Below are 56,342 nucleotides of genomic sequence, written 5' to 3'. Positions count from 1 at the left end.
AAGCCGGGGCCGGTGTCCTCCACGGCGATGGTCAGCGCCTCGCCGTCCGCGGCCACGGACAGGGTGACGGCGCCGCCGGCGGGCGTGTAGCGTGCCGCGTTGTCCAGCAGATTGCTCACCGCCCGGTCCAGGTCCCCCCGGTAGACCGCCAGCTCCAGCCGGGGCACCTCCGGGCAGCGGAACGCCGCCGGCTTTGCCCCGCAGAGGCTCTGGCCCACCTCCCGCCAGCCCTCGGCCAGCGCCGGGAGGGAAACCCTCTCCTTCTCCCGGCTGAGGGCGGCCTCGGAGCCGGTCATGGCCCGCAGCTGGGCCACATAGTCCTGGAGGCGGAGGGCGCTGCGGAAAATGGCGTCCACACTCTCCCGCTGGCCCTCGGTCAAGGCGTCCTCCCCCAGCAGCTCCGCGTTGCCGCTGATGACGCTGAGGGGGGTCTTGAGGTCGTGGGTCAGGGCCGCCAGCTCCAGCCGGCGCTGCTGCTCCATGCCCCACTGGCTCTCCAGGGACTCCGCCAGGTTCCGCCGCAGGTCGTCCATGGCCTTTAGCGTCGCCCCGAACTCCCGCACCCTCGCCCGCCCGGTGATGGGCACGTCCAGCCGCCTCTGGGCGATGGCCTCCGTGGCGCCGGTGAGCAGGGCGGCGTCCCGCCGCAGAAGGCCGGCGAAGTGATGGGTGGAGATGGCCCCCGCCGTCAGCCAGGCAAGCAGCAGAACGATGGTGGCGCAGGTCTGGAACTCCGGCAGGCGGCGCTGAAGCACCTCGGCGCCGTAGGGCATGGAGTAGTCATATTGGATTACGCAGGTGGTCCCGTCCGGCAGCTGGGTCAGCCGGTGGTACTGGGAGTAGAACATTCCCTGGGGGTCCCGCTCCCCGGCCAGGGCGGCCTCGGCGTAGTCCAGGTGCTTCTCATCCATGTTCCCCGGGTCCCGCACCTGCCCGCCCCCGTCAAAGATGGCCCAGCGGTAAAAGTAGGGGATCTCCTCCGTGTCCAGTTCCCCGGAGGAGAGGGCCTGGGCCACCGCCTCCACCCCGCTGGCGGCGGTGTTGGCCGGATACACGATGCCATACCGCATCATGGTGGTCATGCCAAACCACCAGAGGACCGCCAGCAGGATGACCACGATGCCGGTGGTGATCAGATACCGCCAGAACAGCGCGGTGAGGCCGGCGGGCCGTCTTATCCATTTTTCCACTTGTAGCCCACCCCCCAGACGGTTTCAATAGGGCTCTCCCCTGCCGAGCGCAGCTTGGCCCGGATGTTCTTGATGTGCTCCGTCACGGCCGAGGCGTCCGCCTCGCCGTCGTAGCCGAAGGCCGCCTCATAGAGCTGCTCCTTGGAGAAGGTCTGGCCCGGGTGCATGGCCAGGTACTCACAGATGGCGTACTCCCCCTTGGTCAGTTTCAAGGGCGTGTCCTTCCAGTACACCGCCCGCTCCCCCAGGTCGAAGTCCATCGCCCCCCGGCGCAGGCGGGCATGGGGCGTGCGCTGCTCCCGGCGAAGGTGGGCCGCCACCCGGGCCCGCAGCTCCGCGACGCGGAAGGGCTTGGTGAGGTAGTCGTCCCCGCCCAGCCCCAGGCCGGTGAGCACGTCGGCCTCCTCGGTCTTGGCGGTGAGGAAGAGGATGGGGCAGTCCGCCAGCCCCCGGATGCGGCGGCAGAGGGCGAACCCGTCCTCCCCCGGCATCATCACATCCAGCAATATGCAGTCCGCCCAGCGGCAAGCGGATTCGTCCACCTCCCGGCCGCTCAGGCGGGTGGACACCTGGTGCCCGTCCCGCTCCAGGGCGGTCCTCAGCAGGGCGCAGAGATCCTTGTCATCATCCACCACCAGGATATGGGCCATCATGTCACCTCAGTTCAGCAGAAGGTACAGCCCCCAGGAGAGGGCGTAGAGAATGTAGATGTGGGCGGGATAGAAGGCATAGAACAGCAGCTTATGCCCGCCGCCCCGCCGGCCATTATACCACAGCATCAAGGGCGCCGCCAAGATGCCGTAGATCTCATAGTACTGGGTGAAGAGCTGCCACCAGACGAAGTCCGGGGCCATAGCGGAGGCTATGGCGGCCATATAGACTACGCCATAGAGGATGTAGTAGACGGAGAAGGCCGCCACCTGCACACCCCGGCGCTTTCTAAACAGGTAGAGCACCAGCCCCATCACCAGCACCGGCCAGCCGCTGTCCCCGGTGGTGCCCCATGTGGGCAGGACCGAGTAGGCGGCAAAGCCCAGCGGCGTGGCCAGAGCGGGAAAGGCCACAGACAGCTGGCTTGCCAGGATGGGCCAGGCCAGGGGGAGGATCACCGCCGCCAGCCCGGGCAGGACCTTTTTCTGTCCCAGCCAGTCGATGCCCTGCCAGATCACCATGAGCACCGCGAAGGTGGTCATCATGCCGTTCCCCGGGTAGAACCCGTCGGGCCGCACCAGGATGCCGCCGAAGGCCATGAAGAACAGCAGGGCGGACATGGCGGCGGAGAGGATGTAGACCTTGGCGAAGTACTTCTTCCGGCTGTGGGTGTGGGTGAAGCCCTCCACCAGGCAGAAGAGGAACAGGGGCGCCCCCAGCCGCCCCACCATGCTGAACCACTCCTGGATCATGCCGGTGAAGCCGAAGAAGTAGTGGATGTGGTCCATCACCATGGTGACCAGGGCGATCCACTTGAGCCCCGTCTCGGTGATGCCGCCGGTCTTAGTCAATGCGCGTGTCGTTTCCATAGCAGAAGTCTCCTTATCAGATTCTGCCGCTATGGTAACAGGCAATTCTAAGGAAAGTATCAAGATGGATTGGAAAATATCCAGTCGGACTCTGAAGTTACTCCCTGCTGCCGCCTCCCCCCTGCATAGTCATCACCCCGGCGGCTAAGCGAGTTCTCTCCGGCGGTCCCTCTTTTTGATAAGTTCAGATTTTTGAATATAAAATCTATTGAAAAGTCATACTATATGCAGTATAATCCTATTGAAAAATCTGTTCATCAGGAGGTGCCGTATGCTTTACCGAAAAATAGCCTCTCTGATCGAGGCACATCTGCAATCGGACTCGAACAAGATCCTGCTCATTGACGGCGCCCGTCAGGTGGGCAAGACCTACATTGTCCGCTATGTGGGACAGAAGCTGTTTGAGAACTACATCGAGATCAACCTGGTGGAGGACGCGCTGGGCGCCGGGCTGTTTGCCAACGTCCGGACGGTGGAGGACTTCTACCTTCAGGTGAGTATGCTCGCCGGCGACAGGATGAAGGAAAAGGAAAATACGCTGATTTTCCTGGATGAGATCCAGGCCTATCCTCACCTGCTCACCATGCTCAAGTTTCTGGCTCAGGACGGCCGGTTCACCTATATCGCAAGCGGCTCGCTGCTGGGCGTCACGCTGGCGCAGACCCCCTCCATTCCCATGGGCAGCATCCGAAAGGTCCAGATGTTCCCCCTGGATTTTGAGGAGTTCCTGTATGCGAATGGGCTGAATGAATTTGCCATCACCGCTATGCGCCGGAGGTTTGAGGCATTGGAGGCGCTGGACGAGGCGACGCACAACAAGGTAATGGATCTGTTCCGCAAGTATCTGCTGGTCGGCGGGCTGCCCGATGCGGTCAATACCTATCTGGCGGAGAAGAACATACAGACTGTGCGGGAGATCCAGCGGGAGATCCATGACTACTATGCCGCCGACGCCTCCAGATACGGCGAAGAGCGGAAGCTGATGATCCGGCGCATCTACGACCTCATCCCCTCCAATATGGAGAACAAGAAAAAGCGCGTGGTAGCCAAGAGCATTGAGGATAAGAAGGGAAAGACCTTCCGCGATTACAGCGACGAGTTTGAGTATCTGATCAGCGCCGGGATCGCCCTGCCCGTTCAGGCCATCTCCAATCCGGTTTTCCCGCTGATCGAGTCCGCCGGGAAAAACCTGCTCAAGCTCTATCTCAACGATGTGGGGCTCCTGACGTGCCTTCTTTACGGGAACAATATCCGTGCCGTCCTGGATGATGAAAAGAGCATCAATCTGGGATCCGTCTATGAGACTGTCGTCGCCAGCGAACTGGCCGCCCATGGCTATAAGCTGTACTACTATGACAACCGCAGCAAGGGCGAGGTCGATTACCTGATCGACGATTACAGCAGCCTTTCCGCCGTCCCCCTTGAGGTCAAGTCCGGCAAGGACTATACCGTACACAGCGCGCTCAACACCTTTGTCCAAAATGAGGACTACCATATCAAGAAGGCATTCGTACTGTCCAATGAGCGCAAGGTATCCAGCAAGGGGAAGATCACCTATCTCCCGATCTACTATGTCATGTTCTTCTCCGCGGCCTCCGGCTGAGGCATTTTTCTTGACTCTGCCGTGAGTTTCTTCCTACGGTGGCCCATAAAAACGAAAAAGGCGGGGGAGCTGCGCCATCCGGCACAGCTCCCCCGCTCTTTTCTTCGGTGGAGATCTCCTATATTACGTCCGTAGCCGGAAGGTCCGGGGCGCGAACTTATAGACCAGGATGCTGGCCACGATGGAGTACGCCACACAGAAGGCGATGCACATCGCGCCGAACATCAGGATGGGCATACGGACGTTGATCATGGCGTAGCACACCACATAGGTGAGGACCATCACGATGCGGTAGGTCCCGCTCTTCATCTCCGTGCCGGCCGTGTAGGGCTGCAGCAGGTAGTAGACGGTCAGGTAGTGGATGGAGAAGAAGGCGCTCATGGCGAGGATGGTGACCACCAGCACCACATAATTGAGGGGGTTGTCCGTCCCGCCGGAGACATAGAGGATCAGCGCCAGGCCGCACCCGATCACCAGCGCCGGCACGGCGTTGACCTTAATGATCTCCCGCAGCCGGATGCGAAACAGCCTGAGCACGAACCCCGGGCGCTTGTAGAAGGAGTAGGTCAGAAGGCTGTGGTCGCAGTTCATGAACAGGGCCTGGGTAAAGCCGGTGCCCCGGTTGATGAGATACATGATGAAGGCAAAGTACGGCAGCCACGTCATGACCATCTTATTGATGTCCGCCTTGGTTCCGGGCTGGATCACCATGAGCAGCACCGCGCCGCAGCAGAGAAACAGGCAGACATAGGCGATGCGCAGGGCGGATTTCCACAAAATCTTCCGGTGCCGTTTGACGAACAGGTCGTTGAGGAACTCAAAGCCCTTCTTTCGGCTGGTGATGGACGTGTCGGCGGAGATGTTCTTCTCATTGGCCGTCTTGACCGCCGCTCTGGCCTTGTCCATCTGGCCCGGGATCTGGGCCAGCAGCTCCTGGTTCATCTCCCGGTAGTAGCGGAAGCTCACCACCCGCCGAAGGCTCAGGAGCCCCAGGGGGATCCAGACCAGGAACAGCGCCGCGGAGGCCCAGAGGGGCAGGACGAAGCCCACGGCGGGCGGCACATAGGCCAGGGCCAACAGGAGCGCCGTCAGCAGCCAGGCTATCTTCTGGAGGTTATTCTCATTGCGGACATAGCCGTGCATCTCATAGTCCCGCAGGGAGTCGGCGGCCACCGCCACCTTCGCGCCGGCGATGCAGACAGGGATCAGCAGGCACAGCCACAGCGGCACGCCCCGGTCCAGGCCAAAGAGGATGGTGAAAGGCAGGAACCCAACCACGACCTTCCCCAGCGCGTAGCCGTAGTTAGACAGGGTGTAGGACCGGGCGTTCATCCGCAGAAGGATCATGGCGTAGTACTTGTCCCGGGTGGGGTTGAAGAGGTTGGTGTTCATATACGAGCCGATCAGCGTCAGGAACAGCAGGATGTGCAGGAACCCGAGGCCCGCCGGCGTCCGCTCGTAGAGGAGCCCCACGCCGCAGACCATGGTGAGGAAGTAGAGGAACTTCCCCAGGAAGATGGACACGATCTCCCACAGCACCGAGAGGACGTTGGCGAAGATCTTCAGCCCCCGCACTTGATAAAGCCGGTCGGGCAGCACCCGTTTCAAAAGGGGGATCTGCTTGAGGGAGTGCAGGATGCCGTTGACCCGGTATGTATTTTTCAGGGCGAATGAGATGCGCAGTGTTTTAAGCATAGCTCTCCTCTTTCAGCGCCGCGATGATCTTCTCCTTGAAGGCGTGGTCGTCCAGGTTGGACTTCTCCACCACCTCCAGCTCCCCGTGGCTGAGCAGCACGATCTCGTCGCACAGATCCAGGGCCAGGTCCAGGATGTGGGTGGAGAAAATGGTGATCCGCCCGTCCTTCAGGGACCGGAGCAGGTTCTTCATCTCCTCGGCCACCACCACGTCCAGGCTGGTCAGCGGTTCGTCCAGGAGCAGGATGTTGGGCTGGGCGATGATGTTGACCAGCATCTGCATCTTGTTCTTCATGCCATGGGAGTAGTCCTTCAGGAGCTTGTCCCGGTCCTCCGGGGCGATGCTCATTTCCTCAAAATACTCGTCCAGGGGCCTGGGGTCCCGGATGGAGTCAGAATTGATGTCCACAAAGAACTTGAGGAACTCCCGGCCGGTGAGGAACTCCGGCACCGTGGGCGTGGAGAGGACATACCCAATGTCCTCCGCCGCCACCTCCCGGCGCACGCCGTTTTCTTCTATGTAAAAGCTGCCGCTGTCGGCCTTGATGTCCCGGTTCAGGCAGTTGAAGAGCGTCGTCTTACCGGCGCCGTTTCGGCCTAACAGGCCGTAGATCCTCCCCTCCTCAAAGGTAAAGTCGATGTCTTTCAGCACCTCTTTCTGCTCAAAGCGCTTGGACAGGTGCTCAATGATAAATTTCATGGGTTACTCCTTGCAGTCGATTTTCTCCCAGCGGCCTCTCACTGGATGCGAAAGCCGTTGGAGGTCTTCTGGAACACATACGCCAGCATGGCGTCGTGGTCGGGGAACGCCACCGGCTCAAACCCCTCCTCCGGATGGAAGGACACCACTTGGTCCGTCCAGTTGATCCAGAGCAGCTGGGGCGCCTGGGCGCCCGCGTCATCATCCATACTCGTCCCTCTCCTTATCCTCTCTCGGTCCCAATTCCGCTTTCCGATTTTACTCTACATGGGCACACTGCTGACCAGGCCCTCGATCTCCTGCCGCAGTCCGGCCCGCTCCCGCTCTGCCTGGTCCGTCATCTGCCCCAGGCGGTCCAGAACGGCGCAGATCTGCGCCCGGGTGTCCTCCACCTGGGCCTGGGCCTGATTGATCCGGTCCAGCACCGCCCAGTCGGCGAAGATACCGTCGAACACATAGTCGGCAAAGCGGAGGAAGCCGTCGATATTGACCTGGAAATCGGCGCTGATGGTCACGTCGGCCAGCTCTGTCCGGAAGGCGCGCAGCTGCGACTGCAGGTACTCCACCGCCGCCTGTGCCTCATCCAGCTTGCTGTGCTTGGCCAGGTCGGCGATGAGCCCACCGCCGATCAGGTCCCAGGTGCCCCAGCCCTCCGCGCTGCTCAGGCTCTCCAGGATCTCATCGGCCGTCGCCAGGGCGCTCTGCCCGGCGGCGGACGCCTCCCCCAGCTCACGCTCCTGGCTCTCTAAGTAGGCCTCGCGCTCCTCCATGCGGAGGATCTGTTCCGCGGCCGCGCCGCCGGCGGCCTTGACCGCCTGGGTCTTTTCCCGGAGCAGCGCGGCGTACCGCTCCTCGCAGCCGTCCAGGGTGCCCAGTTCCGCCTGGCACCGGGCCAGATCCTCCTCCGCACCGGCCAGCTCCCGGGCCGCCGCGTCATACCGCACCCGGGCGGCGTAGGCCTCCTGCCGCTCCCGCGTCAGCTTTTCGTCCATCTTCCCTACCACGTTGTAGAAGAAGGCGGCCAGGCTCCGGCCCTCCAGCCGGTCCACATCCGCCTGCTCCTCCCGCATGGCCTCTTTCAGCTCCTCCGCCCTGGCGGCGTAGGTATCCCGCTGGCGCCGCAGCTCCGCGGCCGAGGCCTCCAGTTTCTTCTTGCGGGCGCACTGGGCGAGCAGCTCCTTCAGCTGCTGGTCATAGCCGTTCATCTCGTTTCGCTCCTTTCCCTTCCCAAGGCATCAATTCTCTCTGCAAAAGAGGGCTTCACCCAGCTGTGAAGCCCTCAGCCGCCGCCGGATCGGGATGGGAGCCCAACCCTTCAGGCGGATCTCTTTAAGGTCACCTGGACGCCCAGTGTCTGGGCGTAAGCGGGATTTTTTCGGAGGTTCTCCATCAGGCGGATCGCCAGGAGTCTCGTTTTTGGATCCATCGCCGTCACCTCGCTGCGCAAACTTCACAGGAGCATCTGCTCTCTCTGCTTACCCGTATTCTACCATCCCGCACCAGCGGCTTCCAGCATCGGTTTGGCAAATTAGGCCCCTCTATTTCCACTGCCGCGGCAAAATACCCGGTTCAATCCCGCTCCGCACGCCGGCGCTCATATTCCTCATACCGTTCAGCATCAATGGCGCCGGTGGCCAGCATCCGCTCCGACCACAGCTGCAGCGTCTCGACCGCGATGGAGATGCGCTCCAGCTCCTCCCGGATGCGGATGAAGTCCTCCAGCTCGTCGTCGCTGATGACGCCGTCGGCGGTGATCTCAATCAGCCGGTCCTTGCGCCGGTTCATGGAGTTGAGGGAGGCCAGCATTTCCAGGACGATCTGGGAGAGGTCCTTGATCTTCACCTCCGGCACATACTCCTGCCCGATGGGGCACTGATTGGCGCAGTAGTAGTTGCAAAGGCCCGGCTGCTTGTACTTCTCCGCCATGGTCAGCACCTCGTCCGGGTGGGGCAGGGACCGCTCGTTCTCGATCTTCTCGATGCGCTCGGGCGGAATGGACTCCAGCAGCTCGCCGGCGGCCTCCCGGGTCAGGTGCATGGCCTCCCGGGTGGTCTGATAGATGTTCTTATTCTCTCTCGTGGATGCTCTCCCCATGGCCGAAACCTCACAAACACAAAATCTAAGTGCCATTATAGGTGGTTCCGGCCGGAAAAGCAATTCCCATTTCTCACCGTCCCTTTTCAAGATAAGTAGTGATGGCCCAAACTCCGTCGGTTTCACCAAACAGCAAGCATCCCCTTTGGGCAGGCAGGACTATCATTCAGAACTGGATGGTGGTCCTATTGCTATATACTACAGTGATAACAATATGGTATGATTAAAGAGAAAATTTTTTTCAAAAAAATGTGTGAGATTCGAGTTCAAAAGTTGTGTATATAGGTGAAAAGGCAAATAAGGAAGCGAGGTGAAAACCGATGGATGATGCACAGATCGTCCAATTATACTGGGATAGAGACGAGCAGGCCATTCGTGCCACAGCTGACAAGTACGGGAACTACTGCACTTCGATCGCTATGAACATACTGGGCAATCAGGAGGATGCTGAAGAATGTGTCAACGACACCTACTTAAACGCATGGAACGCCATGCCGCCTCACAGGCCAAGCATTCTGTCCACATTCCTTGGAAAAATTACAAGAAACCTGTCGTTTAACAGGTATAAACACAATACCTCCGACAAACGGGGCGGTGGAGAAATGCCTGCGGTTCTGAAGGAACTTTCTGACTTGGTATCTGGCAGGGATGATGTGGAACAGGCATTTGACCAAAAGGAACTCACGAAAGCCATTGATACATTTTTGGATCGTCTATCACCAAAGAAAAGAAGCATTTTTATCAGCCGATATTGGTACACCGACAGCATTTCAGAAATTGCCGTCCGGCACAATATGAATGATGGAGCTGTATCAATGACTCTTAACCGCATCCGCCTAAAACTACACAACTACCTTTTAGAAAGGGGCTTTGAACTATGACGAATGAAAAACTGTATGAAGTCCTCGGTGACATCAATGAGAATCATATCAACGAGGCAAGGGCATATTACAAAGCAAAGAAGCCCGGCTGGGTAAAGTGGGGAGCTATTGCGGCTTGTTTGTGCTTGATGGTACCATTAACCGCATTTGCTATTGATACAATTCAATATAATGCGGCAGTCGATTATCTGAATTCCCTCGGTATTCCTGTTGAAGATTTGGGCGACTACTCCCACAAAGAAATAAAAGAAGCAGTAAAAACCATCGATGCTGGAGAAAGTAGTCCATTAACCGAAGAAATCCTTAACCTATTGCCAGGTAACGAAGAGCAGATTGACGTGCCGACACAAGTAACATCTGAACAGATAAGAGAATTAGAGCCAGCTATGACAAGAGAAGAAGTCCTTTCCCTTTTGGGCAATACACAAGATATTGGTTCTGGCATCTATATTTATGTTTATGAAGTAGACGGAGAATATTTGTTGCACATTCCATTTGCAAGTGATGGTGCTCAGTTAGGTGTTACAGGCGAAGATTTATTAAAGGCATTGACCCCTATTTCTGGGGATATAGGTTCTAATGGAACCATTGAATTTAATGGACAGTCATTTAGCAAATCTGACTTGACCGAAGAAACTCTTGAATGGCTTGAATGGTATAATTCCTTGTCGCCAGAAGAACAACTTGCTGTTAGTTCAATCCCTGCCGACCTATATACCGATGACGGTGCAGGAACACTTGATTCAAACGCAGAAGAATAACTTTGTTTCCCCACAAGGGCAGCCGAGAAAATCGACTGTCCTTTTTCTATGCCGACAGACAGAGAGAAATTTTAATAAGCTGTCGGGATTTCCGTCAATTTGACGGGAATTTTCAATTTTCTTTGAAATCACTACTTTCCTTAAAAAGGGAGTTCTCACCTGCCCATCACTCTGAAGCGCCGAGGGCCTTGCGGGCCCTGGACACCCACGCCGTTACATGATTTGCCGGCACGCCGAACATCTCCCCGATCTCCCGGTTGGTGTACCCGTCCATCAGCATCCGGATGGCCTGGAACCCCTTGGCTGTCACGCCGGCGGCCCCGGCCTCCGCCCGCTCCAGGCGCACCAGGAGCGCCGAGCAGGCTTCCCGCTGCTCCGGGGTATCATCGTCCAGCACCGTGCAGGGCAGCTCGGCAGGATCGGTGGCGACCTCCCGCCCCCGGCGGGTGGCGCGCTCCAGTTCGGTATAGATTTCATTGCGGATGAGCCGGTAGGCGTAGGTGGAAAAGGCCACTGTGTGCCCCGGTTTATCCGTCTGGGCCGCCTTGCAAAGCCCCAGGCAGCCGATCTGGAACAGGTCGTCGTAGTCGAACATGCTCCCGGCGCCCAGGGTATGGACGCAGTCCTGGATCACCTTGCCCACCAGTCCCATGTTCTCTTCTACCTTCATCCGCTGCTCCTTCGTAAGCGGCGACAGCATATCATGCACCTCCTGCTACCTCTTTCAATTTGTTTTGCTGCTCCAGCCGCTCCTGGAGCAGTTTCCGGCTCTCGTCAATGACCACCTGGCAGTAGTACTCGCCCAAATGCCCGATATGGGCGTGGGCCATGGGCGCCTGTACGGTCATGGCCAGCCACTGGTAGGCGTCCCGCTTGCTCATGAGTCCGGACTGATACAGTTTGTTGAACTCCTGATGCGCGGCATAGCGCAGCTGCCGCAGCTTCGGCCCGGCCAGGCTCCCCATGGGCTCCAAGGTACCCGGGTGCGCCATCACATAGGAATCGCATACCGGGTACCGGGAGCAGACATAGGCCATCGCACCCGGCCGGTGCGTCCTGCAAAGGCCCTCCGCGCTTCGAAGCACCGCGGGGCTGCCGCAGTGGCAGCGCAGGCGTCCGGCGCCGGGCAGCACCCCTGTCCGGCTGCGTCTTGATCTCTTGCTCACCTTGTATCCCACCTTTCCGAAAGAGATCTTCCATAGTTCCTACTCGCACCGGCTTTGTCACAGCCGGCTGAAAAACAAAAAAGGCCGGAAGCCCGCTGAAAAAAGACAATGCAGAGCCAGGCGCTGGAGTATTGGTGTCGCATCCAGCCATTGACTCTGCACTGTATTTCAGCGGCCTTCCGGCCACATATTTTATCAACAAGACCTGCGCTTTGTGGGGCCGCGGGACAGCGGCTCCGTCACGATTCCCCGCCTGCACCGGCAGGTCTGACGCCAAGGCGCCCCGGCGTATCGAGAGCCTGCGCGCAGTATCTTGCTACAATGAAATTATAACAGGATGCCGGCAAATAGTCAATGAAAAAACGCAGTTTTGGCGCGATTTCCGCCACTTTTTTGCCCATCTCAGTTTGGGAGATTTTATCTCAGTCTGAGGCGGTTTTTGCCGGTCAATACTGTTCCTCATCCTCCTCCGCCCACTCGTCGTAGTCGGCCTGCTGGCGGCGCCGCTTGGCCAAGTAGAGGGCCACGAGGCCGCCGATCCCGCAGGCGAGGCCGATGAAAAACACCACCATAGGAGCGATGGGGACGCCGGCAGGCTCTCCGGCGGGGACCTGCTCCTGCGGCTGCTGTACCTGTCCGGAAGGCTGCTGGGCTGAGCTGTCCGGCTGCTGCTGGGTATCGGGGACCTGCTCTGCGGGCGGGTCAGGGATGGGGACGGTGGAGTTGATGCAGCTGAGGGTGTAGGTGGTGCTGCCGCCCAGATCCATGGTCAGCACACCCGTCTCGTCCACTACGATGGGGGCCGGGAAGACGCCGGCGTCGGTGTGCAGCTCAAACTCCACGCCAGCCCAGCGCGTGCCCAGCTGAAGGACCAGCTGGTCGGGCTGCTGGGTGATCTTCGGCTCGGTGCCGTCCGTATCCGCGAAGGCCGTGGTGCAAAGGCACATGGCCAGGCACAGGGCGGTCAGGAGGGTCACCCGGAGCCGTCTCTGGATCGTCATGGTCCGCTCCCCTCCCCTCAGCGCGTGGTGGACATGTGGGTGATGACGCCCCAGATCCGGTTGTTCTCGTGGTTGATGCCCAGGATCCGCACCGTCGCTCTGGCGCCTCGGGGCGGCCGGCCGCGCTTGGGATAGGTACACAGGCAGTCGATGCCGCCGTCCAGGGACACGAACACACCGTTGAGATCGACCATGCTGACGGTGCCCACATAGCGGTTGCCCACCACATACTTCTTCAGCGCCTTCTCATAGGGGTTCTCCATTGCCTGCTTCACCGAGGCGGTCACCCTTGGACGGCCGCGGTCGCTGCGGTCCACCTCCAGCACCCGCACCAGCACGCGCTGGCCGGGCTGATAGTGCTGCGCGGCGTCCACCCAGCGCTGGTAGGACAGTTCCCGGAGGGGGATATAGCACTCCGCGCCGAACAGGTCCACAAAGATGCCCGCCCGGATGACGGAGATGACCCGTGCCTCGGCGCGGATGCCCTCATAGATCTGGTAGTTGCCGTCCCGGTCGGTACGGAAGTAGTACTCCCTGCGCTTGAGCGCCATGGCCTCCAGCCGGCTGGCCGCCACCACGTTGTGTTCCTGGTCGATGCCCTTGACGATGTAATCCACCTCCGCGCCCAGCCGCTTGTTGAGCAGGTAGTGGAGCACGTCGCCCTTGGGCTGGCCGCGGTAGTCCTCCGGCTCCTCGATGGCCTCCAGCACCGGGATGATGACCTTGAAGTCGCCGTGGTAGATGACTGCATAGGACATCTCCGGGTTATCCGCCAGCCGCTCCACGCCCTGGATCGCACCGGTGAGGATCTTCTTGCTCTTGAGGGACTCCACCAGGTCCAGCAGGTCGTTGCGCAGCCGGTCCGTATCCGTCTCCACCGTCCGCTCAGCGTCGATGGATACCACCCGCTGACGGCGCCTGCCCGGCATGCGGAGTTTCTGGGGCTGACCGGATTCGGATTGCTCCTCCTCCGCGGGCACATCCTCTCCCCCGTCCTGCGCCTCCTGCACCTCTGCCGCCTTCTTCCGGGAGGTGCGCCGGCGCCGGGGCGGGGCAGGCGGCTCGGCGTCCCCTTCAGCCGCAGCGTCCCCTTCAGACTGAGGCGAGGCTTTGTCGTCCGGTTCTGTTTCCGGCTCAGTCTGGGAACCGAGATCGGCCGTGGGATCAAATGCCTGGCCATCGCCGGGTTCTTCAGCCGGTTCCAGGTCAGTCTGGGAACCGGCATTCGAGTCGGCGGATTCCATGTCAGTCTGGGATGAAAAGGTTTCTTGGCCAGACTCAGACTGGCTATCCGGGTCCCATTCCGGGTCAGTCTGGGGCGCAGCTGCCTGGCCATCGGGATCGTCGCCCGATTCCAGGTCGGTCTGGGGCGCGTCGGGATCCAAGCTCTTGGCAGCCGCCAGCTCCAGGTCCGTCACACCGGCATTGGCCACCTCGCCGGGGGGCGTATCCTGCTCAGTCTGGGGGACGGGATCAGACTCAGTCCCGGTGGTTTCCTGCTCCGCATCGGGAGCCTGTTCCTCAATCTCTTTCTTGGTTCTTGCCATGGTATGGGTTCCTCCTTTGGTTGATGATGTGGGTTATGGGGGCGGACAATTAAAAATCCGCCGGCGGCCGGGAGCTCTCGTAGAGCGTCTTGGGCCGTTTGGCGGGCTTTGCGGGGAGTTCCGAGGGCTGACCGCCGGATGACGGCGTCTTGGGGACGGGCGCCTTCGGCTTTGCCTGTGGCGGTTTCGCTTTAACGGGCGGCTTTGCGGCGGCGGCAGGCGCCGGTCCGGGCGGTTTGTCCATATCGGGTTCAGCAGGCATGGACTGAGCCGGTGGCTCCGGCGGCTGAGCCGGCGCCGGGTCGGTTTGGTAGCGCTGGATACTGGTGCGCTCGCACTCTTTGGCATAGGGATGCTCGGTGAAGTCGAACTTCTTGGCCCGGAGCACCTTCTGGCCGCGCAGGATGATCAGCAGCTCATCGTTGGGGAGCCGGAGCACCTCGTCCGGGGTCAGCACCCGCCGCCGGCCGATCCCCTCCGTGTAGCGGTACTGGGGGATGACCTGCGCCAGGGCGAGGCTCTGCCGTGTGGTCATGGTGGAGTTGACCTCCACCGTCATGTCCCCGCTGCGGGCGCTGAAGTACTCCGCGGTCACGTCATCCGTGGCGCCCAGCATGATCTGGGTGTCGGCGTTGCCCAGCAGCTCCGCCCACAGGTTATTGGGGTAGCGGTTTTGCAGCTGGGGAAGGCTTTGCGAACACATGATGACCTGGAGCGCTCTCGACCTGATGGTGGACAGCCGTCTGCCGAAATCCTTGATGGTGCCGATGTTGTTCATCTCGTCCAGGATGATGTTGACCGGCACCTTGCAGCGCTGTTCCGGAGTGCTGTCGGCGTAGCGCACGAGCTTGATGAACAGGAAGGCGAAGAACAGGGCCGACAGGAACTCCAGGGAGGCGTTCTGATCATCCAGGATAATGTAATAAGCGCACTTGCTCCAGCCCGGCTCAGACAGGTCGATGTCGGAGCTGCGGGTGATCCGCCGCACGGCCTCGCTCTGGAGCACCTGGAGTCTGGTGCCAAGGCCCAGGACGATGCCTGCGCGTACGGTATCGCTGGCCTGGCTGAACAGGCTGTACGGCCCCTTGGCCGGATGGCCGATGGGCAGCCGGTCAAAGAGCATGGTGAGTTCCTTCTCCGTGTGCTGGGTGAGCATCTGATAGACGGCGGCCAGGTTCCGCTCCTCCGGCGTGCGGGTGCTGTCCAGGTCCACATATAGGATCAGGCTCTTGAGCAGATTGCTCTCGCCGTTGTCCCAGAAGTGGTCGCCTTTCTCATCGCCCTTCGTGTTGGAGATGATCACGTCGGTGAGGATCTGGGCCATGAGTGTGTCGCCGCCCAGGTCGAACATGCAGTTCCAGGAGTCGCTGAACTCCGGCTGCAGGAGGTTATAGACCCGCACCTTATAGCCGTGCTTCTTGAACAGCTCCGCCGTGTCGGCGAACATCTCCGACTTTGGATCTGCGACCACCACCGACTCGCCGCGCCGGATGCTCTGGAACAGGGCAGGACGGATGACGCCCCTGGACTTCATGGTGCCGCTGGCGCCGAAGACAGCGATGTGCTTATTGAGCCGGGTGTCCTCCGGCAGACAGATGACGGAGCCGCGCTCCGTCTTGCCCAGGATGATCCCCTTTGCACGCTCCGGACCGGCCACCTCCAGCACGGAGCGCATCTCCTTCTCGCTCATCCAGCCGGATGTGCCGTAGGTGCCCCGCTTGCTGCGGGTAAAATTGCGGGGGTCGTAGTCGTTGCTCCCAAATCGGTTTTGGAGCCGGACGAATGCGAACAGGCCGCCTGCCAGCACCGCCGTGAAGAGGGTGCATTTCAGGCCGCTCCCCGTCATGGCGCTGCGCCAGCACGCAAGGGGCGAGAAATAGATGGCGCCCATGGTGGCCTTGCCGGTCATGCCGCCATCGGCCAGCCACTTCTGGTAGCCAATGGTGAGCTGGCTGATGAGGCCGCCCAAATAGAGCAGCGCCGCCACACCCAGGATCACGGCGAGGACGATCCCCGCTGCGCGCACAGACTTACTTTTCATCGCATCAACTCCCTTCGTCTGCCCCCTCCCCTGCTCCGAGTCCGAGGGCATCTTCCAAATCCGGCAAGCCGATCTCCCGCAGCTGCGCCCGGCCGCCTATGTACCTGTCCACAAACTGACTCTGCCAGGGGTAGCACAGGATCTCATACGGCGCGTCGCTGTGCTCCAGCGCCTGCCGCACCCGCACCAGTCGGGCAATGTCGCCGTCCAGGTGGGAGAGGATCAGGGTGTTCCCATCCTGTGCGTCATACTCCATCACGCCGGGCATCTTCACACGCATCCGCTCCGGGAATACCGCGGCAAGCACCTGCTCATGCCAGTCTGGGAGCGTCAGGAGGCGCAGGAGGCGGGTGCCCTGCTCGGTCATGGGGATGAAATGCACATGGGGATAGATCCGGTCAAAGCGCAGCTCCATGCGCCGGCTCTTGTCGGACTCCAGCAGGGTCTGCAGCGCCAGGTCCATATGTTCCCCCAGCAGGATGGCATGGTCTGCCCGGGCGGGGCCCGCATTCATGCGGGCCAGCTCCTCCAGATGCCGGGCGGTCTTGAACTCGCCCATCCCGCTCCACTTCATCACGGCGTCCCTTGTGTTGTAGACGGCGTAACAGTACCCCGGGCTGAAGATGGCGCCGGTGAGGCGGGTGAAGATGGTCTTGTTCATCTCGGTATTGTCCAGCTGCTTGACCGATTTTGCCGGGTAAAAGCAGGCATATGCCGGCACGACCTGCCGGATTGCCTGTTTCTGCAGGGGCGGCAGCAGGAAGGGGCGTGTTTCTACTCCGGCCCCCATACAGATTGCCACCGATTCCGCGACCCGATGATTTCGCTCCACATGGCTTGCACTCCCGGAGAAGCGGTGACCGCCGGTGGCGGCAAGATACCAGCTGAGGGCTGCCGGGTGCAGGGCCTGCAGGAGCGGCAGGGCGCTCCTATACAGCCGGATCGTCCGCCTGTTCCCCCTCCCGCTGGTGGTGAGCATTTTGCAAGCGCCGAGGTCTGCCCCGGCGGGGGTGCGGAAGTGCTGCACCACCTCCAGCCTTCTGACCAACTCCTCCAGCGTCCGAATACTCCCCAGCAGATGCAGGGAGCGATGTGGGTATTCCCCGCAGATGGCCAGCAGGAGCAGCAGGCGCCAGACGTGGCTGCCGGGCCGGAGCGTGATCATTCGGACTGCCCGGGGTCATCGGGATTTAAGGCATGGCTGTTGCTCTCTTTGCCGCAAATCGGCTCCCGGTCGCGCTTGGGAACCCCTGTCTTTTCGGGGATCTTGCGCCGTTTCGGATTTACGTGTGCCTGCGGCCTGGAAACGGGCCTCAAATCCCGTATCTTTTCAGGCCCATATTTCGCTCGTAACATACAGGGTATCCTCCTTCAGATCGTCCGCCTGCTCCGCCGCCAGCCACTCGGGAAACCGGCTGGCGGGCACCACATACGCCTCTGTGCAGTCCACCTCCCCGGCCGCGCTGCAGTAGTAATGGGCGCATCGCCGGGGGGCGTCATCCGGCAGCAGGTAGAGTGTGATGATGTCGGTCACCATGTTGACCTCAATGTTGTCATGGTCGCGGTAGGCCCGCTCCGGCCTGCCGCGCTGATACACATGCCGGTAAGCCAGCACGCAGCTGCGGTAGCGCGCCGGCGGCTTGCCGTCGAAGTAGCGTCGCAGGGCGGGATAGAGATACTGCTGGATATAGATAGGCGATCCCGTTCCCTTCTTTGGAAGGAGCGCGGGGATCTTCAGCAGAAACCATCCCCGCCTGGCGTAGCCCATCTCAATAGGCACGGTGTCCAGCAGCATCTGCTCCGTCAATTCCGCTGCCTTCGGGTGCCCGGTATAGGCCGGAAGCACCCGTGCGAGCAGTGCCAGCTTCTCCACCTCCGCGGAGAAGGCAAAGGCAGAACCGAACGCGCCCGCCATATCCTCCCGTTCCAGCAGGCGCCGAGTGCGGGCAAGCTCTACAGCGGCACGCTCCATCCGGCGCTCGGCCCCGGCCAAAGCCCGCCCAAAGTCAGACTGCGCCATCCCGGCCTCCCTCGCTCTCTGTGTAAAAGCACACATCGGGCACCTCCTGACCGTTGTAGTCCACCGTGGCAAACAGGCACGGGACACTCGGCAGCACCAGCTCCTGCGCCATCCGGATATGAGGCAGGACAAAAATGTACCGCAAATCCTCCTGCGGCTGGAGCAGGCGGGCCAGATGCTGCTCCCCGTCGTAGAGGACAACGATCTCATAGCCGATGTCCTCTTTGAGGAAGAAGATCTGGGACGGATAAGTGGCCGGATAGTGGGCCATGGGCTCCACCTTGTCGATGAACTGCAAAAGCACCCACACCGCGAGGATCATGCGCGGGTCCGGCTGACACATGGGGTCAACTCCCAGATAGTACCCGCCGGAAATGTCATAGAGCAACACGTCACGCTTCAGCCCCCGGATGATCTTCTCCGCCGTCTGGGGCGGCTTGTCCTTCAGCATGCGGACTACCTGCGTCTTGGTCAGCGCGCCATACTCCGTCAGCCAATGGATAATGTACTGTTCCTCCTGCAGCAGCATGGGCCAATCACCCCCTTCCCCTTGTGTGCATAATCTCCAGGAATGCGTAATCTGCTCCTTATGCGTATTTCCTCATGGCGCAGCGCCAGAGCCTGTGGGAGGTGGTCCAGCAGAAGTCCGACGAGTTTGGCGTCCAGTTTCACGCCGGCGAGGCTGGAGAGGTAATCGCAGGTACGCCGAATGCTCCACGGCCGCTTATAGGGGCGGGGCGAAAGCAGGGCGTCAAAGACATCGGCGACCGCGACCAGCTTCGCATGGGGATGGATCTCATTCCCGCGCAGGCCCAGATAGCCGCTGCCGTCCAGACGCTCATGGTGCTGGAGCGCCACGGCGGATGCGGTGCGCATGGCGCCGTGGGTATGGATCAGGATATGGGCGCCGATGGCAGTGTGCATGCGCATGATCGCATGCTCCTCTTCAGTCAGCGGCCCGGTCTTGCCGAGGATGGCGGGCGGGATGGCCGTCTTGCCGATGTCGTGGACAAGGGCGGACTGGATAACTGTCCTCACCTCGGAGTCCGGTAAGCCGGCCAGCTTGGCCAGCAGTTCGGATAGTGCCGCCGTGCGGCGGCAGTGGGCCTGTTCTTCTCGGCTAAGGGGTTTGATGTACGTCATCTCTCTGTTCCTCCAGGATATAATGATTTTTGGCCCTCATCTGTTGCGATGTAAATGCTGATCCGTCCCATATCATTCCCAGCGCATCCAGCCGGTCAATTTGTTCCTGAGTAATGTGTGAGCCTTTTATTGTCCCTTTGCGAGCACACCTCATTCGCTGTATAAAATATCCCAGCTTACAGCCGGTATCCGGATCAATATAATTAGTTGGGACTAAAATGTGTCCATATTTCTGGCGAAATCTAACTAATTCACCGTAGTATTCATCAAAGGATTTGGGTGATGGACTGATTTGCCATTCCATACCAAGTGCATCCAACTGTGCGATTTGCTCCTCGGTAAGATGAAGGGATTGGTCTTTTCCCTTTTTGTAAGCGCGGGCACGTGAAATGAAAGCCCCTAATTTACAACCGCTCTCTGGATCGACATAGTGCTGTGGCACCGTGATGTGTCCTTCTTTTCTGTAAAAACGGAGTAGTGGTTCATAGTACCAGTCAAAGTTTTTGAATATTCGTTTCGGTTGCTCCCATTCCATTCCAATTTCATCCAACATTTTAATTTGCGCCGTGGTAAGGCTGCCGCGTTCTGCGCCTTTTCGTATCCGACGGAGCCGGTAGATATAGGCGCCAATTTTGTGTCCTGTCGGACTTACATAACTTTTGGGAATAAGGAGGTGACCTTCATGCTCGTAGTAATCCTTCAGATCCGGGTAAATATCGTCAAAGGTATTTCGGTGGATAAACCTGGTTTTCTGATAGTTCTCCCAACCCGGTAAAGCGTTCAATACCTCTTCCCTATCTGCCGATAGTCTGCCCTGCCTAAGTGCTTGCACCTGGTACAGAAGCCATCTTCCAAGTTGGAGCCCATGATATATGGTTCTCCCACTTGGATACCTTCCATATTCCTGAATATAACTCTCCAGCAACTTCAATGCAGAATTCCATCTGTTTTTCAAAGTGAACAGATGGTCAAACTTATCCAACACCAGTTGAAACTCGGCAGCATTACCGCACACAGAGAAAGGAATCTCCAGTGTTTTTCCGCCCTTACTTGTCTTATCAAAATGCGGGTTTAGAAACCTGAAGTCGGGGCCATCCAGTGCTACGGCGGCATAATTGTTGACAAGGTCAAAAATAATGGGTGTGGTATCGGCTCCAGGCGTGGATGCCAAACATCGTCCGATCTGCTGTAGGTACACCGTTGGACTTTCTGTTGGACGGAGCATGACGATCCCATCAACGTCCTTGATGTGTAGCCCTTCGTTGAGCATATCAACGCAGAACAGCAGTCGGAATGCGTCCGTCTCGGTATCATTGAGAAAGGCTGCCAGTTCCTGATCCGCACTTTTGTTATCTGAGCGGCAGGAATAGCAGCGGGTATTGCCAACAGGAGCGAGCCATTGGATCATGGCAGATTGCGCATCTGTCAAACTATCCAGGTTCCTGCAGAACACAATCATTTTGGCATGGTTGCTTGGGAGATAAGTGCGCAGGATCTCCTCTACACCCGCTGCCGAGGTCATATTACGGCGCAGTTCCCGCAGGATGCTTTTACCTTTTTCGCGGTCCTGTGTGGAGATAGAGTATGTGTCAAGTTCCCTTTCCTTGGCGCGGATTTTTTCCCCTATCAGAATATCGCCGAGTATATAATGCGGCACAGGAAGAATCCCGTCTTCCATGGCCTGCTGGATGGAATAATAATTGGCGACACAGTGACCAAATAGTTCCTCCGCCATATCCCGGACACCTCGTTTGTCCAAATAGCGGATGGGGGTAGCAGTAAATCCAATTAGTTTTGCGGAATCATACTGTCGTACCAGCGTCTGCACAACTGTCCCCCATTCATCCGCTCCGCAGCGGTGGAATTCGTCCAGAATGATGTAGTCAGGCGCTAATGCGCGTTTCTCTTCACTGGATAGAAAACAGAGCCGCTGATAGGTCATCAAAATCGTGTCTTTCAGAATCGTTGTATTACCAACATGCCGTCGTAGTTGTCGGAAAATATAGTTTGACGGTGCGAGATAAAGAAATCGTGCATGAGGATTTTCCTCAATCAAAGCAAGAGCGACAAAACTCTTTCCTGTCCCAGTTGGCTGAATCACAGCAGTCCTGGGGGAGTATTGTAAGGCCATCTTCAGATTCTCAAATGCCACCTGGTTATGTGGATAAAGTTGAATTGCCGGCATGGCTTTCCCCCTCTCCTGAATCTTCACACTGGATATTCTCTTGTTCCGCGACACTGGCCACCGCCTTCAGCTCGTTGAGCATGGCCTCCAGCTCGGCGCGGTCAGTGGTGATCATCTGCTGCTCCTCCCTGGACGCCTTGATGATGACCGGCACTTTGTTGCTGTTGCTGGAGATCAGGGCCTCGCCGCGCTCGAACTGGGTGATGCTGCGGATTTCGGTGCGGGTGAGCTTCAGGACATCCTTGACGTATTCCGCCTCGTCTGGCTCCAGGTTCAGAATGATCTTCGTCTTTGAGTTATTGAGGATGGACCTCCCGTAGCGGCCATCCTCCAGCCCAAAGAAATCGGACAGGTCCTGTGTCGCTGCAACAGCACCTCCGCCGTACCCTCGGATAATTTTGAAAACCTCCAGGCAAAACTCCGCCGCCTGCCTGTTTGCCGAGCCACCAATCAGTTTCCAGATCTCGTCGATGAATACCATCTTCTTCTTTGTTCGGTCGGCCTTCACCTGGTCCCACACATAGTCCAGCGCGATCATCATGCCAACGGGGAGCATCTTGCCCTTCAGCTCGGAGATGTCCAGGACAACATAGCGGTTACTCAGATTGATGTTCGATTGGCGGTTAAAGCTCTGGGCGCTGCCGGTGACGAACCGGCTGACGATGGTGGCAAGGCGGGCAGTCAGCGGGCTCTCCTTGAGAACTTCATAGAGGTCGCCCAGAATGGGCATGGTCTTGACCTTTCCGCTGCCGGGATCCTCATAGATGGAACTGTTGTCGTGGGTGATGCCGAAGTTGGCGTAGGTTTTTACCAACGCCTCGTCCAGCAACTGCTCCTCTTCATTGGACATATCCGGAATCAGGAGGGAGAAGAAGATCATTAGCTGCTGGATCTTTTTCGCCAGCATGGAGTCGATATCGCTGTAATCCAGCTCGTCGATCAGCTCCATCTCCGGTGTGAGGGTGGGCCGGATCTCCATGACGTTGATGCAGGCGCTTGAGCCGGGTGCCAGTTTGATATAAGTGCCGCCGATTTTATGGCAGGCTCGCTTGAACTCATGGCCCTTGAGGGGCGCCAGGATGTAACACTGGACGCCGCGCATTCTTAATCGTAATGCCATCACTTGCATAGTAAAGGTCTTGCCGGCGCCAGAGGTGCCGCAGATGGTAAAATTGGCGTTCTTATTGACCTTGGTGTTGAAAGGGTCAACGATGCACAGGGAGTTGTTGTGCCGGTTGAGGCCCAGCAGGATACCGTTGTCGTCCGAGAGCTCAAAGCTCGTGAACATATAGGTGGATGCAGCCCCGGACGTGAGCACGTTGCGCTTGGACTTGCGCTCCAGGCTGGGGTCGAGGTAGAGAAACGGCATGGTGGAGCGAAGCGCCGCCTCCTGCTGAAACAGGCAGTCCCCCACCTGGATGTCCATGGACTTCATCAGGTCGGTCATCTGCTGCTTGCGCCACTGGAGCTCGTCGAGGGTGGGGGCGGACACTGTAATGAGCACCGTCATATAGAACAGGTCCTCATTCCGGCTGGACAGGCCCTGCTTGATGTAGTAGCCTGCCTGGATGGAGCCGGCAAGCTCCTCATAGTCCGTGGATGTGTCCTGCAGCTCCCGCAGCTTGGTGCGGTTGAGCCGGATGCGCTGGGCCACCCGGTCAATGGTCTTGCCGCGGATCTCCCGGCGCAGGTGCAGATCCACATCGACGCCTTCGCCTGCATTGATCAGGGAGGACATCCAGCCGCCCCGCACCTGCTGCGGGAATCCGCTCTTGCGGATGTAGAGGTAGGTGTAGTACATACCGTCCATGACGATATAGCCCGGATGGCTCAGATCGAGGCCTCGGGGCGCCACGAAATTGACGGCCCGGATCTTTGGCACGGGATCCACGCCTACCACCCGCTTCTTTGTCGTCATGGCATCCACCACCACGCGGTTGAGCCGGCTCTGAAAGGGGTCTTCCACGCAGGAGCGGCGGTTGAAGTACATATAGAGGATCTCCGCCACAAAGGCGTCTTCATCCTTGGGCTGCACGATACTGTTGCCGCACTGGGCGAAGTAGGTCCTGGCGTTCTGGGTCACCGTCTGAAGGGCGGCGTAGACCTCCCCGTAGTCGGTGTCTGACTGCCGGCGCACCGCCTCATACTGAAAGATCAGGAAAAACCGGCGGGTCAGGGCCTCCCGGCTCCCCTCCTCCTGGATGAAACGGATGGTGCCCTCGCCCAGTTCCCGGCAGGCGGGAACATCTTCCTTTTCAATGTCCGCCTCCAGGCCGGCCACATAGCGGTCTGAGTCGGCCTTGCGGGTGACGGATTTGAACTGCAGGCGCATGGGCGAAATCTTGAGCCAGCTGGCAAAGGTGGAGATGATGCCCCACTGCTCCTCATTGGAGCGGAGCAGGAAATTGATGGGCTCGATCTCCAGGATCTTCAGGTAGCGGCCGTCCGTGGTTTCAACGATGCCGTTTCGCAGGTCTTTGATCGGGATGTAGTCCTGGACGAACTCCAGGCGCTCGGCCTGCCTTCCCCGGCCAGGCGGAGCCTTTCGCCCCCGGGTGTTTCCTGTGCGTGTCTGATGTGCCATAGTGATAACCTATCCTCCTGTAATGGAGCTGGCGACGCCGCATCCAGAACAGAACGATGTGTGTGGCAAATTGGAGCAGGGAATCGCCGCCGATCCCCATGAGCGCGAATACTCCCATCGGCAGCAGCGTCATGGTCATCACCACGACCTTTGCTGTGACCGGCAGGTGCATCCACATCAGTTCTGGGTAGCCCACAAGCAGAAGCAAAAACACAGCCTCTATCGTGTTGCGGGTCTCCAGCATACCGCCCAACAGCTTCCCGGAATCGGTGTAGTTGGGCGGGATCGTATAGACATTGCTGAACTCTCGGTCATCCACTTGCGCCGGCCTCCTCCACATCAAGCGCCGCCGGGACAAGGTCGCCCTCAAGGTCAACGTCGTTCCTGCGGCGGTACTGGGTCACATAATCGGGTGAGTTGAGGACCACCCCTGTTCCGCTGGCGCAGTGGACCCAGAGCTTATTTCCGTCGACGTCCTCGCCCGCATAGAGCAGGACATGATTGACCGGGACGGTGCCGGGCACCGCCATAAAGCCCAGGTCGCCGGGCAGCAGTTCCTCCTCGGTGATGGCGTGGGTGGCATCCCACTGGTTCCATGTCCCGTCGTAGAGGGTGACGCCAAGCGCCGTCTGATAGACCCATTCCGTGAACCCCGAGCAGTCCAGCCCGTAGGGGCGGATCGTTCCTGTGCTGCTGGAGCCGGCGGAAGTCACCAGCTTTGGCGTGTTCCACTCGCTGTTCCAGCCGGGGGCGCTTTTCCCACCCCAGAAATAAGGAACACGGCCCACCAGGGACAGGGCGCAGCGCATCAGCTCCTTCCGTTTGCCGCTGCAGTCCAGGCTGGCCAGGAACAGGTTCAGTTCCGCATCACTGATCGGCGGCACGCTCCCGTCGCTGGCGGTTCCGTACATGGTCATCTTCAGGGCATTGGACATATTGAGGATGGCCTCGCCATAGGTGATGCTGAATTGGTCATAGGTGGCGTCCACATCCACTCCGAAGGCATCCAGGATCACGGACTGGTCGAAGGGATGGATGGTGCAGACGACATATTCCACCGTCTCCATTTCCGGCTCCTCTTCCGATTCCGAATCACTGCCCTCCCCCGCCTCATCTGTATCTTCCCCGCTCTCTGCCGGGACCTGCGCCTCCTTTACCTCATAGGTCACGCGATACATCTGATCGGCCACCGCATTGAGTTTGCTCTGCAGATCCGCCTTTGTGGTGCCGCGCTGGCCCATGGACGCGGAGTAGGCCGCCAGGGCGTAGCAGGTGTCGTAGTCCGCGGATACGAGGGCGTTGTTGACCAGCGCCTCCATGGAAAGCTCATAGTCATAGCCGCCGTCCGCGATGATTTGATCTACCCTGGCCAGGGCGGCGTCATAGCCGGCCTGGATACAGTCTGACACCACGGCGGACAGGTCATCGAAGTTTGCGGACACCTCCGTCGGCCCGTTGGGATCGACGGTGGATGGATCTGTGTGGAAAATGTTGTTGAACACGATGGAGGGCAGGGACACCACCGCGATGATAATGAAGAGAAGGAACAGGCAGATAAAAATGAGGATCTTGAACAGAGTGTGCCGGAGCGACCAGGCGGCGGACAGAACGGCGCCCCAAGGGCCGCCGACTGCGGTGCCCGCCGCAATTCCTGACACCGCTTTGCCAGCCTCTACTCCTGCCTTCACCGTCGCTGCGGCCGCATTGGCCGCGGCCTCACCCGCAGCGGAGCCTGCAGCTCCAGCGGCGCCGGCGCCGCCGGCGGCGGAGCCAAACTGCCGCGCCGCCTCGGCGGCCTGCCGCATGCCTTGCAGGTAGTTGTCCTGTCCATCGCCGAAGCGCTGTTCTTCAGACAAGGGGATCACCTCGCTTCTGGTAAAAGAGGCGGGCGGACACGCCCGAGGATGGATGCGTCTGCCCGCAGATCAGGGTTTCTTCCGATTGGGTGGCTTGCGCTCCGTCACAGGCCGCTTTTGGGGCTGCGTGTGTCGGGACGGCGTTGATTTGTAGCGCATAGTTTCCACCGTCGTCGTCTGCAGCTTGTCGCCATCATAGACCGGCCTGCCGTCCTCATAGACGGGCCGGCGCTCCACAGCGGGCGTGCCGGGGATGGCGTACCACTGGCTGCCGCCGCTGTCTTCAAACACATGGTAGTCGCCGCGTGGCGCCTGATACATGGTCCGGTCGTAGAAAGCCGTTCCGGTGCCGTCCTCGTGGCGCACCTCCAGAATACCGTCGGCGGACCGGGAGCTGTCCACAGACACCACCGGCTGGTCGAAGCCAGGCATGAACTGGCCAAAGAGCGCCGCGTTGTACTGGGCAGATGGGCTCAGACCACCACCCGAAGGCGCCGGTGTCTCCGGCTCGAACTCCGGGACTGCGGCAGCCGGCGTCATCGCGTACCAGCTCAGGCCGTCCGCACCCTGGATAACCTCATGGGGCGCATCCGGCTCCTGGAAGTAGGCGCTGTTGTACCAAAGGCTGTTCCCGCCATCCGGGTAACTGGCCTCCAGAGTCCCTTCGTCCACCTGCCGCAGCAGGGTGCCGTCCGGTGCGCTGGGGAATGCCTCGGCGACCTGGGCCGCCTCGGACACATCGCCAGTAAAGGCGGGCGTGGCATAGAAGGCGCCCATGCCCTCTCCGGAGGCAACCTGATACCACTGACTCCCGTCGGCGGCCGTGACCACCGTGTGCGGCGTGCTTGGCGCCTCATGCTGGGCAGTACTGTATAGGTCTACCTTGGCCTGCCGCCCATCCGGCGCGGTGGCGGTGGTACTGATGTGCCCGCCGGTGATCTGGGTGCCGGAATAGGTCATATTGGCCGCGGCTCCCCCCGCCAGCTGGGGCATATAGCCCGGAATGCTGCGGTCGGCGATCTCTCCGCCGATGGTGCCGGAGACGTTGGGCGGCCGCGTGGCCACAGAGGATATGGAGTTTGGCGTCAGCGTGGCACCGTTGCGGGCCGCCATGCCGCCGAAAGCCCTGCCCACGAAGCCTACGCCGCCGCCCGCGCCCATCCGGCTCCCGCCGTCCACCACGGCATCGCGGACAAAGCTGTTGGGCCGGTATCGGTTCATGAAGCCGGACAGGATCCCGCCGGCGGCGACACCGCCGGCCGTTCCGGCAGCAGCAGCACCGGCGCCGCCCCGCGCTCCCCCTCCGAATACGGAAGCGGCATTCCCGCCTCCGCCTCTGGAGAAGCCGGTCAGCACCCGGGCAGCCATCAGCATCTCCATACCCATACTGCTGCCCGTCTGGGCCACAGACAGGCCAAGTGCCGCCAGATAGCTGTCGCATTTCTGGGCGATCTTCAGCAGCGCCAGGGCACAGAAGAGCCATAGAAAGATATTGCCCTGGCCATTGGTCAGCGCGCCGCCGTTGGCAATGAACTGGCCGACCGACGAGTTGAAGGCGCGCAGGAACCACACATTGAGCACCAGGAGCAGCAGCTGGGAGCCGACCATCCGGCACCAGCTCTGGAAGACCCGCGAGGTGGCTTTAGACGCGCCCATGGCGTAGGCAAGCGGCGAGGTATAGCAGAGAACGCCCACGAGTACATATCGCTCCACAGTTTCCAGGAGCAATTTGAAGTAGTTCCAGGCCAGGGCGATCATCAGGATAATCAAAAGGATCAGGCCGACCACCGTGGATACTGAGACGAGGGTGGTCAGCCCATTGGTGAGCGCCTGCTCGATCCCCGCGAAGGTAAAATCGCCGGGATCCAGCGTGGAGTCCATAAGCGCCGTGTACGGCGCCCGCGCGATGTCCAGGGCGAGGCTGAAGATGGGTTTTGCATAGGCGATTAAAAAGCCGAAAATCGCGCCCCGCGCCAGAATGGCAAAAGGGTTCTCCGTCTCCGCCAGCGGGCCGCTGAAGGCGCGGAAGATCTGCCAGACCGCCACCAGAAAGAGCAGCGCCCAGGCCGCGTACTGGATGATGGTGTAGGCACTGACAGCGAATGGGAAGTACTCCTCCATCGCGGTCATGTCCGTGCCCAGCGCCCCAATGAACACCCCGGAGATGGCATCCATGATCTGGGTCATCACGCTGGCCACCCAGGTCGCTATGCCCTCAAAGATCCAATCTAACATGGTTTCGTTTCCTCAACATGGATGGGGGCGGCACAGAGGCCGCCCCCATCATCGGTCGGTTGTGCTTAGTAGCCTGTCCGGGGCAGGGTCGGGACCGGGCCGCCGCGGTAGATGATGGTCACCCACCGGTCAGTCGCCTGGATCCACTGATTCCGCCACATACCGCCCACATCGCATTTGTTAGCAAAGCGGTATTCGTGGGGCAGGTCGGACAGGACATCACAATAAATATACGGAGTCTCCACCTGCCGGAAGCCGCCGGGGACACGGCCGAACAGGAAGGTGACCTGGGTCACATACTCGTTGGAGGCCAGCCCAAGCGCCGCCGGGGAGGCGTCCAGGGTATAGTTCTGCAAGGTGTTCAGATTGTCGGCCAGCACCCGCTGGGTGTTGGAGAGGTTGGTCTGGAACACGACTTTGTAGTTCAGCCGGGCCGAATAGGTGCCGGTGATGATCTTATCCAGCCGCACGGCATCGGTCGGCAGCGTGTCGCGCCAGTAGAAGCTGTCCAGCGGCACGGTGGAGTTGTTCCCAATATCCTTAAAGGTATAGCGAATCTCCTGGCCGGGCACGACTTCCGTGTAACCGCTCTTGCCGATGGACACATTGGTGTAGACGCTCTCGTTGAGGAACTCAATCTGAACGATCTGGCCTTCATGCTCCAGATATACTGTCACTTCTTCCTCGCTGACGGAGTAATACTGGGGACTGGACACTTCCTTCACGATATAGCGGCCCAGAGGCAGCGGCTTAGACACCGCAAGTCCCCTGCTGTTGCTCTCGATGGTATCCACAAGGGCATTGGCTTTGTTGTAGATCTCAAACACCGCGCCTTCCAGCGGAGTCCCGGCCGGGAAGCCGTTGATGGCATTGTCGTCCGCGGACTTCTTCCAGATCTGGATCTGGGCTGTGATAGGCGTGTTCTCCCACTCGATCTCGGTGGTAGCCCCGTCCCGGATATAGACGGTCTTCAGCTCATCATCCACCAGGTAGCCTTCGTTGTCCAACTCTCGGACATAGTAGCGCCCGCTGGAGAGTCCCTCAACATAGACATAGCCCCGGTCATCGCTGACGTATTCGCCGATGGGGTTTTTACTGCTGTCATACACCAAGAAATGCGCGCCATAGATCCCTTCTCCGGTGGTAGAATCAACCTTATGGATGAGAAGACCGCTGAACGCCTCATTCTCAATGCGGATAGAGGTGGTCTTGCCGTTTTCAACCTCGAAATAATGCGGCGTATCGTCTAAGCGATACCCCTCCCCTGCCTCGATCTCAACGGCGTAGTAGGCGCCGTTCTCAAGAGCGCAGAACACACGGCCATTTTTATCCGTCGTGACGGTGTCGATCAGTTCATTGTCGATCTTTCTGATTTCAAAGGTCGTGTTCGGGATCCGCTTGCTGGTTCGGTTGGCATCAACCTTCAGGATCTCCACGCCGCCGATGGGCTGGTTGTAGAAGGTCAAAGTCTGGGTATCTTCCGGGTTGACCACTACCGTCTGGCTCTGGCTGGCCGGGTCGATAGTATACCCCTCAATGGTTTTTGTCTCCTTGACCACGATGGTGCCTGTGACGCCGGAGATCCTGATTTCACCGTTCTCATTGGTCGTGTAGAGGCCCTTGCTGGAAAGGTGCCCGTTGGCGTCGTCCACATAGCCCCCGTCCGCATAGGTCAGTTCAAACTCCACCCCGGCCAGCGGCTCATGGGTTTCGGAGTCCAGTTTCCGGATGACGAGAGTGCCCTGCTTGCTGTTGTAAAACCGGAGGATCTGCACCTCGCCGGCCTTGATTTTAATCGACTTCGGGGCGCCGTCCAGGACGTAGCCCTCCAGCGTTTTGATCTCCCGGGCGGTGACAGTGGTACCGGGCTCCAGATCGTCGATCACGATTCGGCCCGCCTCGTCAGTGATATATTCGCCGTTGGATGGACCGACCACCGCGCCGGAGCTGTCGGTCACCAGGAAGGTAACGCCCTCCAGAGGCGTAGTAGTGCCTTCGATGTACTTCTCAATGACGAGGGTCGTCGAGGGGGTATTGGTAAAGTAGAGCGTCTGTGTGTCGTTGGGATTGACCTGGACGGTCTGCGTCTGATGGGCCGGGTCGATGGTGTAGCCGGGGATGGTCTCCACCTCCGTCACCACCAGGGTACCCACCACCCCGTCGATCTGGATCTTGCCGTCCTTGTCCGTCTTGTAGAGGCCATTACTTGAAATGTAGCCGTTCTCGTCGGGGACAAATTCGCCGGTAGAAGTAGTGACCTTGAACGTTACTCCCTCCAACGGCTCCCCTGTCAAAGAATCCCGCTTGTCGATGACCAGGGACCCGGCCTTGGAATTGGTAATGACCACCGTCTGGGTGTCACCGCCCTCCCCAATGACCACATTGGTGGAGGGGGCGTCCATCACATAGCCGGACGGGCTGCGGATCTCAGAAATGACGTATGCGCCCGGGGCCAGGTTGGTGATGCGGATTTCTCCATTGCTGTCGGTCGTAAAAATACCGTTCTGGGTGAGGGTGGAATCACCGATTACCCCATCCAAGCCCACCTCGCAGCCGGCGGCGGTTGTAACTCTGAACTCCGCACCGGGGAGGGGCTGCTTTGTGGCGCTGTCCCGTTTCTGGATGATCAGCTCGCCCTTGGGCTGGTTCTTAAAGGTTAATGTGACAGTTCTGCCCTCTTTAATCTGCACCGTCTGACTCTGTGTGTCGATGATATAGCCCGGCGGCGCGGAGACCTCCGTGACGATGACGCTCTTGCCGGGGGCCAGACCCTCAATTCGGATCTCACCGTTTTCATCTGTCCTAAAAATGCCGTTGCTGTCGCCGATGAGGGTGCCGTCCGCATAGGTGACTTTGAACTCGGCATTGGGCAGGGTAACGCTGGGGTTGGTGGCGCAGACCTTGCGGACGAGCAAAATCCCGTCCGGTATATTCTGGAACCTCACGGTGATTACGGACTGCTCGCCGCTGTCGGCCAGGTAGACCGTCTCAGAGGACTGGATAATGCTGTATCCATCCGCCGGATCCACTTCTTCCAAAATATAGGTGCCCGCGGTGAGGCCGGTCCAGATGGCGGTGCCGTTTTGCCCGGTCACTTTCTGCCCGATGATGGTTCCTCCGGTGCCCGAGGTACCACCCAAAAATCTCAGTTGGAAGGTGGCCCCGGCCAGAGCCTCGCCGGTGACGCTGTCATATTTCTCCACAATGATGGCGTTGAGAGGCACATTCTCAAAGGTCACGGTCCTGCTCTCGCCGCCGTGGAGGATGACTGTCTGGCGGGTGGGCTCCTTCAACTGGAACCCAGGGGCAGGCTCAACTTCCTCGATGGTAAACTCGCCGGGGTACAGTCGCTGGCCCTGCTCGTGGAGCTTGATCTCGCCGTTGGCATCGGTGACGATCTCGCCATAGTCGATGGTGGCAGGTGCATCCGCGGCTTCGCCATTGCTGGCATAGGTCACGTGAAAACGCGCCCCCTCAACAGGAGCGCCTGTAATACTGTCCACCTTATAAATGGTGAGTTCCGGGGCCTTGTGGTCCTTGAACGTCACCTCTTTATCATCGCCGGCATTGAGCGTGATCGTCTGCTCCCGGTCTGCGTCCTTATCGGGGAGGTAGTAGGGGGCCGGGACGGACAGCTCTGTGATTTTGTATGTGCCCGGCTGAACCCGCAGGGTGACGGTGCCGTCCTGGCCGGTGGTCACGTCATGCTGATAATCACCGTCAATTGCCTCAATCCGGAACACGGTGCCGGGTATCGGGGTGGTGGAGTCCGCAGCGTCTACTTTAGCGATGGTGAGTTGGGGCTGCTTGAGGTTATCAAAAATCAGCTGACGGTTGTCGCCAGGGCCCAGCCAGATGGTTTGGGTCGGCTCTGCTGCCACTACATAGGGGTCCGGTACGGAGATCTCAGTCACCTCATAACTATCAACAGGGAGACCAGTCAGGGCGGCTGTCCCATCCGGCCCGGTGGTCACGTCTATGTGGTAGCCATGGTGGATGCCCTTGACCTCGAACACCGCGCCGGGAACCACTTCCCCGGTCTGCCCGTCCCGCTTGAGGATGGTGAGGGTCGGAAGCATCTGATCCACCGCCGTGACGGTTACGGTGCCGCCTCCGTCCACAGTGGCCTGATCCACATGGGCGATGACCGGCTGCTGCAGTTTGGCATACGGGGCCGGGACAGATACCTCGAAAAAGGCGTACATCCCCTCGGTGACATTGGGAACGATGATGCTGCCGTCCGCGTCGGTGGCCTCCGTGGCAATCACCTGGGCGTCTTTGACCACATTGAACACGGCGCCCTCGATGGGGTTGTCTGAGTCGTCCAGCTTGATCAGCTGAACTTTGACCTTGGCGTCGTTTTCAAAAATCAAATCGACATCATGCTTGCCGTCCCAGTAGAACTCCTGGCGGACCTTGTCAGGATCACTGCTCGTGGTGTACCCATTCGGCGGGGTCACCTCAGACGCGACAAAAGAACCAATAGGCATGGCATCCCAAGGCACGTCCTCCAGGTAGCCCCCTGCGCCGGTGATGTACGTGCCCACGAACTCATTGTCCACGCCCTCGATCTTGATGACCGCGCCCGCCAGACCTTTGGTGGGATCGTCGGCATCGACTTTGCGGATGCTGCCTTCGCCCGTGCGGATAGGGGTGTCAGTGAAGGTCACAGTTGCTGTCGTTTCACCAGTAGCGCTGGGCAGAACGACATACTGAGGGCCGGCATTGTCGATTTGGTAATTATCCGGCGGATCCAGTTCCGTCACAGAGTAAGTCGAGGCCTCCAGATTGGTGAGCGTCACAGTTCCATCACTTCCGGTGACGACTTCCTGGCTAAAAGTGCCGTTGGCATTCTGCACCAGGAACCGGGCGCCGGGGAGCGCAAGATTGGGATTGGTCGCATCCACCTTTTTGACGGTCATCTGGTACCGCTCCCGTGTGACGGTCAAGTCACCAATGATGATGCTCTGAACATCATAGGCCGGATGCTGGGCGGAGCCGGGGCCGGCGTAGTCGTACTCGTAGACTTTACAGTCGCCCCAGACGCCCTGGGCTCCCAGATCCAAAATATACTGCGCCCGGTCGCGCAGAGTGGTCCCGTCTACAACGTCGTCAATACTGGTGTAGTTGGTGTGCTCCAGATTGTTATAAACGTATAGCAGCTCCTCGGCGCAGGCAGCTACCGGATCGGAGAAGAGATTCTCCTGATAGCGCCACACCACCGCCTGCACCCAGGCGTTCATGGTCCAGGTATAGTCGCTGCTCCAGACCTCGTCCACCCCCAGGGCGCGGGCCTGGTCCGTGAAGATCCCGCGGCTGTGGGCATAGAAATACGCCAGCATGGTCTTCACGGTGGGGTCGGTAATTTCCCTGGGATTGTTCCATTCATGCCCCTCAAGTGACCAGCCCATGCCGCCTCCGTGATCGGCACAAAATCCCATGACGGTGTCACCGTTGTAGTCGAATTTCATCTGGTGCAGCCAACAGGTGCTAAGGGCAGCAGACTCATAATAGACACCGTTATGCGTGCAATCCTCCATAACGATGGTATTCGGGCCGGCCGCGAAAGCGGTGCTGGGCAGGAGTCCGAGCATGCAGATCAGCGCCAGCAGGATACAAACGAGGCGCTTTTGCGCAGCAGGAAATTGTTTCAGTTTTTCCATGCAGATAAACTCCTTTTCTCGAAAATTGTGTAAGAAAAAAGCCTCCCAGCTGCTGCTGGAAGGCTTTCCGCGTTTGAGGTATTATGCGTATGGATTGATGGTGCCGGACATTCCGACAAATAAATAGCAGTAGGTTACCCCCTCATACCGCACCACACCGACGCCCAGACTGTCCGCCTTTGGGTCGAGCATTGCTCGCAGATGCCCAGGGGAGTTTACCCAGTTTTTCACTGCGGTTTTGGCAACATCCTCCGCGGACACGCTGGTAAATACTGATAAATTGCAGCTGAACCCATAGGGATATCCATGAGCGAGGACAAGCTCACACTCCTCCTGGCTGTCGTGCCAGGTGTTCCGGCGCGTGGCATAGTCCTGTGCCGCGTCCATGAGCGACTGATCGGCCGGGGCTGCGGACTGGCCGTATTCCTGACGGACCTGATTGACAAGGGCAAGGATCTCTGTTCGGATCTCCAGGTTATCTGCGTAATCAGTTCCTGCTGCCGGCCGACCTTCGTCAACATCGGATACCGTGATCGTAAGACGGCCCTGTTCGCCGTCTGCCGTAACTACGAAAATACTTGCAGTACCGGTCGACTTTGCGACCGCGACCCAATTCCCGGCGATCTGCTCTACCGTAAGGATTTCCGGATTGCTGGATACCAGCTCAAGTTGCGCGTCCGACGGATAGACCAGCAGGCCGCTTCGTGTACCCGCCTTCAGGATGTTCCCCTTGTAGCTGCTGATGGAAACAGATGCTCCGGCCGCTCCAGCGGAGGTCCCCTGGAAGTTTCCGGTCAGTGCGCGGTATAGCATGACCGCAAGATCACCGCGGGATATGGTTCCCTGAGCCGTCATAGCAGGCTCACTTAGGCCAAGATCACAGGCGGTGCTGCAGGCGCTGCTGTAATCCCACACCAGGTCTGGCAGAGCCAGATACCGCAGAATCACGGTGCAGGCTGCCGCGGGCGTCACAGGATCCTCCGCGCCAAATAGGCCATCGCCATAGCCGACCATGAGGCCGTGGTAGGCGCAGTAACCGGCATATTGCCGGGCCCAGTCTGGAACGTCCTGAAATTGGCACTGGGCGGCATAGAAGTCTCGGCTTTCCTCCACCTGTCCGGAGCCGCCGTGCAGCCGGGCAAGAATCGTGGCCAGATGGGCGCGAGTCAGCGGGGCGCTGAAGTTCATATTCCCCTCCCCGTCCCCGACCATGATCCCATGACTGTTCAGGTACTGCGAAGCGGCTTTTAGTTCTTCGTTGCTGCTTTCCGCCGCATACGCCGGCAGGGCCAAAGAAAGCGCAAAGACGGCAGTAAACAGCAGGATGGGCAGTTTACGCATACTGATTCCCCCTTTTCTTGATATTTGACTTAATTACATCGAAAAGAGGTCAGTTTTGCAAAAATACTGTCAGGTGATCTCCCGGGCCTGCACGCACCAGCGCATCTCCGGCACATTTCGGACACAGGTGATCAGCGTGATCATATTCTCGCTGCTCCGGCCCAGGCGGGAGAAATCCGTCTCCTCGATCTGCCCCACATAGAACACCTCATAGGTGCGCGTGCCGAGCTTCGTGGTGTAAGTGATCTTGTCGCCGTCCTCCAGGGTGTGGATCTGTCCAAAATGGTTGGCCACACCTCTGTTATGGCCCGCAAGCCCTACATTGCCGTCCCAGCAGGAGGTGGATTTGAAATGCCCGGCGCCTTTGGCAAGGCTCTCCAGGCTTTCGTCCTCATACACCTTGACGGAAAGCCCCAGAGAGGGGATCTTCAGCCGGCCCAGGCTACCGTCCTCATAAAAGAGGCCGTCCGGGAGGGTGAACTTGTTGCTGCTCAGGCTGGTATCTGCGGCCGGAGTGCTTTCATCGTAGGACTCCGGCGGCAGGTAGATTGTTTCACCGCTGATGGTGCTGCTGCCAGTTGATGTTCCGGACTGGGGGATCAGTGTCGTGCCGGCACCGGGCAGATAGGACTCCGGACTGCCGAAGGGCGGCGCAATGACGGCGGTATTCTTGCTGCGGTCGATGTTACTGCTCTCCGTCACCCCTCCGCCAACCACGATCACCTGGTCAACGGAGGTGGGCGGAGCATACACGGGGCCGTCCGAGTCGTCAAATTCATACTCCGCCGCCAGCGCCGGGGTCGCCATCATCGCTGTGACGGCCAGCAGCAGCATCGTTGCTTTCAGCCAGTTCCTCATACATCTTTCGCTCCTTCCGTTTCATGAAAAAGTATGTTCCTCCGGTACCGGCGCCGAGAGCCGCCAGCGCGGGCAGGGCCACCATGAGCCAGTTGAGGCCGCCGCTTTGGGACTGCTCCTCCGCAACAGGCTCCATCGGCGTGCCAGTGAAAATGACGGTGTAGCGGATCACTGTGACCCCGGTGCGGTAGACCTCACCTGAGTAGTTGGCTGTGGTGGTATAGCCCGTCACATAACTGACTGTTTTGCTCCCGCCGTAGGTGCAGACAGCAGTAAAACGATCCCCGATCTCATAGTCATCGGCGTTGTAGGTGTTGTCCGTCTGCCACTGGACATCCTGGAGCGTCAGGGTCCGGCCGCCCTCAGTGATGCTTTTCGGCAGATGGTTGAGGTCCTGGTTTGCAAGATTGGGGTAGGTCCTGGTGGCTGTGACTGGCTGGGTGCTGCTGCCATACCCGGCCGCTTCGGTCTTGATGCTGTCCAGATCCAGCGTGAGGGTGCCGGTAAACCCCTCTTCCGTGGTGACCTCTTTCTCCTGGGGCAGCAGGGACAAAATCGTGTCCATGTCCTTTTTGTCGCTGTCCACCTTTTCCTCCTGGGTGATGACCTGCGTCTCACTGCCGATGATGACCTCCCGGAGCACATCGGTGCAGGTATACAGGAGGCCGTCCCGCTCAAACTGCCCCATGGGGAGCGTGGAGGGGTCGGTGTTGGGCGAGAGATCATACACCTTGCGGATCTCCTTGTTGTCCTGGTCGAGAATGATATCGACCGGGAGCATGGCGTCAGGATCCGTCACGTCCAAGCTGACCGCGCCCGCAGGCAGCGTCAGCATGGTCAAAAGCAGGAGCGATGCGGTGAGAGATAAGATTTTGTTCTTCACTGACATATCCTCCTCAGGTTTGATTTTGCTCTTTCTGGAATCAGGGAGTAGTCGACGGCGTGTACTGTCCGCCCTGGATCAGCGGCTGCAGGTAGGCGACCACAAAGCCCAGGGTATTGAGCACAATCCAGGTCACGACGATTCTCTTCAGCCAACTGGTCGCCTCTGCGACGGCCCGCTCATTGCGGGAGATCATCCGCACCAACAGCGCCACCGCAGCCGCAGTCACTGCCACGATGGTGGAGATGCCCACCAGCTCGCCATAGACATCTGCGATAATCGTGCTGAACCGTGTCCACATGGTGTCCGCAGCAGCCGCCGGCTGGGCGAACAGCACCATCATGTAACAGGATACCGCCGCCATCTGGAAAGCGTTGCGCAGCCGCTGGGACGCCTTCACCCAGCGATCCCTCCTGCTCTCGTCCTTTGCCATTTGCTTCCCTCCTTTTCGTCATATTTGCAGCAAAGAGCCGCCTCGAAGCGACTGTTCTCAATCACTTCAAGGCGGCTCCCTGCCGTTAGGTCCAGTTTTGGACGATAACAGGATAGCACATCTGCACTCCCCTTGTCATCCGCACCGACCTTGCCAATTTTCTGCCATTTTTCTGCCGCAGAGTAGGACATCACCCCTCCAGCAGCGTCAAAAGCTCCAGCCAGGCATCCAGACAGCCGGCCGGGGCCGTCCACAGCCGGATGGATAAGATGTTGACCGCCTGCTGGCGGAGCCGGTAATAGTGCCGCTCCGAGATATCCAGCCGGTACAGGATATCCGTATGGCTGGGCTTGTCCGGCGTGATGAACGTCTGGAAGATGATGTTATACATCAGCTCCCCGTTGCCCGGCTTATGGCGCAGGACCGTCAGGGCCTCATTGATCCGGTCCAGCAGCATGCGGGACTTCCGAATGCTGAGCAGGCGGTGCTCCAACTTCGCGTTCCCCAGCGCCACCTGCGTGTCCACTACGCTGAGCAGCGCGTCCAGATCCTTCAGCGGCTGATCCAGCTCCTGTGCGACTTCACTGGGGAAGCATTCCAAGGCCCAGACGATGTCCCGGTAGTGCTTGAGCATGACCTGGGTGTTATGGTACATATTCCGGCGAAGCTCCTGCTCCGCAAGCCGGGCTTTCGCATTGGGGATGTCCGGATCTCCCACGATCCCCCTGCGCTCCAGCAAGGCGCGCAGCTGCTCCTGGGGAATCGCACTATCCTGATTCGGCAGTTCACCACAGAGGGATGCCTTCAAATCTGCCATTTTCAATACCTCCATCATCCTGATCCGCAGGCCCGGCCCGTGGCAAGGTTCCGCGGAATAATTCAAAATTTGGCGTCGCTGGAGATATCCCTTGGCAGTCCTCCCTAACATACTCTAAAATCTTACCCAGAGAAAAATACGCGCGCGTAATATAGCAGTCCTCAGATGCAACACGGCACTCCTCTTGTTCCCGGGGCAGCACTGCACGACTGTACCAAGCGACCAGTTTGCAGATGCGGGCATGGTCGCTCTGCTGGTTTTCGTGCGTATTCCCGTCTTTTGTGCGTATTTCTCTCAAAATGCGCTCGACTTTGTCCTGGGACGGCAAGGTGAATTGTTCTCCAGTCGGATAGACTGCATTGAAGATGAGGCAACCGAAAGCACCTGGCAGCTTATACAGCGGGAAGGCATCCGCATGTTTTCTGAAAAAGCGCCAGACCTTCGTCTTTTCCCATCCCCAACGCCTGCCAAGGGATTCCAATGTCAAAACTGCGCCGTACTGCCCAAACTGAACAGCCGGCGCCGAGAAGGAAAACGCATTGCTGGACTCCTGCCACACTGTGTGGCACCAGAGGTCGAGCCATGCGTCTGCCTCAGCAAATTGATAATGCCGCTCTGCAAGCCTCTGCGTGACGTTTCTGGGCAGGCAGAGGAATCCATACCCCTCTGTCGCATAAACCGCCTCACGGCCCATACAGGGCTCGCCAGAGCATCTTACGACCCAATCTGTGACTTGATAGGTCAGTTTCTTTGTTTTTGTGTCCAGTGAGTAGGTAATATAACCGAGGTCAGCCAGAGTGTCCATATGTTCAAGGGCCTGCCGCCGACGTTTGATTGCCAGGATACTCTTCAGACCAACGATGCCGCCTGCCCAGCCCCCGGCACTCACTTTGTTGGTGTAACCGCAGTACCGGGCCTGCCCAGTCCTAAAGGCTGCACGGGAGGCCAATCGAGCCCAAGAGCCCATAATGCCCTTGCCGGGCGGAAGCTGATTGCGGGGTAGTTTGACCCATTGATATTTGAGCAGGCACTTCATCTCGCCGGCCTCCCTCCTGATAGATTGAAAAAAGCCCCGCTCCGTGCTACACTGGTAAACACGAAAGCGAGGCCTGATTGAAATGCTATATGCCTGTGATAATTGTCATTACCTGTTCCTTAGAACGTCTGAGGATACCTGCCCGGACTGTGGAAAGGCCATGATCCGGCCGGCAACTTCTGAAGAGCAGGAAGAATATAAAAATCGTGAGAACGAAAATCTGTGGACAGAGGATTCAAATAGCTGCCGTGTGTAGCCGGTCATTTCACCCCCGTGCAATGGCTTCTAATTAAACCCATTTCATTTGTTGCACCGCCATGTATAAAAATAACTGAAAAAGTATAAAAAAAGTGCCCGTAGCTCAACTGCCACGGGCACTTTTTCTTTTAGGAGGCTCTCTAAAAACTGGTGTAAAATCAGGTGTAAAAACGTGTTACTGCTGAATCCAACTGGTGTAAAACTGGTGTAAAACCGCTCTTTCAGGCTCGTGAAAAACCCGCAAACCCTTGCGCCGCAACGGGTCTTTAATCCAGTGGCTTCATGGTGGGGAACAAAATGACCTCCCGGATGCTGTCCGAGTTGGTCAGCATCATCACGCACCGGTCGATGCCGATGCCCAGGCCGCCCGTGGGGGGCAGGCCGTACTCCAGGGCGGTGATGAAGTCCTCGTCCATCATGCCGGCCTCGTCGTCGCCCTTGTCCCGCAGCTCCACCTGCTTTTGGAAGCGTTCTCTTTGGTCGATGGGGTCGTTGAGCTCGGAGAAGGCGTTGCCCATCTCGCTGCGGCAGATGAACAGCTCGAAGCGCTCGGTGAGGCGGGGGTCCTTGGGGGACCGCTTGGCCAGGGGGGACACGTCCACCGGGTGCATGGTGATGAAGGTGGGCTGCACCAGCTTCTCCTCCACCCGCTGGTCAAAGACCTCGTACAGGGCGTTGCCCCAGGTGGGATCGGCCGTCTCAGGCAGCTCTACGCCGATGGACTTGGCGGCGGCCACCGCCTCCTCGTCGCTGGTGATGGCCATGAAGTCCAGACCGGTGTACTGCTTCACCGCCTCGTGCATGGGCAGGCGGGGCCAGCCGGGGGTCAGGTCGATCTGCTCCCCCTGCCACTCCAGCTGATAGGTGCCCAGCAGCTTCTGGGCCGCGGAGGTCAACAGGTCCTCAAACAGGTCCATCATGTCGTTGAAGTCGGCGTAGGCCTCGTACAGCTCCACGGTGGTGAACTCCGGGTTGTGCTTGGGGTCCATGCCCTCGTTGCGGAAGATGCGGCCGATCTCATACACCCGGTCCATGCCGCCCACGATGAGCCGCTTCAGGGGCAGCTCGGTGGCGATGCGCAGGTACATGTCGATGTCCAGGGTGTTGTGGTGGGTGATGAAGGGCCGGGCGGTGGCGCCGCCGGAGATGGTGTTCAGAACGGGGGTCTCCACCTCCATGTAGCCCCGGCCGTCCAGGAAGTCCCGCACGTGCTTGACGAACTGGGAGCGGAGCACGAAGGTGCGCTTCACCTCCGGGTTGACGATCAGGTCCACGTAACGCTGGCGGTAGCGCAGCTCGGTGTTGGTCAGGCCGTGGAACTTCTCGGGCAGGGGCAGCAGGGACTTGCTCAGCAGGGTGACGGTCTCCACCCGCACGGACATCTCGCCCCGCTGGGTGCGGAAGACCACGCCCTTCACGCCCACGATGTCGCCGATATCGAACTTTTTAAAGCGGTTGTACTCCGCCTCGTCCATCTCATCCTTCCGGGCGTAGAGCTGGATGCGGCCGGACTTGTCCTGCAGGTCGCAGAAGGACACCTTGCCCATGCCGCGCTTGGACATGAGGCGGCCGGCGATGGACACCTGAGAGCCCTCCAGGGCGTCAAAATTCGCCTTGATGTTGGCGCTGTCGTTGTTTACCTCATACTTGGTGATCTGAAAGGGATCGTTCCCGCTCTCCTGGAGCTCACGCAGCTTGTCCCGGCGGACCTTGGTCAGCTGGGACAGGTTCTCCTCCTGGGGGGCGGCGCTGTTCTTCTTCTCGTTTTCGGCCAAAGAGACCACTCCTATCTTCTGTTTCCGGCTCTGGGCCGGTCTGGCTCAAATTGGGGAACGGCTCAGCGCTCCACCTTTAAAATCTTGTACTCAACGGGGCCGGCGGGGGCGTCCACCACCACGTCGTCGCCGGCGTTTTTGCCCAGCAGGGCCCGGCCGAAGGGGGAGTCCTCGGAGATGACGCCGTTCATGGGGTCGGCCTCCTGGGAGCCCACGATCTTATAGGTCTCCTCCTCATTGAACTCCTTGTCCAGCACGGTGACGGTGGAGCCCAGGCGGATGGAGGAGCCGCCGTCGTCCTCGTTCTCCTCGATGACCACATAGTTGGACAGAATGTTCTCCACCTCCGCGATGCGGGAGTAGAGCTTGCCCTGCTCGGTCTTGGCCTCGTCGTACTCGCTGTTCTCGCTCAGGTCGCCGAAGGAGCGGGCCTCCTTAATCAGCTCCGCCACTTCCTTCTCCCGGACCGTCTTCAGATAGGTCAGCTCGTCCTGAAGCTCCTTCAGCCGCTCCGGGGTCAGTTTGAATTCTTTCGCCATAACGCCTCGCACACCTTTCCATAGGGAAACCGGAAGCCCCTGCTCCCGGCCCCTTTTCAATATACCTTATAATATAAAAATAAATATACTGACGCAGTGTGTGTTATTATAGTGACTTTCCGTCTCTCTGTCAAGTAAATTCTAGGCCCAAGGCCTCCAGCCGCCCCGTCTCCCACAGGGCGGCCAGCAGAGGCAGATCCTCCCGGTCCCCCTCCTCCAGGTCCGCCGCCCGGGGACGCACCCCCGCCAGCCGGGGCGCGCCCCCATACAGGGACAGCTCCCGCCCTCCGCCGCCGGGGGCGGTCTCATCAAACCGGACGGCCGCCGTGATCCCCTCCCCGTCCGGGCGCACCGGCATGCCGTACTCCCGGCGCAGCCAGGCGGAGAGCTCCTCCCCTCCTTTCCGGGCCGAGACGGCCAGCTCCCGCACTCGGGGGCAGAGAAACTCCGCCGCCCGCACCATGTCCCGGTCCACCCGCCGCCCCCGCAGGGCCACCGTCCCCCTTTGGGGCGCGACTCCCTCCCGGAGCAGGGCAGCCAGGGCCAGCTCCCCGGCGTAGAACCGGAGAAAGGGCAGCGGGTCCACCTGCCGCAGGCCCCGGGCCTCCAGCAGCTCCCAGTGGGGGAACTCCGGCGGGGCCAGCACCCGCACAATCCCCTGCCGCCCCAGCCGCCGGGCGGCGGCGCGGACCCGCCCCCTCTCCCGCCAGCTGCCGGGCCGGAGGGTCACCTCCAGCAGAGGAAGGCCGTACCGCTCCGTCCGCCGGGGGCGGCCCGCTCCGCCGGAATCGTATGTAATGGCTCCCAGCAATCTCCACCCCCCCTGCAAGGAGGATATGCGCTCCCCGGGGACCGTATTCCCGCGGGCAGAGGCCGGAACGCGGACCGCCAACCGCAGAAAACCGGGCGCAGCCTGTTCCGCCGCGCCCGGTCTCGCATTTGCTTTTACCACATATTCTCTGTCAGTGCGGTGGCCGCCCGGCCCAGATAGCCGAGATACCAGAAGTCCGCCACAACAGACACCGCCAGAGCAGCCAGGGAAATCGTCAGAGCCAGTGCAGCTCCCGCCGCAGCCTCAATGGGGATCAGAGCAACCACCACTGCGCATACCGTAGAGATCACATTCAGGAGCCACACTGTCCTGCCCCGCTGGATCACGTCATCCCGGCTGATCTCCTCCATCAGGCGGTTGGTGGCCGTCAGAACCAGCCAGAGGACCACCAGATTCAGCACCGTAGTGGCCAGATCCAAAATAGAGGCAATCAGGGACCCCTCTCCTGCCAGGCTGGAGATCAGATTCAGCACGAAGCTCACCAGCCAGCACTGAAAGGCCGTCCGGTACTCCGGCTGGACGTTCCGCAGCCCGTACAGGCCCACCAGATAGATGATCATGCCCACAGTCATCGCCAGAGTACTGAGCAGCGTCATGACCAGTGTAAATTCCAGCCCGCCTCCCACATACATGGTAAAGGGGTTGGTCATGGCGCTCATCAGCATGATCACCACCACAACGACCATAAAAATGACAGATATCATGATCACCAGATTGCCCTGCCACATCTGCCGCAGCTTCTGGGCGGCCAGTTTTCTCTGTTCCATTTGTTCAAACATGCCTTTTGCGCCTCCTCTCTTTTTGTCAACTTCACCATATCGCATTTCAGCCGCTTTGTCAATGTGGGCCGCTCTATTTTTCAGTAATTATTAAGAAATTTTACCTGCCGCCTTGCCCCCTGCATGTTCGGCAAAGACTGTTTGGCCGTACAGAACCCGGAACAAGCATTGGGACTTCCACCGCTTTTACAGGTCCATAATCGGCCCCTAATATACCCGGACACTTATAAAAAGGTTCTGGGCGCCGTCCGGCCGCACTCCGCTCCCCCTTGCATCCGGAAGAGGCGCAAAAGATCTCCACAGCATAAATAGTCCGATTTATGGGACTTGATTCGTGGTATTCTGGTACCATCCCAAGAAGGAAAGGAGCAGAATCTATGGATTACAGCATCGTTTGGGTCAGAGGACATGTGGAGGTTTTTGACTGGGCAGGCCGGTTCTGCTTCTCGGCGGACAGCGAGCGCGAGGCCCTGGAGGAGTTGGAGCAAGTGGCCTGAATAGGAAAATTCTTCTTACATTACGTCCAAAAATGTGCTAAAATAAGGTTACAGCGCGCGGTCCTGATCACGTTCGTCACGTTGTCAGAACCGCTTTTTTGTTTTAACAGGGAGGGAGAACGCCATGTTTGCAGTGGGAGATCTGATTGTATACAGCGAGACCGGAGTGTGCCGTGTAGAGCAAGTAGGGGCACCCCCCTTTGATCCAAAGGCGAAGCGGGAATATTATACTCTGTCTCCCCTGAACAGCCGGGAGACTATCTATGTCCCGGTGGATACGCAGGTGTTTATGAGACCGATTTTGAGCCGGGCGGCGGCGGAGGAACTGATCAGCCGGCTCCCCGAGATCCAGCGGGCCCATGTAGAGGGCAGAGACTACCGGGCATTGGCCCAGCAGTACCGGGAAATTTTAGAAACACACCGCTGTGAGGATCTGGTCCAACTGATCAAGCTGGTTTATGCCAAAAACCAGCATAAGAGCCGGTCGGGGAAAAAGCCAAGCAAGGTGGACCAGGACTATCAGAGGCGCTCGGAGTCCCTGCTGCACGGGGAACTGGCCGCCGCGTTAGAAATTCCGGTGGAATCTGTGCCGGACTATATCCATCAGCGCCTCCAGCTGAAGCTGGAAGCAGAGAAAAACGCGGGCTGAGCAGAACAGGGTTCCGGCCGCCGGAGACGGCCGCCCCCAGGGCAAAAGGACGTCTCTCGGGATGCTCGTTTACTTTAGCACACCGCGGCAATTTAGCCATCGCTGATGATGCGGCGTGATATTTGACAAGCTAAACGGAATATGGCTCCGTTCCGATCAGCGAAAGAGGCGCGCATTCATTTTAACAGTATTTTACCGTTCTGTCATACCGGCAGAGGCGTGGGGTTGACGTTTCTTTTCCATTTTCCGGCGCGGTTTCCAGGTTAGGAGACACGCGGCTTGCTTCCGCGCGAACATCCTTGTATAATGCGGTTGGACAGATGTTTAGAGCACGGGGCAGCCGTTCGGCTTCTGACGCCGGGCCGCGGCTTGGCCGCCGGCGAAGCTCCCCCCGAAGATCCGGGAGGACGGCGCGGCTGCCCCCAAGACAGGCAAGGAGAAAACCTATGATTCGTGAAATCTGTACGGAGGAGGCGTTCCTGGCCCGGAAGTCGGAACCTGCCGCGCCGGAGGACCTGCCCATTGCGGCCGACCTGCTGGAGACGCTGGAGCACCACAAGGCCCGCTGTGTGGGCATGGCTGCCAACATGATCGGCGTCAGCAAGCGCATCATTGCCTTTGACAATGAGGGGACCTATATGGTCATGTTCAACCCGGAAATCATCCGGAAGTCCGGCCCTTATCAGGCGGAGGAGGGGTGTCTGTCTCTCACCGGCACCCGCCCGGCCAGGCGGTGGAAGTCCATCAAGGTGCGCTGGCAGAACGAGAAGTTCCAGGAGCGGATCAAAACCTTCACCGGCTGGACGGCCCAGATCATCCAGCACGAGATCGACCACTGCGAGGGCGTCATCATTTGAGCGGGAGGCGGTACCCTATGAAACTGGCCATTTTGTCCGACACCCACGGCCTGCTGCGGCCGGAGGCGGCGGAGCGCCTCAAGACCGCCGACGCCATTCTTCACGGCGGGGACGTCAACAAACCGAGCATCGTGGACCAGCTGAAGCAGTATGCGCCCCTCTACATTGTCCGCGGCAACAACGACAAGGAGTGGGCGGAGCAGCTCCCCCACGACCTCACCGTCACACTGGGCGGCGTGACCTTCTATCTGGTCCACAACAAAAAGGAGGTCCCGGCGGACCTGACCGGGATCGACGCGGTGGTGTTCGGCCACTCCCACAAGTATCTGCTGGAGGAGAGGGACGGCGTTCTCTGGCTGAACCCCGGCTCCTGCGGCCCCCGGCGGTTCCACCAGGAGATCACCATGATGATGGCGGAGGTGGAGAACGGGACCTTGCAGGTGGAGAAGATCGTCATCCCCCAAGGTACGGCGTGATGGAGCTGGGGCTGACCTTTCCCCTCCAGCGGTTTTTGAAGAGGAGACCGCCGCCCTATGGCGCACAGCCGGACCGGTGCTTCTGCTGGGACCTCCATGTCATCCGGCTGCGGGGGTGCCGGTGCCTGCTGGCCGTCCACTGCCGCAGCCGGTACGCCTTCGTCCGCTATGACGTCCCGCCGGTTCAATGGGGGGACCTCCCCGGTCTGTTCCGGGAGGGACTTTTGGAGAGCCTCGCCGCCGCCGGTTTTTCTCGGAGCCTGGGGGAGGTGTATCTGTGCCGGGCGGGCGGCATCGAGCTCACCCGCACCCACGGCCGCCGGGAGGTGGCCTTTCTCAACCGGGCCTGGGAGGATGTGCTGGAGCTGGACCTGTGCCTGGACACCAGCCGGCAGGCTCAGCCGCTGCTGGACCACGCCGTCAACACCCGCCCCAGCCGGTGCGCGGGCTTTGAGGGGCTGGGGACGGGATTGGAGCGGATGGCCGCCGTATTATGCGAACGCGAGGCAGAGATATGAAACCCGAACGCGTACAAATTAGCGGGATTCCCGCCCTGTTATATGGAGCGCCCGCGGAACGGGGCTATCTGTTTCTCCACGGTCAGATGGGCCGGAAGGAGGAGGCGGAGGCATTTGCCCAGGTGGTCTGCCCCAAGGGGTACCAGGTGCTGTCCATCGACTTGCCCGCCCACGGGGAGCGCCAGGGGAGGGGAGAGGAGCTGTTCCCCTGGGCGGCGGCACCAGACGTCAGGGCGGCTTGGGAGTGGGCGGAGCACCGCTGGAACACAGTCTCCCTCCGGGCCAACAGCATCGGGGCCTATTTTGCCATGCTGGCCGTTGACCGGCCGGCCCGCGCCCTGCTGGTCTCTCCCATTCTGGACATGGAGGGGCTGATCTTGACCATGATGGGCTGGGCCGGGGTGACGGAGGAGGAGCTGCGGGACCGGGGCGAGATCGAAACCTCCTTCGGTCAGACCTTGTCCTGGGCGTACCTGTGCTGGGTGCGGGAGCACCCGGTCCACAGCTGGAATTGTCCCGTCCGTATCCTCTATGGAAGCGAAGATAGTATGACGCCCCGCCGGACGGTGGAGGAGTATGTCCGGCGGCACGGCGCCCGGCTCACGGTGCTGGAGGGCGGGGAACACTGGTTCCATACGCCGGAACAGCTGGCGGCGCTGCGGGAGTGGGAGAAGTCCTCCTGCTGCTGAATGGGCCGGACTATTGAGGAGGAAAACTGTATGCCATCGGACGAATATTTGCAGGCGGTCACCATTGGAACGGTGGAAAAGCTGGAGGGGACCATCGAACTGCGGGAGTATGATCCCACCTGGCCGGAGCAGTATCGGGCGGAGCGGAAGAAGATTGCTGAGGCGCTGCGAGGGGAGAACATCTCCGTGGAGCATGTGGGCTCCACCTCGGTTCCCGGCCTGTGCGCCAAGCCGATTCTGGACATTCTGCTGCTGGTGGAGGACTCCGCCGCGGAGGAGCGGTATGTCCCGGCGCTGGAGCGGGCGGGTTATGTGCTGCGGGTCCGGGAGCCGGACTGGTACCAGCACCGGCTGTTGAAAGGGACCTATCCGGCGGTGAACCTCCATGTATTTTCCGCCGGGTGTGAGGAGGCGCAGCGGATGCTGGACTTCCGGGACTGGCTGAGGAGCTGCCGGGAGGACCGGGAGCGGTACGCATGTGCCAAAAGGCGGCTGGCCCGGCAGACTTGGACCTATGTGCAGCACTACGCCGACGCGAAGTCCCAGGTGGTGGCCGAGATTTTCCGGCACATCCGGGACGGCGGATGGGACGAACGGAAACCGCTTTGAATGGAACACGCCCGGAGCTTCTGAGTGATCAGAAACTCCGGGCGATGTTTATTTGCGCAGGATCTGGTCCATGGATTTTCCTTTGGCCAGCTCGTCCACCAGCTTGTCCAGGTACCGGATATCCCGCATCAGCGGGTCCTGGATCTCCTCCACCCGGACGCCGCACACCTTGCCGGTGATGAGGGCGCGGTCAGGGTTCATGGCTGGGGCCTGTTGGAAGAAGGCTCCATAGGTGGTGTCGGACTGCTCCAGCCGGGCGATGTCCTCCGGCGTGTATCCGGTGAGCCAGGCGGTCACCTGGTCCACCTCCGCCCGGGTGCGGCCCTTCTTCTCCGCCTTGTTCACCAGCAGGGGGTAGAGCTTGGCAAAGGCCATCTGTGTCACATCGGTGCGGGGCATGGTATCTGTCTCCTCTCCCGTGATCATTGTTCTGAAAATACGGGTGCTGTGATGCCCCCATCATACCACAGGAGGGCTCGGCTGGCAACGGGCGAAGCGGCCGCAGGCGTCACGCCTGCGGCTGCATTCCATGGTATGAAGTTGAATCAGCGGCCGCCCGCCAGGTACTCTTCCGCCATATGGACCGCCGTGGCGCCGTCGGCCACCGCCGTCACCACCTGGCGCAGGGGCTTCGTCCGCACGTCGCCCACCGCGTAGACCCCGGGGAGACTGGTCTTGGTCGTCTCATCCGCCACAACATAGCCGCTCCGGTCCAGCTCCAGCTGGCCCTGCACCAGCTCGGCGGCGGGCTTCCGGCCCACGCTGATGAACACGCCGTCGCAGGGGAGCACGGTCTCCTCGCCGGTGTTCACATCCTTCAGCTTCACGCCGGTGAGCTTGTCGCCGTGGAGCAGTTCGGTGACCACGCTGTTCCAGCGGAACTCCAGGTTTTTCGCCTCCATCAGCGGACGGTGGTAGACCTTGGTGGCCCGCAGGGTATCCCGGCGGTGGACCAGGATCACCTTCTGGGCGATGCGGCTCAGGATCAGGGCGTCGGCGGCGGCGGAGTTGCCGCCCCCCACCACGACCACCGTTTTGCCTTTGTACCGCATGCCGTCGCAGGCGGCGCAGTAGGCCACGCCCCGGCCGGTGAGGGCGGCCTCATTGGGAAGGCCCAGCGCTCTGGGATTGGCCCCCGTGGCCAGCACCACGGTTTTGGCGAGAAATGTCCCCTCGCTGGTCTCCAGAACTTTGGGGGACGGGGCGAGGTCCATGTGCTCCACCTGGGCGTACTCTGTCTTTGCGCCGAAGCGCTCCGCCTGCCGCTGCATCTTTTCACCCAGGGTGAAGCCGTCGATTCCCTCCTCAAAGCCGGGGTAGTTGTCGACCTCCCCGGTCAGGGCCATCTGGCCACCGGCGGAGAGCTTCTCCAGCACCAGGGTGTCCAGCCCGGCCCGGGCGGCGTAGAGGGCCGCCGTGTAGCCGCCGGGCCCACCGCCCACCACGATCATATCAAAAATATGGGGTTCGCCCATGAGAAACGCCTCCTTACTGGGACAGAGCCGCCTGGATGAACTGGTCAATGGCCGCCTTGGACCCGGGATTCACGATGGAGTCCACCGCCTTCCCGTCCCGGTACAGGATCAGGGTGGGAATCACCTCCACCCGGGCCTCCTCGGCCAGCGTCCCTTCCTCGTCAATGTTGATCTTGACCACCGCCAGGCGGTCGCCGTACTCCTCCGCGACCTTCTCGTAGGCCGGTCCGATCCGGCGGCAGTAGCCGCACCAGGGGGCCCAGAAGTCCACCAGGACGGGTTTGTCTCCCTGAATCATCTGCTGGAACTGTTCCTGATTGATATCAATAGCCGCCATGTTGGTCAGCTCCTTTCTGTTTGTCTGGCCGTAGTATACCCCAAAGACCGCCCTTTTTCTGTGATGAAATCACACAGAGGAGGAGACCGGTCCGGCGGTTGACAGTGTCCCTCCGCTTCCCTATACTAGATATACAGCGAGGAGGGATACGGGATGAACTTTCCGGATTATTTTCCCATCTGGGATCAACTGAATCAAGACCAGCAGGACCGGCTTCAGAACAGCGCGGCGCTCCGCAGCGCGCCCAGGGGGACGGTTCTGCACAACGGGGACATGGACTGCACCGGGCTGCTCCTGGTGAAATCGGGCCAGCTCCGGGCCTATATCCTCTCGGACGAGGGGCGGGAGATCACCCTCTACCGCCTGTTTGACCGGGATATGTGCCTCTTTTCCGCCTCCTGCATGATGCGCTCCATCCAGTTCGAGGTGACCATTGAGGCGGAGAAGGACTCCCGGCTCTGGATCATCCCCCCGGAGGTCTATCAGCGTCTCATGGAGGAGTCCGCCCCCGTGGCCAACTACACCAATGAGCTGATGGCCAGCCGATTCTCCGAGGTCATGTGGCTGATGGAGCAGATCATGTGGAAGAGCCTGGACAAACGGCTGGCGGCCTTCTTACTGGAGGAGGCGGCCATTGAGGGGACGGATGAGCTGAAAATCACCCACGAGACCATCGCCAACCACCTGGGCTCCCACCGGGAGGTGATCACCCGGATGCTGCGCTACTTCCAGAACGAGGGCATGGTGAAGCTGTCCCGGGGCATGGTGGCCATCCTGGACCGGGAGAAGCTGGAGGCGCTGGGGGACTGAACCCGCCCGCGCTATGGACTCAGGGCTGCTTTCCTGCCTTCGCCCTGCAGATGAGCTGGGTCATGGTGCCCATGGGGCAGTAGACGCACCAGCTGCGGGGCTTGAACAGCACCATAGTGATCAGCCCCAGCACGGTGGAGGTGAGCATGACGCCGTAAAAGCCGAAGGCAAACTGGGCCACGCCGGGGTGGAACAGGGCGCCGTGGTAGGCCCAGTGCCAGGGCAGCCGGAAGGTCCACAGCAGAGTGACCGCCTGCCGGAGGCCCTGAGCCCCGGCGAACACCAGGTAGGTGTTCCACAGCATCAGAAGGAACATGGCCATGAAAAAGGCCAGAAAGCCGTACCGGAAGGCTCTGCTCTTCATCCAGCCCGGGATGTCCTTTTTCCGGGACAGGCCGAAGCGCCCTCCCAGAAGCCCAAAGAGCTGGCCCCGGCCGCAGTAGCGGTTGCAGTAGCCCTTGGCGCCGCTGACCACCGAGATGATCAGGGGGATGAAGAAGCACAGCAGGCCCAGCCAGGCGAACAAAATGTTGAAGAAGCCCAGCAGCAGGTAGAGAAGGGACGCGATCCAGAGATAGTCGTACCAGCGCTTTTTCATGTCTCCACCTCCCGGATCTCAATGACGCTGGCGGGGCACTCCCTGGCGCATTTGCCGCAGCCCACGCACTTCTCCCCGCTGACCTGGGCCATGATGCCACGAACGATCTCAATGGCCTGCAAAGGGCAGACCTTGACACAGCAGCCGCAGGCCACACAGGCCGCCTGCTCCACCACGGCTCTGCGCCGCTTCTTTTTGACTGAAGTCATACGATGCCTCCCAGAGTTTGATGCCTGTATCCTACCACAAAGCCTATTGGGGCCACCGTGATAAAATCACACAGACCGGCTTCCGGCGCCTTCCGTACTTTGGTGCGGAGCCGGGTTAGCATGAGAATTCCTGCAAAACAGATCCATCATACTGAACAGAATGTAAAGAAAACGCCGAGGAGGGACGTCAAATGAGAGAGATCGGAATTATGGAAGTAGGGGGATTTCGTGTGGGCCATGCCCAGAACCGGGAGGCCGCCACCGGCTGCACGGTGCTCCTTTGCGATCAGATGAGCCCCGCCGGGCTGGATGTCCGGGGCGGAGGACCCGCCTCCCGGGAGTCCCAGCTCCTGTCTCCCGTGGCCCAGGCAGATGCCATCAACGCGGTGCTACTCTCCGGCGGCAGCGCCTTCGGACTGGACGCCGCCGGCGGCGTCCAGCGCTATCTGGAGGAGCGGGGGATCGGCTTTGACGTGGGTGTGACCAAGGTCCCTCTGGTCTGCCAGTCCTGCCTGTTTGACCTGGGAGTTGGGCGGGCGGATGTCCGCCCGGATGCGGCTATGGCCTATCAGGCCTGTGAAAATGCCAGCAGTGAGCCGCCCGCAGAGGGAAACGTGGGAGCTGGAACGGGCTGCTCGGTGGGCAAGTACCGTGGGATGGAGCGGGCCATGAAATCCGGCTTTGGCACCTATGCCGTCCAGGCGGGCCATTTGAAGGTGGGGGCTCTGGTGGCGGTGAACGCCCTGGGGGACGTCTATGACGGCGCGGTTCAGATCGCCGGCCTGCGGAACGCGGAGGGGACCGGGCTCTCCAATACCCTGGAAGAGATGTTCCAGGATGTGACCATTGCCGGGAATCTGTTTACCGGCAACACAACGCTGGGCATGATCGTGACGAACGCCAAGCTGAATAAGACCCAGCTCACCAAAGTGGCGGGCATGACCCACAACGGTTACGCCCGGGCCATCCGCCCGGTCCATACCAACGCGGATGGAGACAGCATCTATGCTCTCAGCACCGGCGGCCAGGCGGGCGATGTGAATGTGGTCGGCTCCATGGCTGCCTGGGCCATGGAGCGGGCCATCGTCCGCGCGGTCCGGGCGGCTCGGTCCGCCTATGACCTGCCCGGCTGCGGGGCGCTCTGAGGGAACCGGGGAGCAGACCTGCGCCCTGTGCTCAGAAGTTCCCTCGGGAACGGGGCATTGAAAAGCAAAACGCGCTGCGGAGCGATACTGGCTCTGCGGCGCGTTTTGTCGTGTCTGCCGGTGGGGAGGGGGGAGGGATTAGGTTTTATTCTCCCCGGCTCTGGCGGATTGCAAAATAGACCAGGACGCACAGGGCGGCGAAGGCCAGCCCCAGACAGGGGAAATAGATGTCCTGGGGCAGCCGGGCCACAGCCGGATGGCTCAGCACGCACAGGAGGACAAAACCGCCGCAGGCCAGGGCGCTGAGCAGAATGAAAAAGGGGTTTCGGTTTTCTGCGGCATCCAGGTCGTTTTCCCAGCTCTTCCGGCGCTCCAGCTGGTGGAGGAGCAGCTCCTGGTCCTCCAGCCCCTTGACCAGGAAGTAGGTGCGCCGGACCGTCCGCTGGCTGGGGTGGCGCACCTGACAGACCAGGGCGTAGTGGGAGCGGTTCTCCCGAATCCGCTCCACCCTCCGGATCTCGTCCGCCCCGGCGGGCAGATAGGGATTTTCCGCCAGCTTCTGGAGAAACTGCTGCACCTCCATCGTGGCGGCGGCGTGGGAGAGAACGTCCCGGCCGTGATAGACCAGGGAGCGGGCGTCCACGGCAAAGAGCCGGTCCCCCTCCATCCAGAAAAAGGCGGTGGCGTCTTGGACCGAGCGCCGCCCCAGTCTCAGGGCCAGAAACACGGTCAGGGCGGAGATCCCCAGACACAGGCCCAGCGAGAGCAGTTCCACCGGGGCGCCCGAGGCGGTCAGCCACACCGCCCCGCCGCAGGTGAGCAGCACCGCCAGCGCCGCGATCCCCAGAATTCCGCCCAGGGTGCGCCAGCCGTACCGGCTCTTTTTCGCGCTGTCCGGCGAAAGCCAGATTTTTAAGATGTTTCCTTGCATTGATACCCCGCCTTTCAAACGGCGCGTCTCTTCAGGACCGGAAAAGGCCCGGCCCTAATCTACAACTTTAACGGCAAATGGCATCGCCGCCGCAGGTATACACCAAGCAAAAGTGTAGTGGAACCGGCGTACCAGGGGGCTTTTTTGTTGTCCGCACAATCTGGTAACGCTCAGTTTTTCCACTACCCTTTGGCGTCCCTTTTAGGTATGTCTCATTTCACGACACCTTTTTGCACGCAGAAAAAACACCGTACAGGTTTCAACCATACATACGGTGGCAGACAGTTTATTTGCCGAACAAGACGCTGTGCGATCCAGTGCGGGCCAGCGTCAGAACCAAAACATCGGCCTCGATGCGGTAAATGAGCGGTCAGCCCGGGAGGATGTGACATTCCCGATGGCTCACCTAATCGCCGGGCAAATCGTGATCGCGGTTCTTCTCCGGCAGCGGCCCGCCCATCGCCAGCAGCGCCACGACCTGCTCCAGCAATTCGATTATCAGGCCGCGCTTGATTGCCCGTTTGCAGTCCTTCTCAAAGCCGGTTGTGTACTTGACGGCGTACCTTGTTTTCCTCATTTCAGGTCGGCAAACAACCCGTCAAGGTCATTGCAGCCCTTTACAGACGGATCTTTTGCAATCCTTTCCGCTTCCAGCATGGCAGCAATCGTTTCCTTGTTGGGCTGTCCCAGCTTCACTTCAAAGGGAATGCCGCCCTCACGAAGCGATTGGCGCACGAAGATGTTGAACGCCGTGGATAAATTCATGCCAAGCTCCGCAAACAGGGCGTCGGCCTGTGCCTTCAAATCCGCGTCCATGCGGATGCTGATGTTTGTGGTATTTCCAGCCATAGTATCAACCCCTTTCTGCCGGTACTTTTAGTATATGCTATTTGCACGAAGAAAACAATACTTTGCACGAATATTTAATAGCATATGCTCATACGCTGGGCAAGGAAGTCCGGGTGATACGGGTATAAACTTCGGGACATTTTGTCCCAAAGTTTTGTATCTGATTTCGGATAACGCCAGCATAAAAACTGCTTTCTTATTGGTGACATTACTCATACGCTCCCTATGCCTGCTGATAATTCAGATCTGGTTGCGAAATAAGATTTGGCTCATTCGTAAATTTACAATTTATTGCTTCTTATAAGTGAGTCATCATTGTATAATAACTTCATATCAACTTCGTTTGTGGTAATAAGCTACAAAAACAAGATAGCAACTGGCAGTTGACATATTTCCAAGCGAAAATGGTGGAAAGGCAACCAGTAAAGATGCTATGCTTTTGTCAAAAGGAAAGGAGCATGAGCAATGAATATAGCAGACAGAATTCAATATTTGCGAAAGCAAAAAGGATACTCACAGGAAGAACTGGCAGATAAAGTTGGTGTTTCTCGGCAGGCGGTATCCAAATGGGAAAGTGAACAGAGTACCCCGGATTTAGAAAAGGTTATTACAATGAGCGAACTGTTTGAAGTGACAACTGATTATATACTAAAAGGAATTGAACCTCTTCCAAAAGATGTAACACAACCAAAGAAAAAACCAAATGCCAGTATATTTTCCGTTGCCGGAACAGCTTTTAACCTTATTGGGATCATCGCTTCTGCAATGATATGGTACGATAAACAAAATGCATCTGCGATAGCGATTGGAGTCATCTTTATTGTTATTGGATGTATGATTTACGGAATAGGCATGACTATCTCTGATGAAGAAACGAAGTCCGTTGCAAAGCAGAAGTTTATCTCTATTAACATCTGGACTGTACCATTTATACCTCTGGCAGCTGCCTGCAATATACTCCTTGGGATTGGCTATATCGCTCCATACCCAATCATGGCAAATCCACCTATTGCATTTGTTGCTTTTGGGGTAATTTATCTTGCCATCGGAATTTTAACAGATTTGAAAATTGCAAAAAATAAAAAAGCACACAATCAGAATACGCCTTGATTATTTTAGCAGGTAATATGACCACCCACAAAATGAGGGGGGTAAATAAAATGCACAAAAAAAGAATTGTCAAAATTTCTTTAATCGCCATCTTAGTGGTTCTGATCTTGTTGTTCATACCTTTTTTTAAGACAATTTTTCAACTCCCGATAATCGGCAGCATAACAGGAGCAGAGTACGATTTTATTGAAATAGATGGTGTTCGGTATGTCGAAGATAGAGCCGGAGCAAGAGCAGATGGATTTTCAAGTGCTGATCGTGGTGAGTATTTAGGGGCAGTTACCGACGGAAATGTAACTATGCGTGTGTTCTCCGTTAAGGGGGACAATAGTGGAAGGTACATTTACACTCTTTGGGATTGGGATGGTGCTTTTTATGCCAGAGAAGATTAAACTTTATTGATGCGCTGTAAGGCGGACAAGCGATCCTGCTTGCCCGCTTTTACACTCTCACATAATTATACTTCGGGACATTTTGTCCCAAAGCCATATCAGCTCGACATCCTTGTGCCCCTATTTTTGCGGAGTTATAATTATCATAGGAGGACAAACCGAGTAGACTTTACGGGAGGTAGCTGATATGATTGTTCTCAAAATTCTTGCCGCCCCCTTTGTGGTGGCGCTGACCCTGTTCGTTGCCATCGTGTCATTTCTCTACTGCGTGGCTGCGGCGCTGTGTCATATAGGCTGCGTGGTGCTGACCCTGCTGGCCCTTGTCCTGTTCATAGGCGGCCAGACGCTGGGCAGCGTGGTGTTCCTTGTGCTGGCGTTCCTCGTTTCGCCCTTTGGCATCCCGGCTATCGCTGACTGGCTCATGGACAGGCTCTACTCGCTGAAATACTCCTTGCAGGATTTTATTACAGGCTAATACTTCGGGACAACTTGTCGTTGTCATAGCCGGGGTCATCAAAGTATCCCTTGGACACCTCCAGTACCACTGGAGCGCCGGAGTGGTCGAAATAGGGTGCGATCTCCCCGCGCCGGTAGACCTCCTTGAACTCATCACCTGGCTCCACATAACTGTATACCTCGTCCGCAGCCATGGCCACCTGATGGTACAATTCACTGGCCTCCTCGTTTTGACTACCGGCTGGCAGTAGGAAGACGTCGCTTGCCGGGGACACATAGAGAACCGGCTGGCTGTGGAG

At 59.3% G+C, this 56,342-nt stretch carries 54 protein-coding genes and 2 pseudogenes (1 of these 56 running past the window's edge); 14 read left to right on the top strand and 42 right to left on the bottom strand.

The genetic code is table 11. The annotated features are described in order from the left end of the window. The 3 genes in view from B5F19_RS04325 to B5F19_RS04315 are tightly spaced (at most 9 nt apart) and all read right to left on the bottom strand, a layout consistent with a single transcriptional unit that may run on beyond the window. Window positions 1-1,190 carry the 5' portion of a HAMP domain-containing sensor histidine kinase gene (locus B5F19_RS04325; protein ID WP_242972693.1) on the bottom strand. 187 nt of this gene lie to the left of the window's left edge, so the window shows 1,190 of its 1,377 coding nt (coding positions 1-1,190); the start codon lies at window positions 1,188-1,190; its stop codon lies off the left edge, out of view. Further along, a complete protein-coding gene (locus B5F19_RS04320) occupies window positions 1,175-1,840 on the bottom strand; it encodes a response regulator transcription factor (protein WP_087288358.1) in 666 nt (221 codons plus the stop codon). The genes B5F19_RS04325 and B5F19_RS04320 overlap by 16 nt, the downstream gene beginning before the upstream one ends. 9 nt (window positions 1,841-1,849) lie before the next feature. Further along, window positions 1,850-2,710, bottom strand: a complete 861-nt coding sequence (locus B5F19_RS04315) for a TraX family protein (RefSeq protein ID WP_087288357.1) — start codon at window positions 2,708-2,710, stop codon at window positions 1,850-1,852. A 271-nt stretch (window positions 2,711-2,981) separates the two neighbouring features. Between B5F19_RS04315 and B5F19_RS04310 the strand changes: the two genes are divergently transcribed. Then, window positions 2,982-4,313, top strand: a complete 1,332-nt coding sequence (locus tag B5F19_RS04310; protein ID WP_087288355.1) for an AAA family ATPase — start codon at window positions 2,982-2,984, stop codon at window positions 4,311-4,313. A 123-nt stretch (window positions 4,314-4,436) separates the two neighbouring features. Here the strand turns inward: B5F19_RS04310 and B5F19_RS04305 are convergent, their stop codons facing one another. The 5 genes from B5F19_RS04305 to B5F19_RS04290 all read right to left on the bottom strand — a co-directional run bounded on the left by B5F19_RS04305 (window position 4,437) and on the right by B5F19_RS04290 (window position 8,802). Continuing rightward, the gene (locus B5F19_RS04305; RefSeq protein ID WP_087288353.1) at window positions 4,437-6,008 is read right to left on the bottom strand and encodes a hypothetical protein; all 1,572 of its coding nucleotides are present in this window, start codon (window positions 6,006-6,008) and stop codon (window positions 4,437-4,439) included. After that, a complete protein-coding gene (locus tag B5F19_RS04300; RefSeq protein WP_087288351.1) occupies window positions 6,001-6,708 on the bottom strand; it encodes an ABC transporter ATP-binding protein in 708 nt (235 codons plus the stop codon). Before B5F19_RS04300 ends, B5F19_RS04305 begins: the two co-directional genes overlap by 8 nt. A gap of 38 nt (window positions 6,709-6,746) precedes the next feature. After that, window positions 6,747-6,917, bottom strand: coding sequence for a hypothetical protein (locus tag B5F19_RS17410; protein WP_162612513.1), 171 nt, complete (start codon window positions 6,915-6,917; stop codon window positions 6,747-6,749). 54 nt (window positions 6,918-6,971) lie between these two features. Further along, window positions 6,972-7,913 carry a hypothetical protein gene (locus B5F19_RS04295; RefSeq protein ID WP_087288349.1) on the bottom strand — a complete coding sequence of 314 codons (942 nt, stop codon included), beginning with the start codon at window positions 7,911-7,913 and terminating at the stop codon, window positions 6,972-6,974. A gap of 364 nt (window positions 7,914-8,277) precedes the next feature. Further along, window positions 8,278-8,802 carry a hypothetical protein gene (locus tag B5F19_RS04290; protein ID WP_006573797.1) on the bottom strand — a complete coding sequence of 175 codons (525 nt, stop codon included), beginning with the start codon at window positions 8,800-8,802 and terminating at the stop codon, window positions 8,278-8,280. 320 nt (window positions 8,803-9,122) lie between these two features. Here B5F19_RS04290 and B5F19_RS04285 point away from each other — a divergent pair, with 320 nt between their 5' ends. Together B5F19_RS04285 and B5F19_RS04280 are read left to right on the top strand one after the other, a co-directional pair. Then, window positions 9,123-9,683 (top strand): sigma-70 family RNA polymerase sigma factor, encoded by a 561-nt coding sequence (locus tag B5F19_RS04285; RefSeq protein WP_087288348.1) that lies wholly within the window; start codon window positions 9,123-9,125, stop codon window positions 9,681-9,683. Further along, a complete protein-coding gene (locus B5F19_RS04280) occupies window positions 9,680-10,444 on the top strand; it encodes a hypothetical protein (RefSeq protein WP_087288346.1) in 765 nt (254 codons plus the stop codon). The genes B5F19_RS04285 and B5F19_RS04280 overlap by 4 nt, the downstream gene beginning before the upstream one ends. 166 nt (window positions 10,445-10,610) lie before the next feature. On the opposite strand, the gene B5F19_RS04275 is transcribed toward B5F19_RS04280, so the two are convergent. From B5F19_RS04275 to B5F19_RS04160, 25 genes are all read right to left on the bottom strand, one after another. Continuing rightward, on the bottom strand, window positions 10,611-11,144 hold the full coding sequence (locus B5F19_RS04275) for a sigma-70 family RNA polymerase sigma factor (protein ID WP_087288344.1): 534 nt from the start codon (window positions 11,142-11,144) through the stop codon (window positions 10,611-10,613). Between the two features lies 1 nt (window position 11,145). Then, window positions 11,146-11,610: a zinc-finger-containing protein gene (locus tag B5F19_RS04270; protein ID WP_162612512.1), complete on the bottom strand. Its 465-nt coding sequence runs from the start codon at window positions 11,608-11,610 to the stop codon at window positions 11,146-11,148. Between the two features lie 446 nt (window positions 11,611-12,056). Further along, entirely contained in the window at window positions 12,057-12,611 is a 555-nt protein-coding gene (locus B5F19_RS04265) for a hypothetical protein (protein ID WP_087288340.1), read from the bottom strand. 17 nt (window positions 12,612-12,628) lie between these two features. Continuing rightward, window positions 12,629-14,158 (bottom strand): S1 RNA-binding domain-containing protein, encoded by a 1,530-nt coding sequence (locus tag B5F19_RS04260; protein WP_087288339.1) that lies wholly within the window; start codon window positions 14,156-14,158, stop codon window positions 12,629-12,631. Window positions 14,159-14,207: 49 nt separating this feature from the next. Next, entirely contained in the window at window positions 14,208-16,199 is a 1,992-nt protein-coding gene (locus B5F19_RS04255; protein ID WP_242972692.1) for a type IV secretory system conjugative DNA transfer family protein, read from the bottom strand. A gap of 4 nt (window positions 16,200-16,203) precedes the next feature. Next, complete coding sequence (locus B5F19_RS04250; protein ID WP_087288336.1) at window positions 16,204-17,364, bottom strand: hypothetical protein; 1,161 nt, start codon at window positions 17,362-17,364, stop codon at window positions 16,204-16,206. A gap of 165 nt (window positions 17,365-17,529) precedes the next feature. Beyond that, window positions 17,530-18,219 (bottom strand): DUF6100 family protein, encoded by a 690-nt coding sequence (locus tag B5F19_RS04245; protein ID WP_087288333.1) that lies wholly within the window; start codon window positions 18,217-18,219, stop codon window positions 17,530-17,532. After that, complete coding sequence (locus tag B5F19_RS04240; protein ID WP_087288330.1) at window positions 18,206-18,748, bottom strand: DUF5697 family protein; 543 nt, start codon at window positions 18,746-18,748, stop codon at window positions 18,206-18,208. The genes B5F19_RS04245 and B5F19_RS04240 overlap by 14 nt, the downstream gene beginning before the upstream one ends. Then, window positions 18,709-19,362 carry an HD-GYP domain-containing protein gene (locus tag B5F19_RS04235; RefSeq protein ID WP_087288328.1) on the bottom strand — a complete coding sequence of 218 codons (654 nt, stop codon included), beginning with the start codon at window positions 19,360-19,362 and terminating at the stop codon, window positions 18,709-18,711. Before B5F19_RS04235 ends, B5F19_RS04240 begins: the two co-directional genes overlap by 40 nt. After that, the gene (locus B5F19_RS04230) at window positions 19,340-21,574 is read right to left on the bottom strand and encodes a Helicase associated domain protein (RefSeq protein ID WP_140394153.1); all 2,235 of its coding nucleotides are present in this window, start codon (window positions 21,572-21,574) and stop codon (window positions 19,340-19,342) included. Before B5F19_RS04230 ends, B5F19_RS04235 begins: the two co-directional genes overlap by 23 nt. Next, the gene (locus B5F19_RS04225; protein WP_343219412.1) at window positions 21,519-23,879 is read right to left on the bottom strand and encodes a hypothetical protein; all 2,361 of its coding nucleotides are present in this window, start codon (window positions 23,877-23,879) and stop codon (window positions 21,519-21,521) included. Before B5F19_RS04225 ends, B5F19_RS04230 begins: the two co-directional genes overlap by 56 nt. A 121-nt stretch (window positions 23,880-24,000) precedes the next feature. Next, window positions 24,001-24,450, bottom strand: a complete 450-nt coding sequence (locus B5F19_RS17890) for a hypothetical protein (RefSeq protein WP_242963917.1) — start codon at window positions 24,448-24,450, stop codon at window positions 24,001-24,003. Further along, the gene (locus B5F19_RS04220) at window positions 24,443-25,996 is read right to left on the bottom strand and encodes an NlpC/P60 family protein (protein ID WP_087288322.1); all 1,554 of its coding nucleotides are present in this window, start codon (window positions 25,994-25,996) and stop codon (window positions 24,443-24,445) included. Before B5F19_RS04220 ends, B5F19_RS17890 begins: the two co-directional genes overlap by 8 nt. Before the next feature lie 60 nt (window positions 25,997-26,056). Beyond that, window positions 26,057-28,222 (bottom strand): hypothetical protein, encoded by a 2,166-nt coding sequence (locus tag B5F19_RS04215; RefSeq protein ID WP_087288320.1) that lies wholly within the window; start codon window positions 28,220-28,222, stop codon window positions 26,057-26,059. A gap of 65 nt (window positions 28,223-28,287) precedes the next feature. Next, window positions 28,288-33,885, bottom strand: a complete 5,598-nt coding sequence (locus B5F19_RS04210; protein WP_087288318.1) for a SpaA isopeptide-forming pilin-related protein — start codon at window positions 33,883-33,885, stop codon at window positions 28,288-28,290. A gap of 81 nt (window positions 33,886-33,966) precedes the next feature. After that, window positions 33,967-35,226, bottom strand: coding sequence for a CAP domain-containing protein (locus B5F19_RS04205; protein WP_087288316.1), 1,260 nt, complete (start codon window positions 35,224-35,226; stop codon window positions 33,967-33,969). 69 nt (window positions 35,227-35,295) lie between these two features. Then, complete coding sequence (locus B5F19_RS04200; protein WP_242972691.1) at window positions 35,296-36,084, bottom strand: class D sortase; 789 nt, start codon at window positions 36,082-36,084, stop codon at window positions 35,296-35,298. Continuing rightward, a complete protein-coding gene (locus B5F19_RS04195) occupies window positions 36,002-36,973 on the bottom strand; it encodes a cell wall protein (RefSeq protein WP_087288312.1) in 972 nt (323 codons plus the stop codon). The genes B5F19_RS04200 and B5F19_RS04195 overlap by 83 nt, the downstream gene beginning before the upstream one ends. A gap of 34 nt (window positions 36,974-37,007) precedes the next feature. Next, window positions 37,008-37,400 carry a hypothetical protein gene (locus B5F19_RS04190; RefSeq protein WP_087288310.1) on the bottom strand — a complete coding sequence of 131 codons (393 nt, stop codon included), beginning with the start codon at window positions 37,398-37,400 and terminating at the stop codon, window positions 37,008-37,010. Between the two features lie 190 nt (window positions 37,401-37,590). Beyond that, entirely contained in the window at window positions 37,591-38,217 is a 627-nt protein-coding gene (locus B5F19_RS04185; protein ID WP_087288306.1) for a hypothetical protein, read from the bottom strand. Beyond that, a complete protein-coding gene (locus B5F19_RS04180) occupies window positions 38,186-39,253 on the bottom strand; it encodes a hypothetical protein (protein ID WP_087288303.1) in 1,068 nt (355 codons plus the stop codon). The genes B5F19_RS04185 and B5F19_RS04180 overlap by 32 nt, the downstream gene beginning before the upstream one ends. 524 nt (window positions 39,254-39,777) lie before the next feature. Then, window positions 39,778-41,286, bottom strand: a complete 1,509-nt coding sequence (gene lysS / locus B5F19_RS04175) for a lysine--tRNA ligase (RefSeq protein WP_087288301.1) — start codon at window positions 41,284-41,286, stop codon at window positions 39,778-39,780. Window positions 41,287-41,348: 62 nt separating this feature from the next. Beyond that, complete coding sequence (gene greA, locus B5F19_RS04170) at window positions 41,349-41,825, bottom strand: transcription elongation factor GreA (protein WP_087288299.1); 477 nt, start codon at window positions 41,823-41,825, stop codon at window positions 41,349-41,351. 130 nt (window positions 41,826-41,955) lie between these two features. Then, a complete protein-coding gene (locus B5F19_RS17040) occupies window positions 41,956-42,636 on the bottom strand; it encodes a hypothetical protein (RefSeq protein ID WP_140394152.1) in 681 nt (226 codons plus the stop codon). A 134-nt stretch (window positions 42,637-42,770) separates the two neighbouring features. Further along, window positions 42,771-43,436, bottom strand: a complete 666-nt coding sequence (locus B5F19_RS04160) for a hypothetical protein (RefSeq protein ID WP_087288298.1) — start codon at window positions 43,434-43,436, stop codon at window positions 42,771-42,773. Window positions 43,437-44,057: 621 nt separating this feature from the next. On the opposite strand from B5F19_RS04160, the gene B5F19_RS04155 reads away from it, so the two are divergent. From B5F19_RS04155 to B5F19_RS04130, 6 genes are all read left to right on the top strand, one after another. After that, entirely contained in the window at window positions 44,058-44,582 is a 525-nt protein-coding gene (locus tag B5F19_RS04155; protein WP_087288295.1) for a CarD family transcriptional regulator, read from the top strand. A 446-nt stretch (window positions 44,583-45,028) separates the two neighbouring features. Next, window positions 45,029-45,439, top strand: a complete 411-nt coding sequence (locus tag B5F19_RS04150; RefSeq protein WP_087288293.1) for a peptide deformylase — start codon at window positions 45,029-45,031, stop codon at window positions 45,437-45,439. Window positions 45,440-45,456: 17 nt separating this feature from the next. Then, a complete protein-coding gene (locus tag B5F19_RS04145; RefSeq protein WP_087288291.1) occupies window positions 45,457-45,915 on the top strand; it encodes a metallophosphoesterase family protein in 459 nt (152 codons plus the stop codon). Then, window positions 45,915-46,433, top strand: a complete 519-nt coding sequence (locus B5F19_RS04140) for a hypothetical protein (RefSeq protein WP_087288289.1) — start codon at window positions 45,915-45,917, stop codon at window positions 46,431-46,433. Before B5F19_RS04145 ends, B5F19_RS04140 begins: the two co-directional genes overlap by 1 nt. Further along, window positions 46,430-47,122 (top strand): alpha/beta hydrolase, encoded by a 693-nt coding sequence (locus B5F19_RS04135; protein ID WP_087288287.1) that lies wholly within the window; start codon window positions 46,430-46,432, stop codon window positions 47,120-47,122. Before B5F19_RS04140 ends, B5F19_RS04135 begins: the two co-directional genes overlap by 4 nt. A gap of 30 nt (window positions 47,123-47,152) precedes the next feature. Then, window positions 47,153-47,731, top strand: a complete 579-nt coding sequence (locus B5F19_RS04130) for a GrpB family protein (RefSeq protein WP_087288285.1) — start codon at window positions 47,153-47,155, stop codon at window positions 47,729-47,731. A 48-nt stretch (window positions 47,732-47,779) separates the two neighbouring features. Here B5F19_RS04130 and B5F19_RS04125 read toward each other — a convergent pair whose 3' ends face one another. The 3 genes from B5F19_RS04125 to trxA form a co-directional block, all read right to left on the bottom strand. Next, window positions 47,780-48,130, bottom strand: coding sequence for a DUF2200 domain-containing protein (locus tag B5F19_RS04125; protein ID WP_087288283.1), 351 nt, complete (start codon window positions 48,128-48,130; stop codon window positions 47,780-47,782). Between the two features lie 146 nt (window positions 48,131-48,276). Then, window positions 48,277-49,206, bottom strand: coding sequence for a thioredoxin-disulfide reductase (trxB, locus tag B5F19_RS04120; RefSeq protein WP_087288281.1), 930 nt, complete (start codon window positions 49,204-49,206; stop codon window positions 48,277-48,279). Window positions 49,207-49,219: 13 nt separating this feature from the next. Next, window positions 49,220-49,543: a thioredoxin gene (gene trxA / locus B5F19_RS04115; RefSeq protein ID WP_087288279.1), complete on the bottom strand. Its 324-nt coding sequence runs from the start codon at window positions 49,541-49,543 to the stop codon at window positions 49,220-49,222. A gap of 153 nt (window positions 49,544-49,696) precedes the next feature. On the opposite strand from trxA, the gene B5F19_RS04110 reads away from it, so the two are divergent. Next, window positions 49,697-50,353: a Crp/Fnr family transcriptional regulator gene (locus tag B5F19_RS04110; RefSeq protein ID WP_087288277.1), complete on the top strand. Its 657-nt coding sequence runs from the start codon at window positions 49,697-49,699 to the stop codon at window positions 50,351-50,353. 19 nt (window positions 50,354-50,372) lie between these two features. Here the strand turns inward: B5F19_RS04110 and B5F19_RS04105 are convergent, their stop codons facing one another. Next, a complete protein-coding gene (locus B5F19_RS04105) occupies window positions 50,373-50,951 on the bottom strand; it encodes a hypothetical protein (RefSeq protein WP_087288276.1) in 579 nt (192 codons plus the stop codon). Then, entirely contained in the window at window positions 50,948-51,160 is a 213-nt protein-coding gene (locus B5F19_RS04100) for a 4Fe-4S binding protein (RefSeq protein WP_087288273.1), read from the bottom strand. The genes B5F19_RS04105 and B5F19_RS04100 overlap by 4 nt, the downstream gene beginning before the upstream one ends. 191 nt (window positions 51,161-51,351) lie before the next feature. On the opposite strand from B5F19_RS04100, the gene B5F19_RS04095 reads away from it, so the two are divergent. Then, entirely contained in the window at window positions 51,352-52,305 is a 954-nt protein-coding gene (locus tag B5F19_RS04095; RefSeq protein ID WP_087288271.1) for a P1 family peptidase, read from the top strand. 145 nt (window positions 52,306-52,450) lie between these two features. Here the strand turns inward: B5F19_RS04095 and B5F19_RS04090 are convergent, their stop codons facing one another. From B5F19_RS04090 to B5F19_RS04080, 3 genes and pseudogenes are all read right to left on the bottom strand, one after another. Continuing rightward, window positions 52,451-53,236 carry a hypothetical protein gene (locus B5F19_RS04090; protein ID WP_087288269.1) on the bottom strand — a complete coding sequence of 262 codons (786 nt, stop codon included), beginning with the start codon at window positions 53,234-53,236 and terminating at the stop codon, window positions 52,451-52,453. 286 nt (window positions 53,237-53,522) lie between these two features. Next, window positions 53,523-53,813, bottom strand: a pseudogene (locus tag B5F19_RS04085) (type II toxin-antitoxin system YafQ family toxin). After that, window positions 53,810-54,085 carry a type II toxin-antitoxin system RelB/DinJ family antitoxin gene (locus B5F19_RS04080; RefSeq protein WP_087288267.1) on the bottom strand — a complete coding sequence of 92 codons (276 nt, stop codon included), beginning with the start codon at window positions 54,083-54,085 and terminating at the stop codon, window positions 53,810-53,812. The pseudogene B5F19_RS04085 and the gene B5F19_RS04080 overlap by 4 nt, the downstream one beginning before the upstream one ends. 465 nt (window positions 54,086-54,550) lie before the next feature. On the opposite strand from B5F19_RS04080, the gene B5F19_RS04075 reads away from it, so the two are divergent. The 3 genes from B5F19_RS04075 to B5F19_RS04065 all read left to right on the top strand — a co-directional run bounded on the left by B5F19_RS04075 (window position 54,551) and on the right by B5F19_RS04065 (window position 56,062). Next, window positions 54,551-55,195, top strand: coding sequence for a helix-turn-helix transcriptional regulator (locus B5F19_RS04075; RefSeq protein ID WP_087288265.1), 645 nt, complete (start codon window positions 54,551-54,553; stop codon window positions 55,193-55,195). Between the two features lie 17 nt (window positions 55,196-55,212). After that, window positions 55,213-55,587, top strand: a complete 375-nt coding sequence (locus tag B5F19_RS04070) for a hypothetical protein (RefSeq protein WP_140394151.1) — start codon at window positions 55,213-55,215, stop codon at window positions 55,585-55,587. A gap of 187 nt (window positions 55,588-55,774) precedes the next feature. Beyond that, window positions 55,775-56,062 carry a CD1845 family protein gene (locus tag B5F19_RS04065; protein ID WP_087288261.1) on the top strand — a complete coding sequence of 96 codons (288 nt, stop codon included), beginning with the start codon at window positions 55,775-55,777 and terminating at the stop codon, window positions 56,060-56,062. Here the strand turns inward: B5F19_RS04065 and B5F19_RS04060 are convergent. Further along, window positions 56,052-56,342: pseudogene (locus B5F19_RS04060) on the bottom strand (hypothetical protein); the annotation flags it as partial. The gene B5F19_RS04065 and the pseudogene B5F19_RS04060 sit on opposite strands and share 11 nt — an antisense overlap.

It is taken from the genome of Pseudoflavonifractor sp. An184 (assembly GCF_002160305.1).
Lineage (GTDB): Bacteria > Bacillota > Clostridia > Oscillospirales > Oscillospiraceae > Lawsonibacter > Lawsonibacter pullicola.
This window is presented reverse-complemented; position numbering and strand designations above follow the sequence as displayed.

Excerpts from the sequence above, each read along its gene's own strand:
- B5F19_RS04250 (WP_087288336.1), bottom strand. The coding sequence starts at position 17,364 with ATGATCACGCTCCGGCCCGGCAGCCACGTCTGGCGCCTGCTGCTCCTG.
- B5F19_RS04275 (WP_087288344.1), bottom strand. The coding sequence starts at position 11,144 with ATGCTGTCGCCGCTTACGAAGGAGCAGCGGATGAAGGTAGAAGAGAAC.
- B5F19_RS04180 (WP_087288303.1), bottom strand. The coding sequence starts at position 39,253 with ATGAAGTGCCTGCTCAAATATCAATGGGTCAAACTACCCCGCAATCAG.
- B5F19_RS04310 (WP_087288355.1), top strand. The coding sequence starts at position 2,982 with ATGCTTTACCGAAAAATAGCCTCTCTGATCGAGGCACATCTGCAATCG.
- greA (WP_087288299.1), bottom strand. The coding sequence starts at position 41,825 with ATGGCGAAAGAATTCAAACTGACCCCGGAGCGGCTGAAGGAGCTTCAG.
- B5F19_RS04280 (WP_087288346.1), top strand. The coding sequence starts at position 9,680 with ATGACGAATGAAAAACTGTATGAAGTCCTCGGTGACATCAATGAGAAT.
- B5F19_RS04065 (WP_087288261.1), top strand. The coding sequence starts at position 55,775 with ATGATTGTTCTCAAAATTCTTGCCGCCCCCTTTGTGGTGGCGCTGACC.
- B5F19_RS04205 (WP_087288316.1), bottom strand. The coding sequence starts at position 35,226 with ATGCGTAAACTGCCCATCCTGCTGTTTACTGCCGTCTTTGCGCTTTCT.
- B5F19_RS04200 (WP_242972691.1), bottom strand. The coding sequence starts at position 36,084 with ATGAGGAACTGGCTGAAAGCAACGATGCTGCTGCTGGCCGTCACAGCG.
- B5F19_RS04070 (WP_140394151.1), top strand. The coding sequence starts at position 55,213 with ATGACCACCCACAAAATGAGGGGGGTAAATAAAATGCACAAAAAAAGA.
- B5F19_RS17410 (WP_162612513.1), bottom strand. The coding sequence starts at position 6,917 with ATGGATGATGACGCGGGCGCCCAGGCGCCCCAGCTGCTCTGGATCAAC.
- B5F19_RS04260 (WP_087288339.1), bottom strand. The coding sequence starts at position 14,158 with ATGGCAAGAACCAAGAAAGAGATTGAGGAACAGGCTCCCGATGCGGAG.
- B5F19_RS04295 (WP_087288349.1), bottom strand. The coding sequence starts at position 7,913 with ATGAACGGCTATGACCAGCAGCTGAAGGAGCTGCTCGCCCAGTGCGCC.
- B5F19_RS04125 (WP_087288283.1), bottom strand. The coding sequence starts at position 48,130 with ATGCCCCGCACCGATGTGACACAGATGGCCTTTGCCAAGCTCTACCCC.
- B5F19_RS04245 (WP_087288333.1), bottom strand. The coding sequence starts at position 18,219 with ATGGCGCAGTCTGACTTTGGGCGGGCTTTGGCCGGGGCCGAGCGCCGG.
- B5F19_RS04155 (WP_087288295.1), top strand. The coding sequence starts at position 44,058 with ATGTTTGCAGTGGGAGATCTGATTGTATACAGCGAGACCGGAGTGTGC.
- B5F19_RS04130 (WP_087288285.1), top strand. The coding sequence starts at position 47,153 with ATGCCATCGGACGAATATTTGCAGGCGGTCACCATTGGAACGGTGGAA.
- trxB (WP_087288281.1), bottom strand. The coding sequence starts at position 49,206 with ATGGGCGAACCCCATATTTTTGATATGATCGTGGTGGGCGGTGGGCCC.
- B5F19_RS04160 (WP_087288298.1), bottom strand. The coding sequence starts at position 43,436 with ATGTTTGAACAAATGGAACAGAGAAAACTGGCCGCCCAGAAGCTGCGG.
- B5F19_RS04095 (WP_087288271.1), top strand. The coding sequence starts at position 51,352 with ATGAGAGAGATCGGAATTATGGAAGTAGGGGGATTTCGTGTGGGCCAT.
- B5F19_RS04145 (WP_087288291.1), top strand. The coding sequence starts at position 45,457 with ATGAAACTGGCCATTTTGTCCGACACCCACGGCCTGCTGCGGCCGGAG.
- B5F19_RS04105 (WP_087288276.1), bottom strand. The coding sequence starts at position 50,951 with ATGAAAAAGCGCTGGTACGACTATCTCTGGATCGCGTCCCTTCTCTAC.
- B5F19_RS04315 (WP_087288357.1), bottom strand. The coding sequence starts at position 2,710 with ATGGAAACGACACGCGCATTGACTAAGACCGGCGGCATCACCGAGACG.
- B5F19_RS04080 (WP_087288267.1), bottom strand. The coding sequence starts at position 54,085 with ATGGCTGGAAATACCACAAACATCAGCATCCGCATGGACGCGGATTTG.
- B5F19_RS04195 (WP_087288312.1), bottom strand. The coding sequence starts at position 36,973 with ATGTCAGTGAAGAACAAAATCTTATCTCTCACCGCATCGCTCCTGCTT.
- B5F19_RS04090 (WP_087288269.1), bottom strand. The coding sequence starts at position 53,236 with ATGCAAGGAAACATCTTAAAAATCTGGCTTTCGCCGGACAGCGCGAAA.
- B5F19_RS04075 (WP_087288265.1), top strand. The coding sequence starts at position 54,551 with ATGAATATAGCAGACAGAATTCAATATTTGCGAAAGCAAAAAGGATAC.
- B5F19_RS04100 (WP_087288273.1), bottom strand. The coding sequence starts at position 51,160 with ATGACTTCAGTCAAAAAGAAGCGGCGCAGAGCCGTGGTGGAGCAGGCG.
- B5F19_RS04305 (WP_087288353.1), bottom strand. The coding sequence starts at position 6,008 with ATGCTTAAAACACTGCGCATCTCATTCGCCCTGAAAAATACATACCGG.
- B5F19_RS04110 (WP_087288277.1), top strand. The coding sequence starts at position 49,697 with ATGAACTTTCCGGATTATTTTCCCATCTGGGATCAACTGAATCAAGAC.
- B5F19_RS04290 (WP_006573797.1), bottom strand. The coding sequence starts at position 8,802 with ATGGGGAGAGCATCCACGAGAGAGAATAAGAACATCTATCAGACCACC.
- B5F19_RS04215 (WP_087288320.1), bottom strand. The coding sequence starts at position 28,222 with ATGTTAGATTGGATCTTTGAGGGCATAGCGACCTGGGTGGCCAGCGTG.
- B5F19_RS04225 (WP_343219412.1), bottom strand. The coding sequence starts at position 23,879 with ATGCGCCTGCAGTTCAAATCCGTCACCCGCAAGGCCGACTCAGACCGC.
- B5F19_RS04235 (WP_087288328.1), bottom strand. The coding sequence starts at position 19,362 with ATGACGTACATCAAACCCCTTAGCCGAGAAGAACAGGCCCACTGCCGC.
- B5F19_RS04285 (WP_087288348.1), top strand. The coding sequence starts at position 9,123 with ATGGATGATGCACAGATCGTCCAATTATACTGGGATAGAGACGAGCAG.
- B5F19_RS04150 (WP_087288293.1), top strand. The coding sequence starts at position 45,029 with ATGATTCGTGAAATCTGTACGGAGGAGGCGTTCCTGGCCCGGAAGTCG.
- B5F19_RS04210 (WP_087288318.1), bottom strand. The coding sequence starts at position 33,885 with ATGGAAAAACTGAAACAATTTCCTGCTGCGCAAAAGCGCCTCGTTTGT.
- B5F19_RS04240 (WP_087288330.1), bottom strand. The coding sequence starts at position 18,748 with ATGCTGCTGCAGGAGGAACAGTACATTATCCATTGGCTGACGGAGTAT.
- B5F19_RS04140 (WP_087288289.1), top strand. The coding sequence starts at position 45,915 with ATGGAGCTGGGGCTGACCTTTCCCCTCCAGCGGTTTTTGAAGAGGAGA.
- B5F19_RS04190 (WP_087288310.1), bottom strand. The coding sequence starts at position 37,400 with ATGGCAAAGGACGAGAGCAGGAGGGATCGCTGGGTGAAGGCGTCCCAG.
- B5F19_RS04185 (WP_087288306.1), bottom strand. The coding sequence starts at position 38,217 with ATGGCAGATTTGAAGGCATCCCTCTGTGGTGAACTGCCGAATCAGGAT.
- trxA (WP_087288279.1), bottom strand. The coding sequence starts at position 49,543 with ATGGCGGCTATTGATATCAATCAGGAACAGTTCCAGCAGATGATTCAG.
- B5F19_RS04265 (WP_087288340.1), bottom strand. The coding sequence starts at position 12,611 with ATGACGATCCAGAGACGGCTCCGGGTGACCCTCCTGACCGCCCTGTGC.
- B5F19_RS04255 (WP_242972692.1), bottom strand. The coding sequence starts at position 16,199 with ATGAAAAGTAAGTCTGTGCGCGCAGCGGGGATCGTCCTCGCCGTGATC.
- B5F19_RS04300 (WP_087288351.1), bottom strand. The coding sequence starts at position 6,708 with ATGAAATTTATCATTGAGCACCTGTCCAAGCGCTTTGAGCAGAAAGAG.
- B5F19_RS04320 (WP_087288358.1), bottom strand. The coding sequence starts at position 1,840 with ATGGCCCATATCCTGGTGGTGGATGATGACAAGGATCTCTGCGCCCTG.
- B5F19_RS04135 (WP_087288287.1), top strand. The coding sequence starts at position 46,430 with ATGAAACCCGAACGCGTACAAATTAGCGGGATTCCCGCCCTGTTATAT.